The organism is Pseudomonas sp. CCC3.1 (genome assembly GCF_034347405.1).
GTDB lineage: Bacteria > Pseudomonadota > Gammaproteobacteria > Pseudomonadales > Pseudomonadaceae > Aquipseudomonas.
The window spans coordinates 1,150,171-1,206,860 of record NZ_CP133778.1 but is presented as its reverse complement, the minus strand read 5'-3'; the positions used below and the strand labels follow the sequence as shown (position 1 = coordinate 1,206,860).

Genomic DNA, 56,690 nt, shown 5'->3' with positions numbered 1-56,690 from the left:
GGTCGTCGAGAACAGTTCGCTGAGTTTGCGCTCCGCAGGCAACTGGCTGCCGCACGCCAACAAGCCATGTTCAATTTGTTCTTGCAGCGCCAATCCAATGGCTGTCACCGCTTTGGGTGCACCTTCTCGCATCAACGTTACCTATCTGGACTAGTCCAGCACCAAATGTGGGCAGGCTCGGCCTGCAAAACACTCAACTCTTGAGGGTGCAAGCCTAGGCAGTGCACATGACTGTTCGATGACACCCACACGGGTTTTTTCCCACGAACTCCACACCCGCCGGGGCTTTGACCATGGTCTACGCTTAGCCGAAGCCTGTAACCGGGTCAGTAAAAAGGCTTGCATAACCAATGCCGACATTAAAGTGTCATGGACTCGGCTTAAATTGGCTCAGGTATTGCTGACCTAGACCAACCCACTGCAAAAAATCAAAAAAACAGCGTTGATAACGCCAAAGGAGCTTCGGATGAAACAGTTTTTCCTGGCATCACTGTTAGGCACCAGCATCGCCCTTTGCACCTCGGCCATGGCCGCCGATGTCGATTTAAAAGCCCTCGAAACAGCCGCCAAGGCTGAGGGTGCAGTCAACAGTGTCGGCATGCCCGATGACTGGGCGAACTGGAAAGGCACGTGGGAAGACCTGAACAAGCTGTATGGCCTCAAACACATCGACACGGACATGAGCTCGGCCCAGGAAGTGGCCAAGTTTGCCGCCGAGAAAGACAACGCCAGCGCTGACATCGGCGACGTGGGTGCCGCCTTCGGCCCGATTGCTGTCGCCAAGGGCGTGACCCAACCGTACAAGCCAACCACCTGGGAGCAAATCCCGGCCTGGGCCAAAGACAAAGACGGTAACTGGGCGTTGGCCTATACCGGCACCATCGCGTTCATCGTCAATAAAAAGCTGCTGCACGGCTCCGAAGCGCCAACCAAATGGTCTGACCTGAAATCCGGCAAATACAAAGTTTCGATTGGTGACGTGAGCACCGCCGCTCAAGCTGCCAACGGCGTTCTGGCTGCTGCGCTGGCCAACGGCGGTGATGAAAAGAACATTCAGCCAGCCCTGCTGATGTTTGCTGACATCGCCAAACAAGGCCGTTTGTCGCTGGCCAACCCGACCATCGCCACGATGGAAAAAGGCGAAATCGAAGTGGGCGTGGTCTGGGACTTCAACGGCCTGAGCTACAAGGCAAAAATGGCCAACCCTGATGACTACGTCGTGCTGATCCCGTCTGATGGCTCCGTGATCTCGGGTTACACCACCATCATCAACAAATACGCCAAACACCCGAACGCAGCCAAACTGACCCGCGAATACATCTTCAGCGACGCGGGCCAAACCAACCTGGCACGAGGCAACGCGCGGCCGATTCGTGCTGAGCACCTGACACTGCCAGCCGATGTCCAGGCCAAGCTGCTGCCCAATGAGCAGTACAAGAAAGTGACCCCGATCAAAGACGCCGACGCGTGGGAAAAGACCTCTAAGGCTCTGCCTCAGAAGTGGCAGGAAGAAGTCATCATCAACATGAACTAAAGGACTGTACCTCCCCCTGTGGGAGCGAGCTCGTCTCGCGATCTTTTGATCGTTCAAAAGATCGCGAGACGAGCTCGCTCCCACAGTTTCTGTGCTTTACCTGCGGAGTCGCAGTACATGAAACACAAGGTTATTTTGGTGGTACTCGACGGACTCAACTACGACGTTGCCCGCCATGCCATGGGGCATTTGCAGGCGTATGTCGGCGCAGGACGCGCAGCACTTTACACACTCACCTGTGAGTTACCGGCGCTGTCGCGCCCCCTTTATGAGTGCATCCTCACGGGTGTACCGCCGATTGAAAGCGGCATTGTGCATAACAATGTGTCGCGACTGTCCAACCAACGCAGCGTGTTCCATTACGCCCGCGAGGCAGGTTTGAGCACCGCAGCCGCGGCCTATCACTGGGTCAGCGAACTGTATAACCGCTCTCCGTTTGTCGCCGCCCGCGACCGCCACACCGATAACAGTGACCTGCCCATCCAGCACGGGCACTTTTACTGGAACGATCACTACCCCGATTCCCATTTGTTTGCCGATGCCGAAAGCCTGCGCGTGCGCCATGCGCCGGACTTTTTAGTGGTGCATCCGATGAACATCGACGACGCCGGGCACAAGCACGGCCTCGACACCCCGCAATACCGCAACAGCGCACGCTCGGCCGACATTATCCTGGCCGACTACCTGCAAGGCTGGCTCGATGCGGGCTACCAGGTGTTGGTCACCGCTGATCACGGCATGAACAACGACCGCTCGCACAATGGCCTGTTACCCGAAGAACGCGAAGTGCCGCTGTTTGTGCTGGGCGAAGCGTTCAGCCTCAACCCGCATGCCACCCCCGAACAAACCGAACTGTGCGGCACGATTTGCCAGTTGCTGGGCGTTGCCCACGACAAACCGTTTTGCCAAGACTTACTGAGGCCCGTGCCATGACCCGAGGTAAATGGCTGGGCTTGCTGTGCCTGGTGCCCTTCGCCGTCGTTTTCATCGTGTTCCAGATCGCCCCGCTGGTGTGGGTGATGATTCATAGCCTGCAATCGGAAGAAACCGGCTGGGGTCTGGACAATTTCAACAAGATTTTCGCTTCCAAATTTTATTTGCAGGCGATCCAGCACAGTCTGGAAATCAGTTTCTGGTCCAGCCTATTCGGGATTGTGATTGCCATACTCGGCAGTTACTCACTGCACAAAGTCGATTCGCGCCTGCGCAATTTCGTGAATGCCTTCGCCAACATGACCAGCAACTTCTCCGGCGTGCCGCTGGCGTTTGCCTTCATCATTCTGCTGGGCTTTAACGGTAGCATCACGATCATGCTCAAACAGGCGGGAATCATCGAAGATTTCAACCTCTACTCGAAAACCGGCCTGATCATTTTGTACACCTACTTCCAGATTCCACTGGGGGTGTTGCTGCTCTACCCGGCCTTCGATGCCTTGCGTGAAGACTGGCGCGAGTCGGCCTCCTTGCTGGGCGCCAGCAGTTGGCAATTCTGGCGCTTTATCGGGCTGCCCGTCCTGACACCGGCCTTGCTCGGCACCTTTGTGATTCTGCTGGCCAACGCCTTGGGTGCCTACGCCACGGTGTACGCCCTGACCACCGGCAACTTCAACGTGCTGCCGATTCGCATCGCCGCGATGGTGTCAGGCGATATCAGCCTGGATCCGAACATGGCCAGTGCGCTGGCAGTGATTCTGGTGGGGTTGATGACCTTGGTGACGCTGGTGCATCAGTGGCTGTTAAAGAGGAGCTACCATGTCGCGCGCTGAAACCGGAACTGCCAGCATTTACCACCGCAGCGTGGTCTACCTGCTGTTCATCATTTTGCTGTTGCCGCTGCTGGGCACCTTTGTGTATTCGATTGCCAGCAGCTGGTCAGCAACTGTTTTGCCCAGTGGCTTTACCTTCAAGTGGTACACCCAACTGTGGAGCGACCCGCGCTTTTTGACCGCATTCGGGCATTCGTTGCTGATTTGCGTCGGGGCGCTGGTGCTGTCAATGGTGCTGATTTTGCCGTTGTTGTTCGTGGTGCATTACCACTTCCCCAAACTCGACGTGCTGATGAACATCCTGATTCTGCTGCCGTTTGCCGTGCCGCCCGTGGTGTCGTCGGTCGGCCTGCTGCAACTGTATGGCTCGGGGCCAATGGCCATGGTCGGCACGCCCTGGATTCTGATCGGCTGCTACTTCACCGTGGCGCTGCCGTTCATGTACCGGGCCATCACCAACAACCTGCAAGCCATCAACCTGCACGACCTGATGGACGCCGCCCAACTGCTCGGCGCCAGCACCTGGCAGGCAGCGTTCCTGGTGGTGTTGCCGAACTTGCGCAAAGGCATGCTGGTGGCATTGCTGCTGTCGTTCTCGTTCCTGTTTGGCGAGTTCGTATTTGCCAACATTCTGGTCGGCACGCGCTACGAAACCTTGCAGGTGTTCCTCAACAACATGCGTAACAGCAGCGGCCATTTCACCAGCGCGCTGGTGATTTCGTACTTCCTCTTTGTACTGGTGCTGACTTGGGTTGCCACCTTCCTGAACAAGGACAAAAGCCAATGAGCTTCGTCAGCGTCGAACATCTGCAAAAAACCTACTCCGGCACCCCGGTGTTCAGCGACATCAACTTCACCATCAGCAAGGGCGAGTTCGTGACCCTGCTCGGCCCGTCCGGCTGCGGCAAGTCCACATTGCTGCGCTGCATCGCCGGGCTGACGCCGGTAGATGAAGGAAAAATCCTGCTCGATGGTCAGGACATCGTCCCGCTCAACCCGCAGAAACGCGGGATTGGCATGGTGTTCCAGAGCTACGCGCTGTTCCCCAACATGACCGTCGAGCAGAACGTGGCCTTCGGCCTGCGCATGCAAAAGGTCAAGGCTGACGACAGCCAAAAGCGCGTGACCGAGGTGCTGCAACTGGTGGAGCTCAATGACTTTGCCAAACGCTACCCGCACCAGCTCTCCGGTGGCCAATGCCAACGTGTCGCGCTGGCTCGCTCGCTGGTAACGCGCCCGCGCTTGCTGTTGCTGGATGAACCGCTGTCAGCACTGGATGCACGAATCCGCAAACACTTGCGCGAACAGATTCGTCAGATACAGCGCGAACTGGGGCTGACGACGATTTTCGTCACCCACGACCAAGAAGAAGCGCTGACCATGAGCGACCGCATCTTCCTCATGAACAAAGGACGAATCGTACAAAGCGGTAACGCCGAGAACCTCTACGCCTCACCGGTGGATGTGTTCGCGGCCGGTTTTATCGGCAACTACAACCTGCTGGACGCCGAAACGGCCAGCCGCCTGTTGCAGCGTCCGGTCACCAGCCGCATCGCGATACGCCCGGAAACCCTGGGCTTGAGCCTGAGTGGCGAACCCGACACGTTGATCCGCAACCATAGTCTGCTGGGCAATGTGATCCGCTATCGGGTAGAAGTACGGGGCGTGGAACTGGTCGTCGATGTGCTTAACCGCTCACCGGCCGATCTGTACCCGGATGGCCAGCGCGTGGCGTTGTCCATCGATAGCAGCACCTTATGTGAGGTAGCCTGATGCTTTTGAGCACGATGAAGAGGGAGTTGTACTGATGGCCCTGGCAATTTTTGATCTGGATGAAACCTTGATCCACGGCGACTGCGCCACCCTGTGGAGCGAGCAAATGGGCCGCTTGGGCTGGGTCGACCCCGAGTCGTTCATGCAGCGTAACGACGAGCTGATGCTCGCCTACAGTCAAGGCCAGTTGAAGATGGAAGACTACATGGCCTTCAGCCTGGAGCCCTTGGTGGGCCGCACGCCTGAAGAAGTCGAGCATTTGGTCGGCCCATGGGTTGAGGACTTCATCGAGCCGATCATTTTCAGTGATGCGACCAAAACCATCGCTGCGCACCGCAAGGCAGGCGATCGCATTCTGGTTATTTCGGCGTCGGGCGTGCATTTGGTCAAACCGATTGCCGAGCGTCTGGGCATTGATGAAGTGCTGGGCATTGAGCTGGATGTGGCCCATGGTTTTTACACGGGCAAAACCGTCGGAACCCTGACCTACCGCGAAGGCAAAATCATCCGCCTGCTGGAGTGGATGGACGAGCAAGAAGAAAACCTCGAAGGCGCGATTTTTTACTCCGACTCTCGCAACGACTTGCCGTTGCTGCTCAAAGTGGATTACCCACACGTGGTCAATCCGGACCCAGTGTTACGTGAACACGCTGAAAAGGCCGGGTGGCCAATTCATCACTGGAAGTAAAACAGGCTAGTAGGAGCGAGCTTGCCTCGCGATCTTTTAAAGATCAAAAGATCGCGAGACAAGCTCGCTCCTACACCGTTATGGGTGACTTAAACCAGACTCGCGTCGATCACCAACACCAGCTTGCCCGACACTTGATTGCCAGCCAGTTCGTCAAACGCCGCTTGCGCCTCTGCAATCGGGAAGGTCTTGGCCAACTGCGGGCTTAAACGGCCTTCGTTGAACAACGGCCAGACCTGCTGACCCAGATCACTCAACAAATCTGCCTTGAACTGGTCATCGCGGCTGCGCAAGGTCGAACCCAGCAACTGGATTCGCTTGCCCAGCACCAACGCCAGATCCAGCTCGGCTTTGCGCCCACCCATCAAGCCAATCAAGACCCAGCGCCCATCCAGCGCCAGCAATTTGAGGTTGGACTCCACATAATTGGCGCCCACCGGGTCCAGCACTACGTCAAACGGCCCCAGCGCCTTGAGGCTGTCCAGCCCCTCGCCACGCACAGCTCCACCCTGTGCACCCAACGCCTCGCAATACGCCAAACGCTCTGCCGACCCTACCGTCACCCAACACGGGCTGCCAAACGCCTTGCACAGCTGAATGGCCGCTGAACCAACTCCACTCGCTCCAGCGTGCAACAACACTTTTTCGCCCGGCTTTAACGCAGCCAGTTGAAACAGGTTTAACCATGCCGTGCTGTACACCTCGGGTAATGCCGCCGCTTCAATCAGCGACAAACCTTCAGGCACCGGCAAGGCGTGACGCGCATCCACGACCACCTCTTCGGCCATACCGCCGCCCGCTAACAGCGCGCACACGCGGTCGCCGACCTGCCAGGAAGAGCCCGGACCGACTTCACTGATCACCCCTGAACACTCCAGCCCCAGCATTTTGCTGGCGCCCGGCGGTGGCGGATACAAGCCCGCACTTTGCAGCAGATCGGCGCGATTCAACCCCGCAGCTGCCACACGAATCCGAATTTGCCCTACATCGCAGCTTGGGCTTGGCTCTTCAACCCATGTCACTTGCCCTTCAACGCCTTGCAATGCTTTCACAGTGCCTCCATAGTGAGTCTGGACTGAGCCCGGTGCTGTTGCATCGGGCTTCTTGCATTATGCGGCCGGTCCTTCACGGAACCGGCGACTTCAAAGACGGCCTAATATGCGTTATCAATTGCCCCCGCGTCGAATCAGCATGAAGCATTTATTCCCTAGCACCGCACTTGCCCTCTTCATTGGCTTAGGCGTTTTGCCGTTCTCGGCCACTACGTTCGCCGCTAACAGTTGGGATAACCTTCAGCCAGATCGTGATGAGGTAATTGCCAGTCTTAACGTCGTTGAGCTGCTCAAACGCCATCATTACAGCAAGCCGCCACTGGATGATGCGCGCTCCGCGATCATCTATGACAGCTACCTGAAGCTGCTCGACCCCTCGCGCAGCTACTTTCTGGCCAGTGACATCGCCGAATTCGACAAATGGAAATTCCAGTTTGACGATTTCCTCAAGAGCGGCGATCTCAATCCCGGCTTTACCATGTACAAGCGCTACCTGGACCGCGTGAAAGCGCGCCTGGACTTCGCACTTGCCGAGTTGAACAAAGGCGTTGATTCGTTCGACTTCACGGCCAAGGAAACCTTGCAGATCGATCGCAAGGACGCGCCGTGGCTCAAGACAGAAGCCGAACTCAATGACCTGTGGCGCAAACGCATCAAGGACGAAGTCCTGCGTCTGAAAATCGCTGGCAAAGAGCCTTCGAAAATTCAGGAACTGCTGACCAAGCGCTACAAGAACCAATTGGCGCGCCTGGAGCAGACCCGCAGCGAAGACATCTTCCAGGCGTATATCAACACCTTCGCCATGTCTTACGATCCGCACACCAACTATCTGTCGCCAGATAACGCGGAAAACTTCGACATCAACATGAGCCTGTCGCTGGAAGGCATTGGCGCCGTGTTGCAGAGCGATAACGACCAAGTGAAGGTTGTGCGTCTGGTGCCAGCAGGCCCGGCCGACAAAACCAAGCAGGTCGCTCCGGCTGACAAGATCATCGGCGTTGCCCAGGGCGACAAAGAAATGGTCGACGTGATCGGCTGGCGCCTGGACGAAGTGGTCAAGCTGATTCGTGGCCCTAAAGGCTCTGTGGTGCGCCTGGAAGTGATTCCGGCGAGCAACGCGCCTAACGACCAGACCAGCAAAATTGTGTCCATCACCCGTGAAGCGGTGAAGCTTGAAGAACAGGCGGCGAAAAAATCGATCCTGAACCTCAAGCAAGATGGCAAGGACTACAAACTGGGCGTGATTGAAATCCCGGCGTTCTACCTGGACTTCAAAGCGTTCCGCGCTGGCGACCCGAACTACAAGAGCACCACCCGCGACGTTAAAAAGCTGCTGACCGAGTTGCAGAAAGAAAAAGTCGATGGCGTGATTATCGACCTGCGCAACAACGGCGGTGGTTCGTTGCAGGAAGCGACCGAGCTGACCAGTCTGTTTATCGACAAGGGTCCAACGGTGCTGGTGCGTAACGCTGACGGCAAAGTCGACGTACTCGAAGACGAAAACCCGGGCGCGTTCTACAAAGGCCCGATGGCGTTGCTGGTCAACCGTTTGTCGGCGTCAGCGTCGGAGATTTTTGCCGGGGCCATGCAGGACTACCACCGTGCGCTGATCATTGGCGGCCAGACGTTCGGCAAAGGGACGGTGCAAACCATCCAGCCACTGAACCACGGCGAGCTGAAACTGACACTGGCCAAGTTCTATCGGGTGTCCGGCCAGAGCACCCAGCATCAGGGCGTACTGCCTGACGTCGCGTTCCCGTCGATCATCGACACCAAGGAAATCGGTGAAAGCGCGCTGCCAGAGGCCATGCCGTGGGACACCATTCGTCCTGCGATCAAGCCTGCGGCAGACCCGTTCAAGCCGTTCCTGGCGCAACTCAAGGCTGAGCACGATGCACGTGTGGCTAAAGATGCCGAGTTCATCTTTATTCGCGACAAGCTGGCCTTGGCCGACAAACTGATGGCCGAGAAGACCGTCAGCCTCAACGAGGCAGAGCGTCGTGCCCAGCACGCCGACATCGATGCCAAGCAGTTGGTGATGGAAAACGCCCGCCGTCAGGCCAAAGGCGAAGCACCGCTCAAGGAAATGAAGAAAGAAGACGAAGATGCACTGCCGGTCGAGCCTGAAAAGACCAAGCCGGAAGATGACGCCTACCTGAGTGAAACCGGGCGGATTCTGCTGGACTACCTCAAGCTCAACTCGCAAGTGGCCAAAAAGTAAGGCACCGCCTCTCTCCTCCAGGAGTGAGCATGCTCGCGATCTTTTGAGGGTTGAACGATCGCGAGGCAGTGTCATCTGGCAGATGTAAAAAAGGGCGGACCGCTTAATGCGGCCCGCCCTTTTTTGTCCTTACTGAGCGCTGAACTTACGCTTCCTCGTGTTCGTAGGCATGTTCAAACACCCGAACCACTTCCGAGGCATGCCACGATGCCGCCGCAACGCCATCTGGCGGCCCGGAAAAACGTCCCAGGCGCTCGACACATTCAAAAAAGCCGGTACGCGGCAAACGGCTGGCCCCCTGACTGATCACCAGCGAACTGCGCAAGGGCTGCTCGGCTTTGGCATCCATCGCCGCCAAGTGCTCCAGTGCAGACGTCAGGGTCAACATGGCCGGACTGGGCAACTGCAAACGCTCCAGCAGCGCGCGATACGTTAACAAGTGGCGCTGTCGTCGCGCCTGGTTAAGCTCAGCCAATAACCCATCCCAGTGTTGACGACTGATGCGCACGTTCATGAGGCTTCCCTCCAGCCCGCAACACCCAGCTCCCAAGCCAGGCTACGGCGAATGGCAAGATCCGGCAGACGTTCACCGGTTTCGATCATTCCAAGGTACGAAGGGCTGATGCCTACCGTGCGCGCCAGCACCTCCAGGGCCAATCCCTTGTCCTCGCGCAAGCCGCGCAACTGATCGAGCCCGGGCAATGCCTGCACGGGCTCTGGCGGCTGTCGCTCAGGTTCAGGCGTGGGTGTTGCCGTAAGCGCAGCTACCGGATCATTTAAACCTGCGGCCTTTAAGAGCGCCTGGTAGCTGTCCCATGAGAGAACCGCGTATTCGGGTTCACCATTACGCTTGATAATTTGAAGATCCATTGCTAAACCCCGTCAGACTTTTATGCAGATCGAGTCGGAACTTTCCTTAGAAGCTTAATCCTAACAGCAGCCAAGGTCTCTGGGGTTTTTGATCTTTGCCGGGTTGCACCGACTGAGCGGCTGCGAATAACCCGAAAAACGGCAAATGTTATCCACACAAATTGTGGATAACCTTGTGAACAGAGCTGATTTTCATCGCTGAAAGCCACGCCCTACAAGGGCTGCGCTCAGATCGGGCATTTTTTACACACATAAAAAAACCCATAAATTCATTGACTTGCTTGCCCACAGCTACTAGCTGGCGCGACGCCTGAGGCAAATTGCCGCTGGTCAGGCCGGGTTTGAACCGCCCGTCTAAACCCCAGAAACGACAACGCCCCGTCGAGACGGGGCGTTGCGCTAACAAAAGGCTACTTATTTGGCAGCATCTTGCTCAGGTTTTGCAGGGTCTTTGATGCCCAGCAGTTCCAGGTCGAATACCAGCACCGAGTTGGCCGGGATTGCCGGGCTTGGGCTTTGTGCGCCGTAAGCCAGCTCGCTAGGGATGTACAGCTTGTACTTCTCGCCTACGTGCATCAGTTGCAGACCTTCAACCCAACCCGGAATCACGCCGCTCACCGGCAGATCAATCGGGCTGCCACGTTCTACCGAGCTGTCAAACACTTTGCCGTCGATCAGCTTGCCTTCGTAGTGAACAGTCACTACGTCGGTGGCTTTTGGCTGAGGACCATCGGCCTTTTTGATCACTTCGTATTGCAGGCCAGAAGCGGTGGTAACAACGCCCGCTTTCTTGGCGTTTTCTTCGAGGAATTTCTTGCCAGCAGCAGACGCTTCGTCGCTCATTTTGGCCAGACGTTCTTCAGCACGCTTTTGCAGGGCGGCGAACGCTTCAATCAGCTCGTCATCCTTGAGCTTTTGATCTTTTTTGCCAACGGCATCTTCGATGCCCAGGGCTACGGCTTTGGAATCCAGATCATCCATGCCTTCTTGAGCCAAGCTTTTGCCCATGTTCAGGCCAATGCCGTAAGAGGCTTTTTGTGCCGGGGTTTTCAGCTCTACGCTGGTCTGCGAATCGCAACCCGCCAGTACCAGGCTTACCAGAGCCACAGCTGCCGCCAACCGATGCTGTTTCATGCTATTTCCTTGTTCATGCGCCAAATGGGCAATCGAATAAAGCCGCGAGCTTATCAGGCGGCCGCAACCAATGGCTACCGGCATGAGAGGGACAAATCGCGGATAAGTTCACGGGTTAATCACAATTCATAATTACCGCAACTTTTGCTAACACTTCAAGCAATCTGTCAAACCGAACCACGCCTTACCGAACAAACCACTGGCCACTTGATGCTAGACGTTAGGTCAGGCATAAGGCTGTAAAAATTCTTACAAGGAGCGTTACTGTGCGTTTGTTTTACCGTGTGTTGTCAGGGCTTGCCGTGATCCTGGCACTGGGGATTTGCACCGTTATCTATTTCATTGCCAACCCGAAATTACCCGCCTACGTGCCCCCGCAGCAGGTGCACTACCTGGATCAATGGAGCCCGGCCGACCGGCAAACCTATTACTACACGCCTCAGGGCACGCAAGTAAAAGGCCTGCATTACGACTGGTTCAGTGCCCTTGAGCTGCCTTTTTCAAAGCAACCGTTTGCCGCGCCTGAGTACCTGGCGCGCTTCGGCTTTCTGGTCGACCCGAAACAGCAGGCCAGCGCTGCCAACCCGGCCAACTTGCCCGTCGGTTTCACCCGCCATCAAAACCCAGGCAGCAAGGTTGAATACCTCGACATCACCTGTGCGGCCTGCCATACCGGCGAACTGCGCTTTAAAGGACAAGCACTGCGTATTGACGGCGGCCCGGCGCAACACGTGCTGCCTTCAAGCGTCCCGACCTTGCGCGGCGGCAGCTTTGGCCAAGCGCTGGTCGCCAGCCTCGCGGCCACGTATTACAACCCCTGGAAATTTGAGCGTTTCGCCCGCACCGTGCTGGGCGACAACTACCCAGCGCAGCACCAACAGTTGCGCAAAGACTTCAAGGCCTCGCTCGACACCTTCCTCGCGGTGGCCTGGAACGACACCCATCGCGGCCTTTATCCCACCCTGGAAGGTCCGGGCCGCACCGATGCGTTCGGCCGAATTGCCAATGCCAGCTTTGGCGACGCAATTTCACCCGACAACTATCGGGTCGCCAACGCCCCGGTGGACTACCCGCATCTGTGGGACATGTGGACGTTCGACTGGGTGCAATGGAACGGCTCGGCCCAACAACCCATGGCGCGCAATATCGGCGAAGCCCTGGGCGTGGGCGCCACCCTGAACTTCTTCGACAACCACGGCCAGCCTCTGCAAGGCGACGACCGTTACCCGTCGAGCGTGCGGGTCCGCGACTTGAACCTGATCGAAGAAACCCTGCAAAAGCTCAAGCCACCCGTCTGGCCCGAAGCCCTGTTCGGCACGATTGATCGCCCGCTGGCTGCCAAAGGCCGCGCGCTGTTTGCCGAGAACTGTGCCGCTTGCCACGTACCACCGGTGGTTGAAGAGAACGGACGAAGGGTCAAGCACCTCAACATGCTGCCCGTCGACGTGATCGGCACCGACCCCAACACCGCCAACAACATCGCCGACAACCGTTACGACCTGAGCGCCCTGCAATGGGACCCGGTTGAATTGGCCACCCTGAACGTAGACCTGTTCCCGAAAAGTGAGCAGCCGCTGGACATGCACCAGCTGTCGGTGGCCAAAGGCCTGGCGTACGTCACCGCCTTTGTCGAAAAGCATGCGTATAAAGAAGCCAATATCGGCCCTGAAGAACAAGCGCGCCTCAATGGCTATGGCCTGCCGATTGGTGTGATGGAGTTGCGCGCTTACAAAGCGCGGCCTCTGGACGGGATCTGGGCCACCGCGCCCTACCTGCACAACGGTTCAGTGCCCACGCTGTATCAACTGCTTTCGCCGCAATCAGAGCGCGACCAGACCTTCTATCGCGGCAGTTTTGAATACGACCCGCGCCACCTGGGCTATCGCACCGAAGCCTTTGACGGTGGTTTTGTGCTCGACACGCGCATCAGCGGCAACCACAACAGCGGCCATGAATTTCGTGCCGGAGCACGCGGCAATGGCGTTATCGGGCGCCTGTTGCAGCCCGAAGAACGCTGGGCGCTGCTTGAGTACTTGAAAGTGCTCGGCGGCCCGCTTGAACAACAGTTGCCCACCGAATAATTGTTTAAAAGGATGTATGCATGCTGACCACTTTATGGCTTCGACTCGGCACCTGGCTGGGCAAGCTGCTGCTGGCCCTGATCGTACTGGGACTGCTCGGCTGGGCGCTGGCAACAGGCTGGTATGCCTGGCAGCAACGCGGCCCGGTGTCGGCTCAGGAACAGATCCCGGCAGATGAAGCCGCGATGACTCAGGACACGATCCAGACAGCGATCAGAATCGTCGACCAACACCGCGACAACACCCGCTACCTGCGCGACGCCCACGCTAAGGCCCATGGCTGCGTCAAAGCCAGCGTGCAGGTGCTGGACGGCCTCGACCCGGCCTTGCGCCAAGGCGTGTTCGCCAGCCCCGGCAAAACCTGGCAAGCGGTGATGCGCCTGTCCAACGGCAACGCCTACCCGCAATTCGACAGCATCCGCGACGCCCGCGGCATGGCGATCAAGTTACTGGACGTGCCGGGGACGCAGTTGCTTGCGAGCCAGCAAGGTCGAGGCGAGCAGGATTTTGTGATGTTCAACCATCCCAACTTCTTCGTCAGCGATGTCGCCGAGTACCGCCAGAACATCGCCGCCCAGGCTGACGGCAAAAAGGCACTGGCGTTCTTTCCCTCGTGGAATCCAGGCAGTTGGCAAGTCCGGCACTTGTTTATTGCGCTGGCGACCTTGGCACCTGCACCCGCCAGCCCGACGCAAACCACCTACTTCTCGGTATCGCCGTACAAGTTTGGCTCGGCCAACGCGAAATTCCGCGTGGCACCCGACCCGGACAGTTGCCCGGCGTACACCCTGCCCGAGCAAAATCAGAAACTGCCGAACTTCTTGCGCACTGCACTGAACCAGCAGTTATCCACAGACCGCGTGCCCGCGTGTTTCGTGTTGCAGGTCCAGCGCCAGGACGCCAATCGCTTTATGCCGATTGAAGACACCAGCGTTGAATGGAAAGAATCAGATGCGCCGTTCCAAACCGTGGCGCGGATCACCGTGCAACCCCAGGACTTCGACACCCCAAGCCAAAACCTGGCGTGTGACAACCTCTCGTTCAGCCCGTGGCATGGCATTGAAGAGCACCGGCCAATTGGCGGCATCAACCGCCTGCGCAAAGCGGTGTACGACTCGGTGAGCCAATACCGCCACAGCCGCAACGCCGAGCAGTAAGCGCGAATGCAATGTTGTTCCTGTGGGGGCTGGCTTGCCAGCGAAGGTATCGACGCGGTTTAACAGAAAAACCGCATCGCCTGCATCGCCTGCATCGCTGGCAAGCCAGCTCCCACAGAAATATCTCTGATGTCATGTGCGTGCCGCATACACCGCATTGCCCGCGTCCACGGCCAAGCGGCGGAACACCAGCGCCGACGCCATGCAAGCCAGCCCGCACAGCACCAGCATCCAGGCAACGTCGCTGGTCTGCGGCACGGCGTGCCCCCGCACATTCATCAACACCCCGAGCAACGCGGCAACCAACCCCACCGATAAACTCATGCTCAACTGCACGGTCACGGCTGACAGGCTGCTGGCACGGCTGCTGAGTTCTGCGGGCACATCTGCGTAGGTCAGGGCGCCAAGGGTGCTGTACTGCAACGAACGAATCACCGCACTGCCAAACAGCATCAGCACGATCACGCTGTAGGGCGTGGTGCTGGTGAAGCTGGCGCAGGCGGCCAGGGTCAATCCGGTGAGCACGGCATTGGTGATGAGCGTGCGGCGGATGCCGAATCGGCGCACCACACGCACTGCCAGCAGCTTCATCAGAAAAGCCCCTGCGCCTCCGGCCAGGGTCAGCAACCCGGCATGCAAGGGGCTCAGGCCGAAACACAGCTGAAACATCAGCACCAGCAAAAACGGCAATGACGAGGTGCCCAGACGCAGCAAATTGCCGCCCCAAAAACTGATCCCGTAGCTGGGGATGCGCAGCAGTTTCAGATCAAGCAACGGCTCGGCATAACGCCGTGAATGGCGCAGGTACAACGCGCCGCACACTATCCCGACCCCGATCATCAAGGCCACCCAGGGCCGCGGCATCAGGCCATGCCCGAGGGCTTCGAAACCAAAAACCAGGGTCGCCATGGCGATCGCACTGAGCACCAGGCCGCGCCTGTCCAAACCCCGTTCACGGGCACCGGGGTAATGCGGCACATGGCGCAGAACCAGCACGATGCCGACCACGCCGATGGGCACATTGATCAGGAAAATCCAGTGCCAGGACAAGTAGGTCACCATCAGCCCGCCCAGCGGCGGGCCGATCATGGGGCCGATCAACGCCGGGATGGTCAGGTACGACAAATTGCGCAACAGGTCTTCACGCGGCGACCAACGCAGCAAGATCATCTGCCCCACGGGCACCATCATCGCTCCCGCTGCGCCTTGCAGCATGCGCGCCAGACACAGTTGCAGCAGGGAGCTTGAGGCCGCGCACGCCAGCGACGAGACGATAAACAGAATGATCGCCAGCACAAACAGTCGACGCGGGCCAAAGCGATCCGCGGCCCAGCCACTGACCGGCACACACAGCGCGGCTGCCAACATGTACAGCGACACCACCAGGTTCATGCGGATGCTGGGCGCGCCGAAGTCGCTGGCCATTTGCGGCAAGGCGGTCATCACCACCGTTGAGTCGATCAATTCCATGCACAGCGCGCAGCCAATAATCATCGGCACGCGGCGCGACAGCGGTGGTGAGTACTTCACGCAGATCCCTTCAAATCGCCAACTTCAAAAAGTCGAACGCCATACGGCGCCCGCTCTCCAGATGCGGGATGGCTTCCAGCAATGCTTGGGTATAGGGATGTTGCGGGTGGTCGAACACATCGCGCACGCGGCCGCTTTCGACTGCCACGCCATCCTTCATCACCAGCACCTCGTCGCTGACATGGTTGATCACCCCAAGGTCGTGGGAGATGAACAGGCACGCCAACCCCAGCCGTTGTTTGAGGTCGTCGAGCAGTTCGAGTATCTGCGCCTGCACCGACACGTCCAGCGCCGAAACCGGTTCGTCGCAGACCAGAATCTGTGGCTGCGCCGCCAGCGCTCGGGCAATGGCGATGCGCTGGCGCTGACCACCCGACAACTCGATGGGCCGGCGCTCCAGCAAGGCCGCATCCAGGTGCACCAACGCCAGCAGCTCCTCGGCACGGGCGCTCCATTCACTGCGTTTATGGCCTGCCACTTCGAGCGCTTCGCTCAACACCCGGCGCACGTTGTAGCGCGGGTCAAACGAACTCAACGGGTCTTGAAACACCACTTGAATACTGCGCCGCAATTGGCGTTTTTCCACAGCAGACAAGCTCAACCAGGGCTGCCCCTTGATCTGAATATCGCCGCTGTCAGGGGTTTCCAGGCCAAGGATCATGCGCGTCAGGGTGGTTTTTCCCGAACCGGACTCGCCCACGATGCCCAGGGTTTTGCCGCGTCGCAGTTGCAGTGACACTTGATTGACCACGGTGCGCAACTTGCCATCTGGCCCCTTGAACGCTTTGCTCAGCGCGTTGACCTGCAGCAATGGCGGGGCGGGCTCAGTCTGCGTCGGCACGATGGCCAATGGCGTGCGCGCCGTGCCTTGGGTGCGACGAAAGTGCACCGCCCTGCCCGCACGCAGCAAGTACTGGGTGTAAGGGTGTTGCGGGTCGTGCAGCACGTCGTCGACGCTGCCTTGCTCGACGATTATGCCGTTGTGCATCACCGCCACCCGATTGGCCAGCCGCGATACCACGGCCAAGTCATGGCTGACGATCAACATTGCAGTGCTCTCGCCACGCAGGGATTCAAGCAAGGCCAGCACCTGCGCCTGCACCGTGGTGTCGAGCGCGGTGGTCGGTTCGTCGGCAATCAGCAAGCGCGGGTTACAGGCAATGGCCGAGGCAATCAGCGCCCGCTGACGCAAGCCGCCAGACAGTTGATAAGGAAATTGCCGCGCACGCAATTCAGGTTCCGGCACCCCCACCGCCCGCAGCAATTCGATGACTCGGGCCTCGCGCTGCGCCCGATCCAGATCGGTGTGCAAATGCAGCGGCTCGGCAATTTCCTTGCCGATCGGGCGCAACGGGTCGAGCGAACCCAGCGCGTCCTGCATCACAAAGCCAATCTGCGCGCCGCGCACCTTGCGCCACGCGCGCTCATCGAACTGACGCACATCTTGCCCGGCAAACGCCAGGCGGCTGGCCTGCACCTGCGCCCCGACACCCGTGAGCCCGGCCAGCGTGCGTGAAGTGACGCTCTTGCCCGAGCCAGATTCCCCCACCAGCGCCAGGCATTCGCCGCGATGCAGCTGAAAACTGACGCCCTTAAGGGTCGGGACCGCTTGGCTGCCAAAGCGAACGTGCAGGTCTTGCACATCAATCAGGGGTTGCGTGCTCATGGGCGTTTACCTTCGCTGCGACGCAGCAGTTCGCGGCCGATCACGCTGATCGAAACCACGGTCAATGTGATTGCCAGCGCCGGCCAGGCCACCAGCCACCAGGCGTTGGCCAGGTAGTTGCGGCCCATGGCGAGCATTGCCCCCCATTCCGGCGCAGGCGGCGCGGCACCAAAGCCCAGAAAGCTCAAGGCGGCGCCGTTAACGATGTTGCCGCCAATGCCGATGGTGGCCAGGATCAGAATCGGTTTGATTGCATTGGGCAGCACGTGCCGCAGGATCACCGAATACCGGGGCAGGCCCAGCGTGGTGGCGGCCTCGACGTAACCGGCGCCGCGTACCACCAGGGTTTGTGCCCGCACCAGTCGGGCGTAACGCGGCACACTGGCGATACCGATAGCGATGATCAGGTTCAACTGCCCCTGACCGAAAAAGGTAATGACCACCAGCGCCAGCAACAGATCAGGGAATGCCAGCAACACGTCGACGGCGCGCATCACGGCGCCGTCCAGCCAGCGCGGACCCAGCCCCGCCGCCAGACCGAACAGCGTGCCAAACAGCAGGCCGATGGCGGTGGCAGACACACCCAACACCAGTGACGGACGCGCGGCGTACACCAGCCGCGTAAGAATGTCGCGACCGTTTTCATCTGAGCCCAGCCAATACTGGCTGCCGGGTGCGCTGTACGCCTGACGGGAGATCGCTTCGAACGGGTCGCCGGCCACCAGCCAACCCGGCTGGATGGCCGCGATCACCAGCAGCAGCACGAACAACCCGGCCAGCAGCAGGCCCGGACGCACAGCCCAACGCCGCGTGCTGCGCGGGCGGGCGATGTGTGTCAGCCCAGCAGGTGCGTTTTGATTAAGGGACAGGCTCATGGTTGCGGCTCCTGATGTGTGGCTCAAACCGCGCTGGCTTCATCGCGGGTGGCGCCGTGTGCGCTGTCCTGCTCATGCAGCGCACGCCACGCCGCACCGGGGCTGATGCCGTTGAGGTAGTAATTGCCCAGCGCCCGTTCGCGGTAGATGGCCGGGTTGTGCGAGGCCAGGGTGCGGGCGTTGCGCCAGTGCCGGTCAAGGCGCCGGGCCTGACTGGTGGCCGAGGCGCCACCGACTTCAAACAGCAGCGTGGTGGCTTCAAGCACCTGTTCAAGCACCACTTGCTGGGCCTGAAACGTGCGGATGTCGGCTTCGACGTAGTCGGCTTCCTGCGCGGTCTCGGTCAGTTCAGCCTGGTGCACGTTTTCCAGCACCTGCGCTGTGGCCAGCACCAGGGTTTCGCTGGCGTAGGCCAGACTCGACAGACGGCCAATCACTCGCTGCACCAGCGGGTCGTCTTTGGGGCTGGATTGACCCGGCACGCCAAAAGCCCGGGTGCGCCCTTGCACAAACTCAGTCGCATCGCGCAACGCGGCGCGGGCAATACCGGCCAGGGTCGCGAGGTGGAACAGTTGGTAGAACGATGAGATGTACGACTCGGCACGCAACTCGCCGGGTTTAAAGCGCCGCAGTACGTGCTCGGCAGGCACCGCAACATTCTCGAAACGGGTGGTGCCGCTGCCGCTCAGGCGCTGACCAAAACCATCCCAGTCGTCTACCCGGGTCACGCCGGGCGCATCCACGGCCACCACCACACTGAAAAAATCCTTGTCTTGCATGGCCACCGCGGCCACCCAATCGGCGTAGATCGTGCCAGTGCAGTAATACTTTTCGCCATTGAGCAGCCAGCCGTCTTCTGCCGCCGCAAGGGACACCGAATTGGTGCTGCTGTCGCTGCGTTCGGCCATGGCCGCTCCCCACAATTGCCCGGCCGTCACTTTGGCGAACCAGTAATCCTGAGAGGCGGCATCGCGGCTCGCCAGGCGGCCTTCGACAAAGCCGAAGTGCGCCCGCACGATTTGCGGCAGGTTCGAATCGGCTTCGGCCAGATCAATCAACAAGGCAAATAACACGGGCAAGCTGATGCCTGCGCCACCGTGTGCTTGCGGAACGCGCAGCGCGCTAAATCCTGCATCACGCAGCAGATTCACCGCGTCGAACGCCAGCTCGCGTTGCTGTTCACGTTCGATGGCGCCCGCGCCAATCTGGTCGAACAGGGGTTGGAACCGCGCCTGCAGCACGCGGTAAGAGTTTTGCTCAGTCATGGCAGGTCCTTGCGAGAAGATGGCATCACACGGCTTTGGCACGCGGGTCCACCAAATGATTGATCAGGTCGACGAGAAAGTTCACGACCACGTAAATGGCCGCCGCCAACAGGGTGATCCCCAGCAGCAGCGGTACATCCTTGGACACCGCGGCATCGAGCATCAGGCGGCCGATGCCTTGGCGGGAAAACAGCAATTCGATCACCACGGCCCCGCCCAGCAGGCTGGCGAAGACAAAACCTGCGAGGGTCACTAACGGCACCAGCGCATGGCGCAAGGCATGTTTGAGGCGCACGCCGGTTTCGGACATGCCTCGGGCGCGGGCCATGGCAATAAAGGGCTGTTCGAGGATGTCTTCCAGGGACTGGCGCAGCACTTGGCTCAGCACCGCCGCGACGGGCAGCGCCAAGGCCACGCTGGGCAAGATCAACGCCCGCCAGCCGTTTGAACCCGACGGGGGCAACAGGTGCCAGCCGAAGGCGAACACCAGCAGCAGGATCAAGCCGATCACAAATGAGGGGGCCGAAGACAGCACCAACTCAGTGCCCGACACCAGCGAGCGAATCCACGGCGCACGGTTGGCGCTGAGCACCGCGACCACCACGGCCAGCAGTACCGCCAGCGCCGCAGCGCTGAGTGATAACTGCGCAGTAGCGCCCAGTTTGCTGGCGATCACCTGCCCCACCGGCTTGCGCAAATTATAAGAATCACCCAAGTCCCCTTGCGCCAGCCGTCCCAGGTACTGGCCGTATTGCACGATCAACGGTTGGTCCAGCCCGTACTCGGCGCGCACCTTGGCAATCAGTTCGGCACTGGGCATGGCACCGGGCCCGCCGAGAATGGCCATCGCCGGGTCGCCCGCACTCAGGTTAACGGCCAGAAACGTCAGGGTGGCCGCGCCCCAGAGCACCCCAAGACCCGACAGCAATCGACGAAGTATCAGGCGCAGGTTATTCATTTAGCCTCCTGGTCGAGCCAGACGGTGGTGAAGATCGGCGTGTTGTGCGACGTGTCGAAGATCAAGCCCTTGACCTTCTTGCGAAAGGCCACCAGCACATGGCTCTCGTACAGCGGCACCGCCGGGACGTTTTCCACCAGGCGTTGTTGCGCGATGCTGTACAGCTTTTGCAACTCGACCGGGTCGGTGGTGAGCCGTGCCGCCGTTAGCGCGGCATCCAGTTGCGTATCCCGAAAGCCGCCGATGTTCTGGCCGATAAACGTCGGCGTATTGATTGAATGGCTGTGATAAAGGATGTACAGCCCATCCGCCGTGTTGGTATGCCAATAACCGCCCCCCAATACCTGGAAATTGCCGGTGTAACGCTGTTCGGTGAGTTGGGCCAAGGGGACCAGATCGATGCTCAAGTCGAAGCCGACCTTTTTCAAATCAGCCTGAATCGCCACCGCCACGCTGCTGGGGTAAGCCCCGGTTTCGAAGGTCAGCACCCGAGCCGCCAGGCGCTTGCCCTCTTTGACGCGATAGCCTTGGGCATCGCGCCCGGTCCAGCCGGCGCTGTCTAACAGGCGGTTGGCCTCTGCCACGTCATAACGGAGCGCGTCTTTGAACGCAGGGTCGTAATAGCGGGTATTGGACGCCAGCAGGTCCGTCTTGGGCTGGTATTCCCCAAAACCGGTAATCCACGCCAGGCCTTCACTATCAATGGCTTTGGCCACGGCACGGCGGACGACGACGTCCTCAAACGGAAATTTCTCAACGTTAAAGGTCAGGCTGCGAAATGGGTTGCCCTTGCGCACGCGGCTGTACATCTGCAAATCGGGGTTGTGCCGGATGGCTTGAGCGTTTTGCGCAGGCGCGTCGACGGTAAAGTCGGACTGGTCGGATTCCAGCGCGCTAAAGCGGATCATCGCCTCGGGCACGATGCTCACTTCGAGACGGTCGAGGTAGGCTTCGCCCTGATGCCGGGTCACCGGCGGCGCCCAGTGGTAGCCCTTGCGTTTAACGAATTTCAGGCCTTGGTCGCGGGTATAGCTTTCGAGCACAAAAGGCCCGGTGCCAATGGGGTGTTCGGCGATGGATTTGGGGGCCTGCTCAATTTGACGCGGCGACAGCATGCTCAGGTACGACTGCGCCAACACGTCGAGAAACGGTGAGTAAGGTTCGCGCAGGTGCGCTTCGAAGGTGTATTCATCGACAACACGCCCATCGACATAAGGGGCGATGTACGCCGCCGCCAAGGGCGACTTGGTGGCCGGGTCGCGCATGTGTTCAAGGTTGAGCTGCACGGCGCGGGCATTGAATTTCTCGCCATCGCTGTAGGTCACGTCATCGCGCAGATGAAAGGTATACGTCTTGCCATCCGGCGAAATGTCCCAGGACTTCGCCAGCCACGGCGAAATATTGCCGTTCTCGTCCTGATAGACCAGGCAGTCAAACAGAATGCGCCCCAGCCATTGGGTATTGCCATGGGAAATCGAATGCACGTCGAGCGTTGTGGAGTCGGACGAAGTCGATACACGCAACGTTCCGCCCGGCTTGCCAGGGCTGGTTTCGCGGTAGTCGTCGGCGTGGCTTGCGCTGTCGGCACTTGCCACGCTGGCACGGGGTGCTTCGCTGGCTGGCTTGCAGGCGCCCAGCACCATGACGCAGGCGACTGCGGCCAGACGGGCGAGCCTTGTGATCAGGGTCATGTGCTTCCTCCGCCAGCGCCGCGTGTGATCACGACGCTGGCTGCGCAGGCTTAGAAGTTGTAAGTCACGCCGGTGAAGGCACCGAAACCATCACCCGGGTACAGCGCCGCCGTGTCTTTGCCCTGCGCGTTGTAGGACGGCGCAATGGCGGTCACGTAGTCCTTGTCGGTGAGGTTTTTCAGGTCCAGGTACACCTGCCAGGTTTTGCCCGGATCGTCGAAACCGAGCCGTGCGCCCCACAGGGTGTAGGACGGCGCGTAGAAGGTGTTGGCGTAGTCCACTGCGGTGCTCGATACCGAGCGCACGTTGACCCCGGCATAGAAACCGCTGGCAAATTGGTACTGCAATTCGGCCTGGTAAATATGCTTGGGCAATCCTGGCAATTCGTTCTTTTTGAACAGCGGATCGTTTTCGTAGTGGAAGTCGTTGAGGGTGTAGGCTTGGCGCCAGTTCAACGAATCGCCGTTTGCGCCTTCCCACAAACGGGTGCTCAAGCCCGCTTCAATGCCTTGGTGAATCGTCGGCGTGGCATTGGAGGTGGACGTCACCGCCGCCGAGGTGCTGGTGGCAGGGAGCACTTCAACGGTGAGCAACTCGTTCTTGATCCACGATTTGTAGAACGCCAGGCTGCCGTCAAAGATGCCCGACTTGCCCTTGATGCCGAACTCGACGGTGTTGGCCGCTTGCGGAACCAGGGGTTTGGCGTAGTTGCTGGTGACCCCGGAGCCCGAGATCGACCAGGAGCTTGGCGGATCGATGGAGCGGCTGACGTTACCAAACAGCTGGACATCAGGTGCGATGTAGTAACGCAGGCCGATGCGTGGCGCGAGTTTCCATTCGTCGTATCGGTAATGGTTCGGCAGGCCGCTGGTGTTGGCCCGGTCGCTGAACGAGACGTCGACATCACGCTTGATATTGATCGCCGAAACGCCGGTGGCCAGGTACAGCCTGTCGGTCAGGCCCAGGTCGTTGCCAACGCTGAACACATGGTCGAACGAGCCGTCGTACGAGACCTGCTTTTGCAAGATGTCGAGGTCTTTGCTGCCTTTGTAAGTGCGCACCCCGGCACGCACATGCTCGGTGCTGCTCCAGCCAACTGTGCTGGTGCTCGACAGACCGAACAGGTGGTCATTGCGGCTGTAATTGAGCGAGTAGTTAATGTCGCGCCAATCCCAGTAGTTCGGGTTGACGGTACTTTTTTTGCTGAGAATCTGCGGGTAGTCGTGGTACACCACCCCGGCGACAAGGGTGGCGTCATCATCAAAGGTGTAGGTGGTTTTGCTGCCGACCCAGGTCGACCCGCGCTTGGTCGAGTCGCCGCGCGTATCGCGCGTGGCCACGTTGGTTTGAGACGAGTTTTTCTTCAGTTGGGCCAGCGTCAAGGCGCCCGAGTTCTCGTGGTATTCCTCGCGATAACGCAGATAGACGCGGGTTTCCAGTTTGGGGTTGAAGCGGTAGCCGAAGTTACTGACGATGCCCTTGGCCTTGGTGTAGGTAAAGTCCTGGTAACCATCGCGCTTGCCGTTGTCGACGCTGACGTAATAATCGGCATCGCCCACGACGCCGCCGGTGCTCAGCGTCTCTTTCTGCCAGCCAAAACTGCCGCCTTCCACTTTAATGCGATTGCCCGGCGCCGTGAGCCCGGTATTGGTCACAAAGTTGATGGCGCCCCCAGCGACAAAGCACCGTATTCAAAGGCGTTGGCGCCGCGTAACACTTCGGTGTAATTAAGGCCTTGGGTATCCAGCAGTTCATACGGCGTCCCCCCCGCTCCCGTGAGCGCGAGGCCGTCGAAGAGAAACTTGGTGCCTTCACGAAAATAGCCCGGCGAGGTGTTGGCGCCGGAACCCCGAATGGAAATCTTGATGGCGTCGTTGCCACCCGCCGCCTGGGCATACACGCCCGGCTGATAAGCCAGCGTATCTTCCAGCGTGGCCGAGCGGCCCTTTTCCACTTCTGCCTGAGTGACCAGGCTAGTGCCACCGGCCACTTCGTCGAGTTTGGCTTTGGCCGCTTGTGCTTCGGTTTGCTTGGCCGCCTGTACCGTGACAGTGCCCAAACGTCTATCGCCATTTGGGCTGGCATCATCCGCCACAGCAAAAGGTGCGAGGGTTAATAAGGCGCTGCTGACAGCGAATATAGATGAGTGTCGTAAAACAGCAGTTGTTGCTAAATGCACGCGTTTCAAATTGTTGTTCCCCACCTGAATAGAAAATAGGCGAGTTTCTATTGGAATAGTCAATCTCACGATATAAGGGCTATTGCAGCGAACGTGCCAACTGGCCAAGTGCCTTATTAATAGGCATTCATGTGCACATGTCGCTCAGACGACTGTTGTATTACGCGCCTACTGCCGAACAAGTGTTGATAAATAAACAGCTGAGCTAGACGGGTCGCGATAGTGTGTTGCCCATAAAAAAGCCCCGCCCGGTTGAAACCGGGCGGGGCTTTGAACAACTTGCAATAAGATCAAAACAGTCTGTATTAATGAACCGGCAGTTCAACCCCTTCAAACAGGTCTTCGAGTTCCTGTTTGTTATGGCAGGCAATCGCCTTGGCCATCACTTCGCGAGTCAGGTGCGGGGCAAACTTTTCAATAAAGTCGCACATGAATCCACGCAGGAAAGTACCGCGGCGGAAACCGATTTTGGTAATGCTGGATTCGAACAATTCGCTGGCATCCAGCACCACAAGGTCGTTATCGAGTTTGGTATCAACTGCCATTTTGGCGACGATGCCAACACCCAGGCCCAGACGCACGTAAGTCTTGATGACGTCAGCATCAGCTGCGGTGAACACCACTTTGGGTGTCAGGCCACGATGGCTGAACGCTTCGTCGAGCTTGGAACGACCGGTAAACCCAAAGACGTAAGTCACGATCGGGTATTCGGCCAGCGCTTCGAGGGTCAACTTCGGCAGTTTGGTCAGCGGGTGCCCCTGTGGCACGACCACGCAGCGGTTCCAGCGATAGCACGGCATCATCACCAGATCGCCGAACAATTCCAGCGCCTCGGTGGCAATCGCGAAATCAACCGTACCATCAGCGGCCATTTCAGCAATTTGCATGGGCGAGCCTTGATGCATGTGCAAGGCCACATCCGGGTACTGCTTGATGAAGTTGCTGATCACCGGCGGCAAGGCATAACGCGCCTGGGTGTGCGTGGTGGCAATCGACAGGGTGCCTTTTTTCTCGTTGGAAAACTCTTGAGCAATCTGCTTGATGCTCTCGACTTTGCGCAAGATCTCACCGGCGGTGGTGATGATGCGCTCACCGGCTGGCGTCACACGGGTTAAATGCTTGCCGCTGCGGGCAAACACTTCCACGCCCAACTCGTCTTCTAGCAAGCGGATCTGTTTGCTGATACCAGGCTGTGAGGTGTACAGACTCTGAGCGGTAGCCGAAACGTTGAGGTCGTGGTGCGCCACTTCCCAGATGTAGCGCAGTTGTTGAAGCTTCATATGCATCCCTCAAAGCAAATAGGCGCCATGGGTATCGGCGGCGATATATAACTATATGGAAGGTCAGAAGAATAAATCTAGAACTTTTTTATCGTTTTTAGCAGTTCGTCACCTTCACACATCCGTGCGACGCCGACGTTGCAACAAAGGCACCAAGTACACCGGCATCTGTGCCTGCTCTACAACCCGCGCTGCGGTGCGCCCCAAATGGCTATTGCCCCCCGTAGGCTGACCGTGACTGCCAAGAATCAGCAAGTCCACGCACAGCTTTAGCGACTGCTCCAGAATGGCCTGCGAAGGCTCACCCTGAATAACCTTGACCGAGCGGATCAAGGCCAGTTCCTGCTCGCCTTCGGATAACTCATCACGAAGGCTGTCCAGTACCCGTTGCTCGATGTTGGAAAGCATCGTGGTCATGCCCTGCTGCTGTAACTCATTGAGCGCGTGCTCATCGAGATAGCTTTGCAGTACCGATTCGGCAAACAACCCCATGGGTTCCACCACGTGTAACACATGCAAGTCTGCGCTGAAGCTGCGAGACAGTCCTAACGCGTGTTGCATCACTACCGGCGCGTAAATACCGAGGTCAGTGGCGTACAGTATCGAGCGAATCATGCGACCTCCTCGACTGCCTGATATGGCCGAGATGAATTCAGCTTAGCAGCGCCAAGAAAAGTACGACGACCCACGCGAAAACTTACACGCGCGTTTATTCGGGTGCTAAATCGGCCCGTTCATTACTGATGCCATGCGGAACGTGGCCCGTAGCCACTACCTGACGTGCGCTCTCGCAATGGCCAGCCTGATCATCAAAAAAAACATCGGCCGCGAACGCTTCCAAAAACGCCGATTTATCCAGCCCGCCGAGAAACAGCGACTCATCCAGACGGATGTCCCAGTCGCGCAGCGTACGAATGACCCGTTCATGGGCGGGTGCCGAGCGTGCAGTGACCAGCGCTGTGCGGATCGGACAGGCCTCATCCGGGAACTCGCGCTGTAACAGGTTCAAGGCTTCCAGGAAGCCCTTGAACGGACCGCCGCGCAGCGGATTGCGTGCTGAGTTGCGCTCCAGCGACTGGAACGCCGCAAGGCCACCCGATTGATAAATACGCTCCGACTCGTCTGAAAACAGCACGGCGTCGCCGTCAAAGGCGATGCGCAGTTCGTTGTTTTCCGCGCGTCGGGCGCCGCCAGACAGAATCGTCGCGGCTGCAAACCCTGCATCCAGCGCACTGCGAACGTCGTCAGCATGGGTCGACAAAAACAGGTCACAGCCAAATGCATTGAGGTACGGGTGAGGGTTGCGCCCGCCGGAAAATGCCGCGCGTGAGATGCCCAGGTCGTGATGCTGGATAGAGTTGAACACCCGCAGCCCGGTGTCTGCGCTGTTACGTGACACCAGCACCACCTCTACCCGCTCGCGCCCCAGACTGGCATTGAAGCTGAGCAGCTTTTTGACCAGCGCAAAAGCATCCCCTGGCTCAAGCACTTCATCTTCATGTTCGATCTGGTATTGGCGATACGCCTCAATCCCTTGGGTCAGATAGACCTGGTGGCTGACGCTCAAGTCGAACAGTGCCCGCGACGAGATGGCCAGCACCAGCTTGCCCTTTAAGCCTTTGCTCATATCATCTGCACCGTGTGGTTGAAGGATTCAAGGTAGCTCGTCGGGCTCATGCAGCAAGGCCTGTCGAATGTGATGAGACAGCTCGCCTTCGCTGAGACGAGACTTCAACTCGCCATAAAACACACCGTCACGCACGACAAACAGCGCAGGAAGGTGGAAGATCTCATAGCGTTCGACCAGCCCACCATTGTTACCCGCGTCAATCCAGCACAACTGGTCAATGGGTAACTGCATGTCGGGCAACATCTTGCGCGCCACTCGACAGCTCGAACACCCGATACTGGTGAACACCACCAGTGAGGTGCCGCGCAACGTCAGCAGGTGCTGGTCCGCATCAAAGTCAGTCAGTTCCATTTCAGCCACTATACTCACCAAAACAATATCAAGTTGCTAGCACTCGGAGTGTGTGTACATGGGTCGTTTTTTACCTCACCCAGATGATGTTCCTGTTGAGATAACCCCCCGCAAACAACCCGCTCTTTCGCGCCAGAAGCTGCACTCTATCAGCCTCGGCGGCGTCGCATGCAACAGTGACAGAGGCTGGCGACGCGGCGCGGCGGTCGACATGCACATGCCAAGCCTGGGTGAAACAGCGCACTACCCCGGCTATATCGCCTGGTGCGAGAAACAGCCTCAGGGCTACCGGGTTGGCGTGGCCTTTACCGATGACCAAATCCTGTTTGGCGCACGTATGGGTGAGCAGGTGTGTCAGATCGAACACTATTACCGTCTCCAGCATGAGCAAAACCAGCTCCCGGAAAATATGGAAGCGTTGGCGCTGGAATGGGTCAATCGTCACGCGGTGGAGTTTTCTCAGGCGACTCTGGATCATGCATTGGCACAACCTGCGCTTGATTAAAGCGCTGTATGCCCATTGTCGAATAACCGCTTAACGCGTTAAGGTTCGGCTCCCCGATGCGCTCAATCAAGCTGTGCTCCGCCGCACGGGGATCGCTGGCGGCCGGCACCCGTGACCTGACGAGTAACACGATGGCTGATTTACCGATCGACGACCTTAACGTTGCCTCCAACGAAACCCTGATCACACCTGAACAGCTCAAGCGCGAGATTCCTCTCAGCGACACAGCGCTGCAGACCGTGACCAAGGGGCGTGAGGTCATTCGCAACATCCTGGATGGCAAAGACCATCGACTGTTCGTTGTCATCGGGCCTTGCTCGATCCACGACCTCAAAGCCGCCCACGAGTACGCCGAGCGTCTCAAGGTGCTCGCGGCTGAAGTCAGCGACACGCTGTATCTGGTCATGCGGGTTTATTTCGAAAAACCACGGACTACCGTGGGCTGGAAAGGCCTGATCAACGACCCGTACCTGGACGACTCGTTCAAGATCGAAGACGGTCTGCACATCGGCCGCAAATTGCTGCTGGACCTGGCCGAGATGGGCCTGCCAACCGCCACAGAAGCCCTTGATCCAATCTCCCCGCAGTACCTGCAAGACCTCATCAGTTGGTCGGCCATTGGCGCGCGCACCACCGAGTCGCAGACTCACCGCGAAATGGCCTCCGGCCTGTCTTCGGCCGTGGGCTTTAAAAACGGCACGGATGGCGGCCTGACGGTGGCGATCAACGCCTTGCAGTCGGTGTCGAGCCCACACCGCTTCCTGGGGATCAACCAGGAAGGTGGCGTGTCCATCGTCACCACCAAGGGCAACGCATACGGCCACGTGGTATTGCGCGGTGGCAACGGCAAACCGAACTATGACTCGGTCAGCGTGGCACTCTGCGAGCAGGCACTGACCAAGGCCAAAATCACCCCGAACATCATGGTCGACTGCAGCCACGCCAACTCCAACAAAGACCCGGCGCTGCAACCGCTGGTGATGGAGAACGTGGCCAACCAGATCCTCGAAGGTAACCAGTCGATTATCGGCCTGATGGTCGAAAGTCATCTGAATTGGGGTTGTCAGGCGATTCCTAAAAACCTAGAAGACTTGCAGTACGGCGTCTCGATCACCGATGCCTGCATCGACTGGGCGAGCACCGAGAGCACCTTGCGCAGCATGCACGCCAAGCTCAAGGACGTACTGCCAAAACGTGCTCGCGGCTGATTCTTCAGCGCACACAAAAACGCCGGGCTAGCCCGGCGTTTTTTATGCAGTGTCGTTTCAGGTCTTGGCCTGAGCGCGCTTGTGACGCTCCATGTAGCGTTCTACGTAAGAACACGAGGGAATCACCTCGTAGCCCATTTTCTCGGCGTAATCGAGGGCCTGCTCGGTCAAGGCTGCCGCAATGCCCCGTCCGCGAAGGGCATTGGGTACAAACGTGCGATAAATATCCAGAGTCTGCTTACCCAGATCCATGTAGGTCAGGTAGGCACGATGACCGTCGATTGTGGTCTCAAACTGGTGACCTGCCTGGTCATGGTGGATGGACAGCGCCTCGCTCATCATTGCTCCTCGCGGGTCTTGGACTGTGACCCCTACCTTACTGGTGTTTTTCCGCCGAGGGAACTACTAGGCCATCATAGTCGCTCTCGCAATTCATGCTCAGTGAGTGCGCGCACGCAAAGACGGACGTAAAACCCTCGATCAAGGATTTTTCCAGGCTATGCAGCGAATGCGTTCAGAACATTTTTCGGAAGGTTGAAGCTAAGACGCAAGCGCCCTCTTGAAGTCACTTCGGGGGGTCTTTATATTTGCTCACCGCACGCTGGCGGCCACCAAAAAAACAGCTGTTTTGTCAGACACAATCTGTTAAATCTAGCCTATTGGCTTTGATTGCCAATTATTTTTTTTGGTTCTTGCGCTAGGTCAGTTTACTTACTACAAGTAATGGGTAGTATGTACGCCGGCTGTTTCCTCATGTTGAAGGAGCAGCTTCAATTAGAAAGTCCTTGAAGGGGAACACGATGAACAACGTTCTGAAATTCTCTGCTCTGGCATTGGCCGCAGTTCTGGCTACCGGTTGCAGCAGCGTATCTAAAGAAACTGAAGCCCGTCTGACTGCAACTGAAGATGCAGCAGCTCGTTCCCAGGCTCGTGCTGACGAAGCCTACCGCAAAGCTGACGAAGCTCTGGCTGCTGCTCAAAAAGCACAACAGACTGCTGATGAAGCTAACGAACGTGCTCTGCGCATGCTTGAAAAAGCAAGCCGCAAGTAATAGTCCTTCGGGATTATTATCGAAGCCGACCCATTCATGGGTCGGCTTTTTTTATGCCTGCCCGTAACTAAGCCGGTCATAAAAAAAACCGCCAGGGAGTTAACCATGGCGGCTTTTTAATGCTTCAGTGCTATTACTGAACGTAGTCCAGCGACTGCCCCACCGGCGCGGCGGTATTGGCAATACCAATCTCTTCAGGTATCCCGGTTTCAGCACCGACAACAGGGAACGCTTTGTCCTTGTCGATCTGGATGATGTTTTCCAGGTCTTTATGCTTTAGCAAAAAGTTCATAAAGGCCGCGTACTTGTTCTGCAGGTCTTCGGGAGTCAAATGCGACTTGTCACTTTTTGCGAGTAATGAACCATCTTTAACATTTAACGGCTCGTGCACCTCAAGGTAAACCTTGCCGCCACTGACACCGATTTTGTACGGCTCATTGATGATTCTGACTGGAGTGCCTACCGGCACCATGCTGGCCATTTCAAGCACGTTTTTGTTCAGCATGCGGAAGCAGCCATGGCTGGTGCCTGTGCCGATACCAAACTTGGCGTTCGAACCATGAATCAGATAGCCCGGCATGCCAAGCGTGAACTTGAAGGGCCCTAGCGGGTTATCTGGGCCTGCGGGCACAACATTGGGCAACGGATCGCCATTGGCGGCATGTTCGGCCTTGATCGAAGCGGGAGGCGTCCAGGTCGGGTTTGGCGTCTTGGCAGTTACCTTCGTCACACCCACCGGCGAACCCCAGCCCTCACGGCCAATGCCCAGTGGAAAGGTGTACACCTTGTTTTGATCTTTAGGGAAGTAATACAACCGGTACTCGGCCAGGTTGATCACGATGCCTTCGCGCTTGCCCGGCGGCAGGATGAACTGGGTCGGCAGCACAATGTCGGTGTCGACGATCGTTCCATCCAGATTCTTTTTGACCGGCAACCAGGCATCAACACCCGGGTTGGCGGCAATCATTTCCGAGTAACCCAGTTCGTATTCGTTGCCAAGGTCAGAGAAGGAGTCCTCGTACTTGCCCTTGATAACCTGGACCTGCCCGACCACGTCTTCACCTGGCGGCGGCAGCGGAAACTCAAGCGCATAAACGGGACCCGCAACACACAGTGCGGCAACTGACAGGTAGCGGGTGACGGCAGGCAGGCGCGACAACATCCGGGACATCCTTCGCAGAATCAACGGGGACAAAAAGGGAGTGTACACGCCGCCTTGAGAAGCCGGGAGGCGTCGTAGTACGTCTTAAGGTTTCAGACAGGTTGAATCATAGTTCAAAGCGCAACTCAGGCCAGATTGGCTCTGTTCCACGGCGTTGCGATTCGATGATCGCCCGGCACAACGGGCACAGCCGATGGTCTTGAAAAACTTTGCGCGTGACGTCTGACCAACGCGGCTGCGCAGGCAGCAACGAGCCACACAACGTGCGGTCAATCGTGCCGCCCAGCTCCAATTGGCGCGTCACCAAATGCACCCGTACTTCCTGGCAGGCGAACAAATCGAGCTGCTCATCGGGCTCGATCAGTTGATAAGCATATAAAGACCAGGCAGGACGCGACATCAGGGGCTCCAAATCGGGGGGGCGCCACCTTAGCCGAAAGAATGCCGCTAGAAAAGCATCAAAGCAGCAGTTTTAGGGTTGGCCACACATTATCCAGTAAACGGCCCTGTGCATTGGCCTTCGGATGCAGTCCGTCCGCCTGAATAAACTCCGGATGACCGCCCACCCCCTCCAGGAAAAACGGCACCAGCGCGACCTTCTTCTCACTCGCCACATCGGTGTACACCTTGGCAAACGCCTGGGTATAGCGCCGACCATAATTGGGCGGCAATAACATGCCCAGCAACAGCACCTTCGCGCCGGCTTTTTGCGAGGCATCAACCATCCCGGCAAGATTTTGTTTCAATTGCGCAGGCGGCTGGCCGCGCAGCCCGTCATTGGCTCCCAGCTCAACAATCACCACCTCCGGTTTATGCTCTGCAAGCAGTGCAGGCAAGCGCGACAGCCCGCCTGCGCTGGTGTCACCACTGATCGAAGCATTGGCCACCTGGTCGTCATACCCCTGCTCTTTCAAGCGCTGTTGCAGCAAAGACGCCCATCCCAGACGGGTATCCAGGCCCAGAGCCGCGCTGATACTATCGCCGACGATCAAGATTGTTCCCGCTGCTGCATTCTGCGCTATACACATCAGGGCCAGAGCAGCACTTAAAAACCACGTACGCATTGGATTCTCCATGGGCGAAAGTATTCTCACCGCGCAGAACCTTAGCAAAGTGGTTCCCAGCGCGGAAGGCGAGTTAACCATCCTGCATCCTTTAAGTCTTGAGCTGCACAAAGGCGACAGCCTGGCGATAGTCGGGGCATCGGGTTCCGGAAAGTCCACCCTGCTGGGCCTGCTTGCCGGGCTCGATCTGCCAAGCCAGGGCGACGTTATTTTGGCCGGGCATGCGCTCAGCACACTGGATGAAGACCAACGCGCCCGCGTGCGCGCCGAACACGTCGGCTTCGTCTTCCAGTCGTTCCAACTGCTCGACAGCCTCAACGCACTGGAAAACGTGATGCTGCCGCTGGAGCTGGATGGCCGCAAAGACGCCCGCGAACACGCACGCCATCTGCTGGAACGTGTCGGTCTGGGCCAGCGCCTGACTCACTCGCCGCGCCAGCTGTCCGGCGGCGAACAGCAGCGCGTCGCCATCGCCCGCGCATTTGCCGCCAACCCGGACGTGCTATTTGCCGACGAACCCACCGGCAACCTCGACAGCCACACAGGTGAGCGCATTACCGACTTGCTCTTTGAGCTGAACAAAGAGCAGGGCACCACGCTGGTTCTGGTGACCCATGACGAACGTCTGGCCCATCGCTGCCGACGCCTGATCCGCCTTGACGCTGGCCATTTGGTCGGCCCTCTGGAGCCTTGATGGCACGCCTGCCACTGTTGCGCATGATCAGCCTCGCCTTCCGCCAACTGCTACGCGATGCCCGCGCCGGTGAGTTGCGGGTGCTGTTTTTCGCCCTGCTGGTCGCAGTGGCTGCCAGCACCGCCATCGGCTACTTCGGTGCCCGCCTTAATGGCGCGATGGTATTGCGTGCGACCGAATTCCTGGGCGCCGACCTGGTGCTGGAAGGCAGCTCGCCTGCCCGCGAAGAACAAATCAAAGTCGGCAAGGAGTTGGGTCTGCAACACGCGCAGATCGTCGAATTCTCCAGCGTGATTGCCACCGACAACGGTATTCAGCTGTCCAGTATCAAAGCCGCCGACAGCGCCTATCCGCTGCGTGGGGCACTCAAAAGCGCTGCGCAACCCTTCGCGCAAGAACAACCCGGCGGCGGACCAACGTCCGGAGAAGCTTGGGTAGAGCCCCGGCTGCTGACCGCGCTCGACCTGCATGTGGGTGATGAGATTGATGTCGGCTCAAAAACCGTCAAGATCACCCGCGTTCTGACCTACGAACCCGACCGCGCCGGTAATTTTTACAGCCTCACCCCACGCGTACTGATCAACCTGGACGACCTTCAGGCCACCGGTATCGTGCAACCGGGCAGCCGGGTCAGCTTTCGCGAGCTGTGGCGCGGCGAGGCGCCTGCGCTTGAGTCGTACCGACAAACCATCAAACCCGGCCTGGAAGCCAACCAGCGCCTGCTGGACGGCCGCGATGGCAACCAGCAGATTGGCGGCGCCCTGGGCAAGGCCGAGCGTTATCTGAATATGGCCAGCCTGGTGGCGGTACTGCTCGCCGGAGTCGCTGTTGCCTTGTCGGCAACCCGTTTCGCCAATCGCCGTTTTGACGCCAGTGCCCTGCTGCGCTGCCTGGGCTTGTCGCGTCGAGAAACACTGTGGCTGTTTGCCCTGCAACTGGCCATTCTCGGGCTGCTGGCCAGCCTCGCTGGCGCTCTGCTGGGCTGGCTCGCGCAACTCGGCTTGTTCGCTTTACTGCACGATTTGCTCCCCGCCGACGTACCGCCCGGCGGCCTGATGCCAGCGATTGCCGGGATGGGCACCGGACTGGTGGCACTGGCCGGTTTTGCCCTGCCACCCCTGGCCGCACTGGGACGCGTACCACCGCTGCGGGTGCTGCGCCGTGACATCCTGCCGATCCCGGCCAGCACGTGGAGCGTCTACGGGGCCGCGCTGCTGGCGCTGGGTCTGATCATGTGGCGCATGAGCCTGGATCTGGTACTGACCTTCGCCCTGCTCGGTGGTGGCGTCATTGCTGCGCTGGTGCTTGGCAGCCTGTTGTTGCTCGGCTTGCAGGGGCTTCGTCGCGGTTTGGCCGGGGCCTCATTACCGTGGCGCCTGGGTTTGGGGCAGTTACTGCGTCAGCCCTTGGCTGCTGCGGGCCAGGCTCTGGCCTTTGGCCTGATTCTGCTGTCCATGGCGCTCATTGCCTTGCTACGTGGCGAGTTGCTCGACACGTGGCAAAACCAGCTGCCCAAAGACGCGCCCAACTACTTTGCACTGAACATCCTGCCCGCCGACAAAGACACCTTCGGCGCACGCCTGCATGAACTTCAAGCGCAGGCAGCACCGATCTACCCCGTGGTTCCCGGGCGCTTGATCAGTATCAACGGCGAGCCGGTGCAAGAACTGGTCACCAAAGACTCCAGCGGCGACAAAGCCGTGCAGCGCGACTTGAGCCTGACCTGGGCAGCCGACCTGCCCGAGGGTAACGAACTGACGGCGGGTCAGTGGTGGACGGCGCAACCAACCGGCGAAGTTCCGGGGGTCTCGGTTGAGGCCAAGGTGGCCGAAAGCCTGAAGCTGAAACTGGGCGATCACTTGGTGTTTACCGTGGCCGGGGTTAACCGTGAGGCGCAGGTCAGCAGTTTGCGCAGCATCAACTGGGACAACTTTCAGCCCAACTTCTTCATGATCTTCCAGCCCGGCACCTTGCAGGATTTGCCAACCACCTTCCTCACCAGCTTTTACCTGGCGCCGGGCCACGACAAAGAAATCATCGAGCTGTCACGCAGCTTCCCGGCAGTGACCATTCTGCCGATTGATGCCTTGCTCGAGCAGCTGCGCAGCATCCTGGCGCAAGTCACGATTGCCATTGAGTACGTGCTGTTGTTCGTGTTGGCTGCGGGGATGGCGGTGCTGTTTTCCGGCTTGCAATCCACCCTGGATGAGCGCATTCGCCAAGGCGCCCTGCTACGGGCGCTGGGCGCCGAACGCAAATTATTGATCAAGGCCCGCCGTATCGAGTTCGGACTGCTGGGCGCCACCAGCGGCTTGCTCGCCGCGTTAGGCGCAGAACTGGTGAGTCTGGCCCTGTACCGCTATGCCTTTGATCTGCCTTGGCATCCGCACCCGTGGCTATTGCTGCTGCCTGTGTTCGGCGCCGTGATGGTCGGCGGCGCCGGAGTGTTTGGCACCCGCCGGGCGCTGAATGCCAGCCCGCTGACAGTGCTGCGCGAGGGCTGATAGACTCGCGCCCTTCTCTGCCAACGGATTGCCCATGAGTCGCTACCGTCCGCCCCGCCCTGCCGGCACCGCGCTGATCACCCCCGAAGGTGAAGCGCGGATGCGCGCAGAACTGCATGAGCTGTGGCATGTGCGCAGGCCGCAGGTCACGCAGTCGGTCAGTGAGGCGGCGGCTCAAGGTGATCGTTCGGAAAACGCTGAATACACCTACGGCAAAAAAATGCTGCGCGAAATCGACAGCCGCGTGCGCTTTCTCACCAAGCGCCTTGAAAGTCTGAAAGTAGTGAGCGAAAAACCCAGCGACCCGAACAAAGTGTATTTCGGCGCATGGGTCACGATTGAAGATGAAGATGGCAAACAATCGCGCTACCGCATCGTCGGCCCCGATGAACTGGACCTTAAACAAGGCCTGATCAGTATCGATTCCCCTCTGGCGCGTGCCCTGATTGGCAAATCGCTGGATGCCGAAGTGCAGGTTCAAACACCGACCGGCGAGCAGTGGGTCTATATAGTCGCTATTGATTACCCCTGATTAACAGCACCACTGTGTATTCAAGGCACGGAAGCCTCTGAATACAAACCTGCGTGCACAAGTGGTATTTCTTACAGGCGGCATCGCAGTTGCTTCATTGAACGTTGAGACCCCACAACTAAGCTCAGGACTTCAACCACTCACATTATTTTTAATGGAATAAATTAATGGCACTTTTAACTCGCATAATCGCTGCACTTTCACTGAACTTGCTCGTCGCCACTACCACCATAGCCCAGGAGCCAGCGCCCGAAAACGCAAACGCAAATAGCACCGCGCAGTCTGAATTCAAGAAAAAGCGACTTCCAGGCAACGGCCCCTATATCTATAGATTCTGCATTACCCAGTTTGCTGATCAATGGACTCAAGTACTGCCTTTTCGCTCGACTTACTCGACAGCCGAAGAACTAATGGCCAACCGACCAAATCTTCGAAACTGCGTTAAAGCGTAAGAATCGACTCATCAGCAACGTGCAGCTGCATGCCTGTCAGCTTTGTCTGTTAGGCTGATCGGGTCATTAACGCAAGGTAATCAAGCCCTGACGTGACACGCGGATAAGGTTGCGAATGACCCGCTCGGCACTCTCTGCTGAAGGCGACTGAATCACCGCCAGGTCAAAACTGTCAGCGGCAAAACGCGTCAGTTCGTCCCCCTCTTCGACAAACTGAATCAAAAACGCCGAAGCCCGACCTTTGCGACGTGGCCAGCCGTCCAGGTAACGCAACAGCGTCGGCTGATGTTTACCGCCCAGAAGGATTTTTGGATTGCGAAAAGTCTGATTGGCCGTGATCGGCGCAAGACGTACAACAGGACGTGGGTGACTCATGTATCGGTTCTCCGCCTCAAGGTTCTGCGTGGCAGGTGAGAGGCAACACCGAACCAGCGCTTTAGCGGTATTTCGAGTGTCTATTGACACCCTGGCGCCCCGCAAGTAGCTGTTTAAATCGGCGCAAGAAACATCCTAGATAAAGCCGGTTACAACTGTCAAGAATCACGTGCCACAAAAAGCCCGCACCAGCCCCCCATGAATTCGTGCACGCTTAGATGAATAAAGCGGCTGCCCCTGAATGAATTCGATCAGTTGAAACCCCGCCGTCATAATCCCTTGTTACGCTGCCGCCGAAAATGTTTTGTAACACTTAACGGGACTGCATAATGAGCGACGAGAAAGACAAGGACACCCGACTCCCTGCCGACACCAGCCGACGTCGCTTCCTGGCCGGGGCTGCCGCGCTGGGCGTAGGCGCCGCGACCTTGAGCGCTTGCGGGAGCAGTGAACATGAAGGCCCGGTCAAGGCGCTGCCGCTGACGTCCGCCGAGCTGGACAAGAAGCTCCACGAGCAGGTGAAAACCATCGTGGTGATTTATGCCGAGAACCGCAGCTTCAACAACTTGTTCGCCAACTTCCCCGGTGTCGAAAAACCCTTGTCCACACTCACGCCCGCCGATTACCAGCAGCGTGATCGCGATGGCAGCCTGTTACAAACCCTGCCTCCCGCCTGGGGCGGCATATTGCAAGTAGGCCCGCAGACAGTTGACGGGGTGACGTACGAACAAGGCGTGCAGTTCCAGGAAAACCTGCCTAACGCACCGTTCGCGCTGAAGGGACCGAACCACGAGGACCTGCCGCTGAGCCTGGTGACCCGTGACCTGTGGCACGTGTTTTATCAGAACCAGATGCAGATCAACGGTGGCAAGAACGACCAGTTCGTGGCGTGGGCAGACTCCGGGGGATTACCGATGGGCTACTACGCCCAGTCGCAGTATTCGCTGCGCCTGTGGGATGTCGCGCGCGAGTTCGTGCTGTGTGACAACTTCTTCCAGGGCGCTTTCGGCGGCTCGTTCCTCAATCACCAGTATTTGATCAGCGCCACCGTGCCGTTCTACCCGAATGCCGCCACCTCGGTGGCCAAACCCCAGATGGCTACGCTGCAAGGCGATGACCCGACCGGAACGCGCCTAAAACCGTTGGAAAAAACCCCCGAAAGCGCCATGAGCGGCGCTCCGCAGTTCGGTCCAAGCGCCCTCACGCCAGACGGTTTTGCCGTCAACACCATGGCCCCGCCCTACTGGCCAACCTGGATTCGAGACCCCGAGCGCCCGGACTATTCCAAACCCGACCTGCCCAGCGTGTTGGTGCCGCAAAGTCACGAGCACATCGGTGACAAGCTGAGCAAAAAGAATATCGACTGGGCCTGGTACGCGGGTGCCTGGCAAGCCACCCTGGACCAGTACAAGGATTCGGGCGGGATTCCGAAAATCCCGAACTTCCAGTACCACCACCAACCGTTCAACTACTTTACCCAGCAAGGCCCTGAAAACCCGGCAGAGCGCAGCAAGCGCTTGCGCGACGGTGGCCTGGGCGACGAAGCCAGCACCAACCGTTTCCTGGCCGATGCCGAAGCCGGCAAGTTACCTGCCGTGTCTTTCTACAAGCCTCAGGGCAACCTGAACCTGCACGCCGGTTATGCCGATGTGGCCTCCGGCGACCGGCACCTGGACCGCGCACTGAAAGTGCTGCGCAACAGCCCGCAATGGGAAAACATGGTCGTCGTGCTCACCGTTGACGAGAACGGCGGATGGTGGGACCACGTGGCGCCGCCCAAGGGCGACCGCTGGGGTCCCGGCACGCGAATTCCGGCGCTGGTGGTGTCGCCCTTCGCCCGTAAAGGCACGGTTGACCACACGGTGTATGACACGGCTTCGATCCTGCGCCTGATCACCCGCGTGCATCAGTTGGAAGTGCTCGACGGCCTAAAGCAGCGTGACGACGCAATGAAAGCCCGCGGACAAACGCCCATGGGTGACCTCACCAACGCGCTGACGTTCTGACACAGGCCATTTACCCGCCCTTGCGCTACACGAAAAAAAATCCGCAGCCCTTAGCGGGGCTGCGGATTTTATGTGTGTGCGTGTGCAACGCGGGATTCAATCAGCAATGGCACTGTCGATCGACAACTTGCCTGCGCCTTCGAACAACACCGCCACAGTACCGCCCAGCAGAGCCAGGGCGAACTCATAGCCGTTGTTGGCCATAAACAAGCCGTTATGGATGTGCACCGAGAAGATCGCCACCAACAACGTAAACGACAAGCCCAATGCCGCTGGACGTGCCAGCAACCCCACAATCAATGCCAGACCGCCAAAGAACTCAGTGCCGCCCGACAACAACGCCATCAGCGTACCGGGCGCCAGGCCAATGCTTTCCATCCATTGCGCAGTGCCTGCCAGGCCACCGCCACCGAACCAGCCAAAAAGCTTTTGCGAACCGTGAGCGGCAAAGACGATGCCGACGAAGATGCGCAATACAGTCAAGCCGTAACCGGCACGTGTTCCAAGAACGGTCTGGATCAATTTGCTCATGGTGCAGTCCTTTAAATCAGGGGGGGAATGGACGCCATATTAATCAGTTTTAATTATGATAAAAGTCGAATAAACCCAACACAAAGATCGAATTAATCGATCATTTACGTGAAGCCACCTCTCGTCCTGCTGGCTCTAACGAGTCACGCTCACGGTCGAAGGCCAAATAGTATTTATTCACACTATTAACATAGCTGACGCCACTCATGCCCACCTGCTCCATGGCAATTCGTTCCACCTGAAAAAACCATTGGTTGGGGTTTAGTCCCCGGCGCTTGGCCTCCGCCCGCATGGCCTGCACCCGTTCAGGGCCCATGTTGTAAGCGGCCAGCACGAAGGCCATACGCTCACGCTCGTTAAGTTTGGGACTGGAGAAGAATTTGCGGCGGATCAAGGCCAGGTACTTGGCCCCGGCCTGCACATTGTTATCGACATTTTTAATGTCATTCACTCCCACCCGCTGCGCGGCGGAAGGGGTGATTTGCAGCAAGCCGGTAGCGCCGCCAGAACCCCGCGCGCCCGGATCCAGGGCCGACTCCTTAAACGCCAGTGCGGCTAGGTTCAGCCAATCCATGCCCTGTTGCCTGGCATGCTTTTGCAGCACGGGCCGCAGTTTTTCCAGCTTCTGCCTGTCCGCTTTGGCCAGCGGGTAATGCACGCGATACAAACGTCGGTACACCCGCTCAAACGCTACATCCTGATTGGACGGTGCCTTATAGCTCGCCAAAAACTTATCGACACTGGTGTGCAACATGGAGGCATCGCGGCGAACAAACCAGCGCATGGCGGCCGGTTCGCTGATCAGCACCTGGCGATCAAAGCGCAGCTTGGGCATTAACGTGGCCCAGCGCTCGGCAATCGGTTTTTCCACAATCGTCAGGTGAAAGATCCCGGCCTGCACCATCTCCAGCACATCTTCCACCGCCAGGCTCGGATCGACCCATTCAACCTTGACGGGTGGCAATTTGCGCAACGCCAGCTTTTGGTTGATCAGATTGATCGACTCACCGGCTGCACTGCCAGTGGTCAGCGCCACCGTTCGGCCCGACAGCTGTTCGAATCGGGTGTAACGGTGCTCGCCTTTAACCCCGACCAGCAGCAAAGGCACCCGGTCGACGATAGGGTCGCTGGGGCTCACCGCGTGAGTGGGTTTGACGTCCAGCAACTCCCCCGGCGCCATTAAGTCGCCCTCGCCGCGCATCAACGCGCCGAGCAACTGGTCTTTGGCCTTGGGAATGATTTTGAGGGTGATTTCTTGCCCATCGCGGGCCTGGGCATTGAGGTAGCGCTCGAAGGCACGCAAACGGTGATATTCAACGCCGATGTCCTGGCCCTGCACTTCGCCAGAGCTGTTGCGGCTTTGATTGACCAGCACCCGCAGCACCTGGCTGCTGCGAATCTGCGCCAGATCGCGGACCTGACTTGGCTGCCCGACCTGTAAAGGTCCAGCCAGACGTGCCAGCGCCGGGATTGGCAACAGCATCAGGCACAGCGCAATCAATAGCGTAGGTCTCGTCATCCGTTCTCCGGAAAGAATACAGTCCAGCTGCGCGTCGGATTACCCGACAATCGGTCGCCCCATTGGGGGATTTCAACGCTGGAAACAGAGCGCAATACAGCCAATGCACCCTGGGATAGAAACGGGCATTGCGTTGTTGCGGCATTCAAAGACAACCATAACCGTCTGTAGTTCTTGGTTTTTCTTATAAATCTACAGCTCTGATATGCTTCGCGGCCTGTGGCCTGAGGTAGCACCATGCAACTCATCGATATCGGCGTCAACCTGACCAATCCAAGTTTCGACGGTAAACACCACGCTGTTTTAGAGCGTGCTTACGCGGCTGGGGTCGCGCAATTGGTCCTCACCGGCACCAGCGTTGAAGGCAGTGAACTGGCCTTGCAACTGTGCCGCGAGTTGGACGAAAACGCTGATCGGCTGTTCGCCACCGCCGGTATTCATCCGCACTCGGCCAGCGACTGGAACGGCGACAGCGCCCAGCGTTTACTGGCCTTGCTCAAAGAACCCAACGTACGCGCCGTGGGCGAATGCGGGCTGGATTTCAACCGTGACTTCTCACCCCGCGCCCAACAAGAGAAAGTGCTCGAAGAGCATTTGGCAATGGCCGTGGATTTGCAGTTGCCGGTGTTCTTGCATGAGCGCGACGCCAGCCAGCGTCTGCTGGAAATCCTGCGTAATTACCGCGACCACCTGCCAGCAGCGGTCGTGCACTGTTTCACGGGCGAAAAGCGGGCCCTGTTCAGCTACCTGGACCTGGACCTGCACATCGGCATCACCGGTTGGATTTGCGACGAGCGGCGCGGTACCCACCTGCACCCGCTGGTGGGTGACATCCCGCGTGGTCGTTTAATGCTTGAAAGCGATGCCCCGTACTTACTGCCGCGCACCTTGCGACCCAAGCCGAAAAACGGCCGCAATGAACCGGCCTACTTGCCGGAAGTGTTGCGTGAAGTGGCCGTGCACCGCAAAGAGAGCGAACAAGACCTCGCCGCCCACACCACGGCCTGCGCCCGCGCATTCTTTGGATTGCCTGTATTGAGCGCATAACGCCACCCTATGTAGGAGCGAGCTTGCCTCGCGATCTTTTAAACGATCAAAAGATCGCGAGGCAAGCTCGCTCCTACAAGGGTCTGTGTAACCTTGACCCACATCAACACTGTCTTCACAGAGTAGCGGCACAATGATGGCACCTTGCCAATATTGTTTTCGCAAAATCAGAGAAGACCTTCCATGGGTGCCTGGCTCAGCAACATCTCGCTTAAGTACAAATTCTGGGCCGTGAATGCAGTGGCCTTTGTCACGACGTTGCTGCTGGTGCTGTATGCCGTGCAACTCGAACAGCAATCGCGCAGTGATGCTGCGCACGCCAGTGCCGAGGCCCAAGCACATTTACTCAGTGTCTGGCCCGCTGGGCAGGCGTGGCCTGAAGCCCCTGATCTGCTGCACATCGCGCCCGATAAAGTTCCGACGCTCAACGATCAGCCACTTCCACAGTTGAGCAACGCCAACGGCTGGGTGTCGATCAATCGCATGCCGCTGTTTGGGCAAAACCCGTTGTCAGGGGCCGCAGTGGTCACCCGCGAGAATGGCCAAAAAGTCGCCGTACTGGCCTATGCACCGAGCCTGGCTCACGTATTCGTTGAACGTTTGCCCCGTTATGCGGTGGCTGTTTTGGTGTTGATGCTGGCCATGCTCGGCGCCTCACAATTGCTGATCCGCTTTTTGCTCAGTCAACTCAACACCCTTAAAGACGTGATGTTACATGTCGAAAAAACCGGGGACTTGTCGGCGCGCGTGCCGCTGGCCTGCACCGATGAAGTCGGGCAGATGGCCAGCGCCTTCAACGCCATGCAGGCGGGTTACCAGCGCGTGGTGAACACCGTGGCCGACACCGCCGCGCAACTTGACGCCGGGGCCGCACGCCTGGCCAGCAGCATGAATGACGTGCAGCACGGCATGCTCGGCCAGCAAAGCGAGACCGATCAGGCTGCGACCGCAATTAATGAGATGACCGCCACGGTCTATCACATCGCACAACACGCAGGCGCCACCCGCGATCTGTCGCAAACCGCCGACAACCTGGCTGGCAGCGGGCAACAAGTGGTCAGCCGGGTGCAACACTCCATCGCCAGCTTGTCGGACGGGGTACAAAAAACCGCTGAGATGATTCAGCAATTGGCGCAAGACAGTCAGAAGATCAATAGCGTGGTCAACGTGATCCACAGTATTGCCGAGCAAACCAACCTGCTGGCACTCAACGCCGCCATCGAGGCCGCACGGGCGGGCGAGATGGGACGCGGCTTTGCGGTCGTCGCCGACGAAGTGCGGCACTTGGCCAAACGCGTACAAACCTCCACTGACGAAATCACTTCGATGGTGTCGGCCTTGCAAGCAGGCACCCGCGATGCAGTGGACTTCATGCAGGAAAGCTCGTTCAAGGCCGACGATTGCGTGCAACAAGCGCAGGAAGCAGGCGCCGCCCTGGCCGAGATCACCCACGCCGTGGCGCAGATGCGCGAAAGCAACACGCAAATCGCCGTGGCCGCCGAACAACAAAGTCAGGTCGCGGAAGAAATGAACCGAGCCGTGGTCAGCATCCGCGATGTGACTGAAAACACCGTGCAGCAAACCGTCGATTCGGCCACCACCAGCAACCAGTTGGCAACTCTGGCAGGAGAGTTGAACCGCGCCATTGGTCAGTTAAAGCTATAAGGCCAATAGCCAGACTCGATTCGCCGTGCGCCCATCACGGCCCTATTCTCTGTTCATCCGGTTCAGACACGACTGAACCCTTGAAAACAAGGAGATTGATCATGGGCAAACGTCATCCCAACCTACCCGCCTGGCAATGGCGCTCGAACCCACAGAGCAATCACAGCGCCAGCCATCAGGCACTGAGTCTGATCGCCGTACCGATGATGGTGCTGGCCTTTCTGCTGTTGGCCTCCGGTGTGTTCAGCAACAATGCGCCGAGCGCCGTGATTGGTTTGGTCGCGCTGTTTGCAGGCATGGTGATACAGCGTCAGAGCCGTCAGCAAGACGCCAAGGCTCAGGCTGCACAGCGCAGTAAAACCTTTTGATTAGCCAAAGATGGCTACGGTCTGGCGACTGATCGCTATCAGTTCACCATTGGGGGCCCACAGATTGGCCGCCACATGGCCGTAGCCATCCCGGGCATGCTCAATGACGGCCAGGTATTTGCACCAATCCAGGGTGCTGGCCTCAGGCAGCGGTTGCACAAACTCAATCGTCCAGGTCAGCGTACTGCCCGCGGTCGGCTTGCTCAAAAGCGGCAGCAAGGCCGGTGGCCAGGCATCAACCAGCGCCAGCAGATGGGTTTGGGTCAGCGGCTGCTCTGAAACGTCCCCGGCAAAACGCACCCAACCGCCCATTTCTCGCGTGCCACGCCCGGTAAACGGAAGCGCGCCCACCGCCCAGCCCATGGACAAATGGCGCATAAACTCCGGCGTAACGCCTTTGATGTAGGGCAACAACGGGCATTCTTCCGGCGCTTTCATGTGCGGTGCAGGCAAACTGTCGACGTTGACCACAGACTCGCGGGCCGCGCCAAAGCTGCCTTGGACCAGCGTCACCACCTGGCCTTTTTGCACAGCACGCCCCAGCACCTGGCTCACGGCCTTGCCTTCACGCAGCACTTCAACTTCAAAACTGATCGGCACGCCAGGCTCGGCAGGCCCGACAAACGTGACGGCCAGCGAGCGTAAAGCACGCTCAGCCGAGACTTGAGCGCGCATGGCTTCGTACTGCAAAGCCACCATCAACCCGCCAAAACTGGCACGCCCCTGCCCCCAATCTTCAGAGATCGTCACGTCTGAAGGATTTTTGCGCACTGCGTCGACCAATTCTGAAAACTGCATAAACACCTCAAAGCAGAAAAATATGACGCGATACTACTGGCCTGCCTGACGCGGCACAGCGCTCATTTACGCCAAATCATCTGCTGAAAGGGCAGTCAGGCAGCAATATGGTGCGCGCAAATCACGTAGCAGTTGCCGAGCACCGCGAGGCTACGTCCGGCTGCGCAGCAGTCGTAAAACCAAGCACTGCGGGGTATCAGTTGTACCCTGCACTTAGGGTTTACGATCGCTTCGCCATCGGACGTAGCCTCGCGGTGCTCGGCAACTGCTACGAAATCGGCAGGCTATACACGGCTAAAACGCGCCGCGCTCAACTTGATCAGCGCCCGATCAGCACGTTTCTCGCCGCGCTTGAGTGTTGTACGCCATTGCTCGACGCACGGTTGCAGGTCCGGCTGCTGCTCTGCCTGCAACAACCACTGCCAGGCGTCATGCCATTCACCCAGGGCCTTTTGCGCATCCTTGAGCCGGTTCATCAGCCCTGCGGGGACGTGCTCCAGTTCTGGATAAGCTTCGGCACCATAACGCACGCGCTTGATCAACAACCGCACTTCATGCCGGTCGTGCCCCGGATCATTCAATGCTTTGTGCAGTGCCTTCCACTGCTTGGCCAACACCGCTTCAATGCGCCCACGCAAACCGCGCAGCAAGCCTTCACGTTCGCTGGCGCGCAAAAAACGCGGGAACACATCCAGAATCATCAGCAGTTGCGACAGCTCAGTGCTGTCTGCCACCTGCTCGTAACTGCCTTCCAGCTGTTTCAAACGCCGTGCGGCCAATGTTGGGTGACCGTGTTGCTCAAGGTGCGCAGCCAACACTTCAAGGTCGCGCAATGGCGTTGTTAACACACCCACCTGAGACGCCGACATTTCGAGCTGAACCACGCCCGGCAAGCCCCGCAACGGGCGTAGCAAACTGCGTAAACGACGCACAGTCGTGCGCAGGTCGTGCAGCGCCTCTGGGTCTGTTTCAGCCTGTAAACGCGCCTGGCAGGCCAACAGCCTGACCTCCAGGCGCACGCAATTGGCTACGATCCGATCAACCAAATCAGACATTCTTCCCCTCCCTCGTTACACCGATTTAACGCCCGGCACGGGACTCACGAATATAGAAACGCGCTTTCTCGGCTTTGGTGGTGCAGCCTTCAAACGCTTCGAATTGTTGCTGGGTTTTTGCCGCCGTCAGCAAAGACAATGCCTTGGAATAGCTGACCGTGCCTGCAAAACCTTCTGCCTTGGCCAGGTCCAGTTCATGCCACGCCGCATCCAGTTGGGTACCGCAACTGTCACGATAAACCGTTTTACCCGCGCAACCGGCCAATGCAATTGCCATTAATGGCACACAGATCCAAGCTTTCATGGTTCATCCCTCAAATTAATGTTCAGAGCCAACTAAGACGAGCTACAGGCCTAAAAGTGCCGTCATGCCCAACACTGCGCGCGCACGCTTGCCTCGCGCTGTTTTGATCCCTAGACCCGATCGCTTCTACAGCCTAGCTGGCCGATACGGTTTGGGCTGTCGTTACACGTCACAAAAAGGCATTGTAAGCACTTGTCTGGCAAAGGGCCCTGTCATGAAAAAGCGTATTGCATTGGTACTCGGCTCAGGTGGCGCGCGAGGGTATGCCCATATCGGCGTGATTGAAGAACTCGAAAGCCGTGGCTACGAGATCGCCTGCATTGCCGGTTGTTCAATGGGTGCAGTGGTCGGGGGCGTTTATGCGGCGGGCAAGCTGGATCAGTACCGCGACTGGATTCAAAGCCTCGATTACCTGGATGTTTTGCGCTTGGTGGACGTGAGCTTTCGGCTGGGGGCCATTCGGGGTGAAAAAGTCTTCGGGCAAATACGCAATATCGTGGGCGAAATCAACATCGAAGACCTGCGCATCCCCTACACGGCCGTCGCCACTGACCTGACCCACCAACAGGAGATATGGTTTCAGGAAGGCTGCCTGCACCAGGCCATGCGGGCCTCTGCCGCTATTCCCAGCCTGTTCACCCCCGTGATGCAGGGCAATCGCATGCTGGTGGACGGCGGCTTGCTCAACCCTTTGCCCATCGTTCCGGTGGTGTCCAGCCATTGCGACCTGATTGTTGCCGTGAACCTGAACTCAACTACGCAAAATCACTATCAGTTGCCGGTCATTCAGCGCCCGGCTGCGTTTAAAGGGCGCTTTGATAATTTGATGAGTTCGCTGGGTTCGCACATTCCGTTTCGCACCAAACAGGCCGAGCACCTGCGCAACCTGGAACAGGAAATGCTCAAGCCGTTTGCCGAGCAGCCCGTTGAAGAGCAACCCAACCCTTGGCTTGAGTCGGCCTATCCAAAAAACCGGCAACCGGCAGTCGCCAACGAAGGCGCACCCAAATCGGCCACTGGCTCGGTCATTGTCGACAACGTCGGCCCTGCGTCGTTACTGGATTTGATCAACCAGAGCTTTGAGGTGATGCAAACCTCATTGGCGCAATACAAGATTGCGGGCTACCCACCCGACATTCTGATCAACGTACCCAAACGGGTATGCCGTTTTTTTGAGTTTTATAAAGCACCGGAGCTCATCGCTTTAGGCCGTGAAATCGCCAAGGACACACTGGATCGTTATGAAGCCGATCAGCGCTCCGGCTTGTAGTCGAGACTCGGACTTGCAACACCAGGCCGCGATCAGCCCCCCAACAGCCGATACCCCACACCCGGCTCGGTGACGATGAAACGCGGGCGGGTGGGGTCGTCTGCCAGTTTTTGCCGCAGATGACCGACCACTATGCGCAGGTAGTGACTGTTCTCGATGTGGGTCGGGCCCCATATATCCTTGAGCAATTGTTGCTGGGTAATCACCCGCCCCGGATGCCGCGCCAGTTGCGCCAGCACCGCGTATTCCTTGCGGGTCAGCGCCACTTCCGCCCCCTCAAGCAGCACCCGGCGAAACGCCAGATCGATGGTTAAAGGGCCCAGTTCAACTGCCGCTTGCCGGGCCTCACCCGTGGGGGCCTGACGCAGCAAGGCGCGGATGCGCGCCAAGAATTCCTGAATCCCAAATGGCTTGGTCACATAGTCATTGGCCCCGCCGTCCAGCGCCTGAACTTTTTGCGTTTCACTGGCGCGTACCGAGAGCACCAGCACCGGCGCATTGGACCACTCGCGAAACTCGCGCAATACCTGTTGGCCGTCCATGTCCGGCAAGCCCAGGTCCAGCACCAGCACGTCCGGTTTGTTCAAGGCCGCTTGGCTCAAGCCTTCAGTGCCTGTCGCGGCTTCCAGCACGTTGTAGCCTTGAGACACCAGGCTGATGCGCAGGAACTTGCGGATCTGGGGCTCATCATCAATGACTAAAACAGTCGCAGGCAGGCTCATGGCAGTTCATCGCAGCAAAAATATGGCCAAAGAGTATCAGTGTTCACGCTCCGCCTCTTCCTGATCCATGGCCGGTTGATCGCGCAACGGCAAATACAAAGTGATGCAGGTGCCCTGCCCGCCAATGCCGTCATCCACGGTGATGCGGCCACCATGCGCGCCGACCATGCCCTGACAAATCGCCAGCCCCAACCCCGTGCCCTGCCCCCCGCGATCACCACGGGCGGCGGTGTAAAACATGTCAAAAATCTTGGCCCGATCTTCTTCGGGAATGCCCGGCCCCTGATCGCTGACGGCAAACCACAACTCACCTTCGTCAGCCCCGGCGCTCAGTAACAACTGCCCATGGGGCGGCGAGAAGCGCGCGGCGTTTTCCAGCACATTGATCAGCGCCTGTTCGATCAACGCGGCATGCACGTGGAGCAAAGGCAACTGCGCCGGTACCTCGACGTGCACCTGCAACGGCGCCAGCACGGCACGCAACCGGTTCAAGGCGCTGCCCGCAATGTCGGCGGGTGACACCCAGTCACGGGCCAGCTTCAATGCGCCGTGGCCGAGCCGGGTCATATCCAGCAAGTTCTGAATGTAGCGATCCAGACGCTCAGCCTCATCGCGGGTGCCTTCGAGCAATTCACGTCGATCAGTCAGCGGGATGGCCTCGCCCAAGGCCAGCAAGGTGTCGATGCTGCCGCGCATGGTGGTCAGCGGGGTGCGCAAGTCATGGGACACCGATGCCAGCAACGCGCTGCGCAACTGTTCCGTTTCGCCATGCAAGCGGGCGGCTTCCAGGTCCTGCGCCAGGCGTGCACGGGCCAGCGCCTGTGCCAGCGGTTGGCTCAGTGCCATCAGTAAACGCCGACGTTGGCCGCTCAGTTGCTGCCCCTCTTTAGGGCAAACCCCGAGCAAGGCCAGTGGCCCTTCTTCAGCCCTTAATGGCCACCACCACCAATTGCCCATCGGCAAGGTGCCGGTGCCTTTGCCCGCTGGTTGATCGTGTGTCCAGGCCCAATCCGCAGCGGCCCTTTCCGACTCGTTAAAGTGCAGCGGGCCGCCGGTTTCGACCGTCCAGCCGCCGTTGCCATCACGATTGAGCAGGCACACATTGAGTTCCTTCCAGGCACTCAAATGCTGAGCCGCCGCATTGATCACCGCCTGGCGATCCGTTGCTGCCGTGAGCTTGCGCGACAGGTCGAGTAACTGCGTGGTTTCTTCTTGAGTGTCACGCAACGCTTGCAGTTGCCTGCGCTGGCGGGCCGCCAGATTGCCGGTGAGCGCAGCCATCAGTAAAAAGAACAACAGCGTCAGCACGTCCTCTTCACGCTGAATGCTGAACGAGAAGTTGGGGGGGATGAACAGGAAGTCGTAAGCCAGAAATGACAGCGCAGCACAGGCCAGCGCGGGCCCCAGGCTACTGCGCACAGCGACCAGCAACACCGCTGCCAAAAATACCAGCGAGATATTGGGCAGCGCCAACACGCTGGCGACCCCCCAGGCCAACGCACTGGCCAATACTGTGGCTACCAGCGCCAGACCATAGTCAAACCACACCAGCGCATGTTTGCCGCGACTTACGGCAGGCTCGGGCGACTGCTCGTTGTCGAGCACGTTGATTTCCAGACCGTGCGAATTGCGCAGCAAGCGCGCGGCCAGCCCGCCTCCGAACACAAGTCGACGCCACGTCAGCCGCGACTGCCCCACCAGCAGCAAGCTGGCACGCCGTTCACTGGCGTGCTGGATCAGGGTTTTCGCCACTTCACCGGCGCGCAACAGCACCACTTCTCCACCCAGCCTTTCAGCCAGTTGCTGGGCGTTTTGCAGGCGTAAACGCGATTGCTCGTCACGGGCGCTGCCGTTGTCGACGTGCACCAGGCTCCAAGGCAAGTGCCGCCGTTCCGCAACCCGGCTGGCATGGCGCACCAGGCGCTCGGCATGCAGATCGCCATCAATGCCCACCAACAAGCGGCCACGTAACGCGGGCGCTGACTGGCCTTGTTGGCGATAGCCTTTGTCGAGCTCATCGTCGACGTACACGGCGGCGGTCTGCATCGCCAGCTCGCGCAGGGCATTGAGGTTGGTCTGAGAGAAAAAAGCATCAATCGCCGCACGTGCCTGCTCAGGTACGTACACCTTGCCTTCGCGCAGCCGCTCCAGCAGTTCGCGGGGTGGCAAGTCGATCAGCAGCAGTTCGTAGGCTTCCTGAACGATCCAGTCAGGCAGGGTTTCGCGCACCTGTACCCCGGTGATGCCGCGCACTTGATCGTTGAGGCTTTCGAGATGCTGAACGTTGACGGTGGTATAGACATCAATCCCGGCGGCGAGCAGTTCTTGTACGTCTTGCCAGCGTTTCGCATGGCGGCTGCCGGGGGCGTTGCTGTGGGCCAGTTCATCGACCAGCACCAATTTCGGTTTGGCCGCGAGCAGGCCATCGAGGTCCATTTCTTCGAGCTGCACACCCCGGTATTCCGAGCGCAGCATGGGTTGCTGGGGCAAACCGTTGAGCAGTGCTTCGGTCTCGGCCCGACCATGGGTTTCGACCACCCCGGCCAACACCGCGACCCCTTGGCGCAGTTGGGTGTGGGCGGCTTGCAGCATGGCGTAGGTCTTGCCCACGCCGGGGGCCGCGCCAAGGAACACTTTAAGCCGCCCACGGCCAGCGCGTGGCAAGTCAGCTAACAGCGCATCGGCGCGACCGGAATTTGTCATGGAATCTACCTAATGAATACATAACCCCTGTAGGCGCGAGCTTGCCCGCGATCTTTTAAAAGATCAAAAGATCGCGAGCAAGCTCGCGCCTACGCGGGAGATTTATTGCAGCTGCGCCAACGCCTGATTCAACAACAGCACGTTAACCACCGGCGGGCCCACCAGCGGCTGTTCGATGTGTTTTTGCACCAGTTGTTCAACCGTTTCTACTGGCACGTGACGCGCCGCTGCAACCCGTGCCAGTTGATAGCGTATTGCCTCTGGTGGCAAGTGCGGGTCCAGACCGCTGCCCGAGGTGGTCAACAATGCCAGGGGCACCGGTCCTTGATCAGGCACGGAAAGCTGCGCAGCGCTCTCTTTTACCCGTGTGGCCAAGGCCGGGTTGCTCGGCGCCAGGTTGCTCGCCGAGCTGGAAACCGTGGCGAAAGCCCCTGCCGAAGGCCGTGGGTGGAACCAGTTGTCGCCGGTAAAGTCTTGCGCAATCAGCGCCGAACCCAACACGTGCCCTGCGCTGTCGCGCACCAGGCTGCCATTGGCTTGGGCCGGGAACGCGACTTGAGCGATGCCGGTGACGACCAGCGGGTAAACCACGCCAGTGATGGCGGTCATCAACAGCATCAGGCTCAGGGCCGGACGTAAAAAAGAAGCCATGATCAATTCCTCCGAAGGCGCTTAAACCAAGTGCAGCGCGGTGAGCAGCATGTCGATCAGTTTGATGCCGATAAAGGGCACCACCAGCCCGCCCACGCCATAGATCAGCAGGTTGCGGCGCAGCAAGTGCGCGGCACTCGCCGCTTGTACCCTGACGCCGCGCAAGGCCAGCGGAATCAGCACCACGATGATCAGGGCGTTGAACACGATGGCTGACAAGATCGCGCTCTGCGGACTGTTCAGGTGCATCACGTTGAGCACCCCAAGTTGCGGGTAAACCGAGGCAAACAGCGCGGGCAAGATGGCGAAATACTTGGCCACGTCGTTGGCGATGGAAAAGGTCGTCAGCGCACCGCGTGTTACCAGCAGTTCTTTGCCGATTTGCACCACGTCCAGCAGCTTGGTCGGATCGCTGTCGAGGTCGACCATGTTGGCCGCTTCACGCGCCGCCTGGGTACCATCGTTCATCGCCATGCCAACGTCAGCCTGCGCCAGCGCCGGGGCGTCGTTGGCACCGTCGCCGCACATGGCGACTAAACGGCCATCGTTTTGCTCATGGCGAATACGCGCCAGTTTTTTCTCCGGCGTGGCCTCGGCCAACACATCATCCACACCCGCTTCGGCGGCAATCGCGGCGGCAGTCAGCGGGTTGTCGCCGGTGACCATCACGGTGCGAATCCCCAGCTTGCGCAACTCGGCAAAACGCTCGCGGATGCCTGGCTTGACGACGTCTTTGAGGTGGATCGCGCCGAGCAGTCGACCTTGAGCACACACCAGCAACGGCGTGCCACCACTCTGGGCGATTTTGTCGATTTCTCGCGACAATGCGGGCAGCACTTCTGTGCGTTTCAGGCCGACAAACGCCAGCACTGAATCCACTGCGCCTTTGCGATAAATCCGACTGTTGAAGTCGATACCCGACAAGCGTGTTTCAGCCGTGAACGGCACGGCGGTGAAGTCAGACGCAGAGGGCTCAGGCAAGGTATGCGCCCCGCGAATAAACTCAACGATGGATTTGCCCTCCGCCGTCTCGTCTGCCAGTGACGCGAGCAATGCGCCTTCGGCCAGCTCTTTGGCGGTCACGCCCGGTGAAGCGTACAGCGCGGTGCAGCGACGGTTACCAAAGGTGATGGTGCCGGTTTTGTCGAGCATCAGCACGTGCACATCACCCGCAGCTTCAACGGCACGACCCGACTTGGCGATCACGTTGAGGCGCACCAGGCGGTCCATGCCCGCGATACCAATGGCGGACAGCAGCCCACCGATGGTGGTCGGAATCAGCGTGACCAGCAGCGCTACCAAAAAGACGATCGGCAGGCTGCCAGCGGCATAGTAGGCAAAGGGTTGCAGGGTCACGACCACGATCAGGAAGATCAGGGTCAGGCCGATCAGCAGAATATCCAGCGCCACTTCGTTCGGGGTTTTCTGCCGTTTGGCGCCTTCGACCAGCGCAATCATGCGGTCCAGGGTCGACTCGCCGGGGTTGGCGCTGATTCGCACCACCAGCCAGTCCGACACCAATCGCGTATTGCCGGTGACCGCCGAACGATCACCGCCCGACTCACGAATCACGGGCGCGGACTCGCCGGTAATCGCCGCTTCGTTGACGGCGGCAATCCCTTCGATGACTTCGCCGTCACCGGGGATCATCTCCCCCGCCTCAACGCGCACCACATCGCCTTTGCGCAGACGGGTGGCCGGGACGATTTCATAACCGCCCGTGGTTGCACGTCGACGTGCACTCAAGCCTACGCTGCCAGCCTTGAGGCTGTCGGCGCGGGCTTTACCCCGCCCTTCGGCCAGGGCTTCGGCAAAGTTGGCGAACAGCACGGTAAACCACAGCCACAGGGCGATTTGCACCGCCACCCCGGTGGGCACCGCAGGTTCAGGCATAAAGCACAGAAGGGTGGTGAAAATTGCCGTCAGCTCGACCACTAGCATCACAGGTGAGCGCTTGAGTTGGCGCGGGTCGAGCTTGACGAAGGCTTGCAGCAAGGCTGGGCGCCACAGGTCGGCGAACGCGGTTTTCGGTGATTCGGACGCCTTGGTTTCAGGCGTCGGTGTCAACTTTGAAACAGGAGCAGGCATAGTCATGATCGTCTCCTCAGAAGCCCAGAGTCAGTTGTTCAGCGATTGGGCCAAGGGCCAGCGTTGGCAAGAAGGTCAGGCCGCCTACCAGCAAGATGGTCACGGTCAGCAGTGCCACGAATAACGGGCCGTGGGTTGGGAACGTGTTCTGGCCAATCGGCGCGGTTTTCTTCATCGCCAGACTGCCCGCCAATGCCAGCACCGGCAGGATGTAACCGAAGCGTCCCAGCAACATGCCCAGGCTGAGCATCAGGTTGTAGAACGGCGTGTTGGCACTCAGGCCGCCGAACGCCGAACCGTTGTTGGCACTGGCCGAGGTAAAGGCGTACAGAATTTGGCTGAAACCATGGGGGCCAGGGTTACTCACGGCGGCCACCGCACTCGGCAGCACCGAAGCGATTGCCGCCAGCACCAGCACGCCGACCGGCATCACCAGCAACGTCACAACCAACAGCTGGACTTCTTTGGCTTGCAGTTTTTTGCCGAGGTATTCCGGTGTGCGGCCAATCATCAGACCGGCAAGGAACACCGCAATCAGCACGTTAAGCAACATGCCGTAGAGCCCGGCCCCCACACCCCCGAAGATCACTTCACCGACCATCATGTTGACCAGCGCGACCATCCCGCTCATAGGATTGAGGCTATCGTGCATGCCGTTGACTGAGCCATTGGAGGCTGCGGTCGTGGTTTCGGCCCACAGCACAGTGCCGGTGGTGCCAAAACGGACTTCCTTGCCTTCCTGCGGGGCGGCTTGTTGAACCAGCGGGCTGTTCAGCGCCGGGTTGGGTTGGTATTCGGCGTACAGCGCGGTGCCGCCGCCGATCAAGAACAACGCCAGCATGCAAGCGATGATGGCTCGGCTCTGGCGCAGGTCTTTGACGTAATGGCCAAAGGTATACACCAGTGCTACCGGGATCAGGATGATCGAGGCCAGCTCAAACAAGTTGCTCCAGGCGCTCGGGTTCTCGAACGGGTGCGCCGAGTTCACCCCAAAGAAACCACCGCCGTTGGTGCCCAGTTGCTTGATTGCAATCTGGCTCGCGGCCGGGCCCAGCGGGATCACTTGATCCACGCCCTGCATCGTCACCGCATTCACGTAATGAGCAAAGGTTTGTGGCACGCCCTGCCACACCAAAAACAGTGCCAGCACCAGGCACATGGGCAGCAAGCCGTAGAGCGTGGCGCGGGTCATGTCAGCCCAGAAGTTACCCAAGGTTTGCGCCGAACGACGACCAATACCCCGGCACAACGCGACCAATACCGCCAGACCGGTCGCTGCGCTGACGAAGTTTTGCACCGTCAGGCCAGCCATTTGACTGAAGTAACTGAGCGAGGCTTCGCCGCTGTAACTCTGCCAGTTGGTATTGGTGACAAAACTCACCGCCGTGTTGAACGCCAGCGTCCACTCCTGCCCCGGCAAGTGTTGCGGGTTGAGCGGCAGGTACTGCTGAAACAGCAGAATCACAAACAGGATTACAAAGCCTGCGAGGTTAAAGGCCAGCAAAGCCAATGTGTATTTCTGCCAGCTTTGTTCGCTGCTCGGGTCAACCCCGGCGACGCGATAGCAAAGCTTTTCGACAGGGCCCAATACGGGCGTCAGCCAGGTACGCTGGCCTTCCATCACCTTGTAGTAAAAGCGCCCCAGCCACGGCGCTGGCAATAACACCAGAACGAAGAAAGCCAGAATCAGCGCATAGTCATAACTGTGCATACCCGCTCCTAGTTCCGATCTGCGCGCAACAGCGCAACCAGCAGATAAACGAACAGCCCCACTGCTAACAGCAGGGACACCCCATCCAGAACGCCCATGACAACTCTCCCAAGGCGGCATGTGCCGCGTGTAGGAAGAGTGTGTGCAATGTGCGCGTAAAGGATCGAGATCGAGCGGGATGCGGGGGCGTAAAGAAGGTGTAAAGACTTAAAATCGATACATAAATTAACGGCGAACAGAGGTGCTCGCCTGTTGGAGCGTATGGCCTGTTTTAATTTTTACTTGATCATTACTCGCTGACCATAAGCCTGCGGCGACATTCTTCAGTTAAAAAAACAGTGTCGACTTCATTCCCCTGCCTGAATACCTAGCAGATCTGATAGGTCAAACCTGCCATCAGCGCAACAACGGGCTATCCAGCACCTCAGATTGCCCGCCCAACACGCTTTCACTCAGTTGGATAAACGACTGGGTATTGACCTTGTCCATGCGCATCAACGCCTGGCTGACGTCATCCAGCGAACGCTTGTTATGGGTTTGCAAACGGATTTCGCGGTCCAGCGCCTGCAACAACATCACCGCCCGCGCCACCATTGGCGGGTTGGTTTGTGCGCCCCGCAGGTGGGTTACGCCTTTGCCGACAGCGTTAAGCCTGTGTTGCAGTGCTTGGTAACGCTCCTCGCTCATGCCCCCGGCACGGCGCAACAACTCAATGGCGTAGTATTCGCTCAGCCCTTCGCCGATCCAGTCATGGCCCGGCTCATCATTGATACCGCTGAACACCTGCACCACTTCACGCAATAGCGGGCTGCTGCCGCTCTCGCTGACCAGCGGCAGGCCACTGTAGAGATAAATCGAGTTGCGCGCCGCCGTGCTGCCTTTCCACATCGGGCTGCCCGCGCCGACGATCAACAGTTTTGGCGGATTACGTGGAAATACCGCCTGTACTTGCGGCCAGACAAAAGTCAGCAGGGTCAATACATCCATGCGGTGCATGCCCTGC

General features: G+C 58.8%; 54 protein-coding genes (2 of these 54 only partly in view). 20 read left to right on the top strand and 34 right to left on the bottom strand.

Translation table 11 applies throughout. The annotated features are described in order from the left end of the window. Window positions 1-132, bottom strand: partial view of a phosphonate utilization transcriptional regulator PhnR gene (gene phnR, locus RHM56_RS05530; RefSeq protein ID WP_322239366.1) — the beginning only. Its footprint begins 588 nt before the window's first position; 132 of the gene's 720 nt are visible here — the first part of the coding sequence; its start codon is at window positions 130-132; its stop codon lies off the left edge, out of view. 334 nt (window positions 133-466) lie between these two features. Between phnR and RHM56_RS05525 the strand changes: the two genes are divergently transcribed. From RHM56_RS05525 to RHM56_RS05500, 6 genes are all read left to right on the top strand, one after another. Further along, complete coding sequence (locus RHM56_RS05525) at window positions 467-1,534, top strand: ABC transporter substrate-binding protein (RefSeq protein WP_322239364.1); 1,068 nt, start codon at window positions 467-469, stop codon at window positions 1,532-1,534. 117 nt (window positions 1,535-1,651) lie between these two features. Further along, window positions 1,652-2,467 (top strand): alkaline phosphatase family protein, encoded by an 816-nt coding sequence (locus RHM56_RS05520; protein WP_322239362.1) that lies wholly within the window; start codon window positions 1,652-1,654, stop codon window positions 2,465-2,467. Then, window positions 2,464-3,300 carry an ABC transporter permease subunit gene (locus RHM56_RS05515; protein WP_322239360.1) on the top strand — a complete coding sequence of 279 codons (837 nt, stop codon included), beginning with the start codon at window positions 2,464-2,466 and terminating at the stop codon, window positions 3,298-3,300. Before RHM56_RS05520 ends, RHM56_RS05515 begins: the two co-directional genes overlap by 4 nt. Then, entirely contained in the window at window positions 3,287-4,087 is an 801-nt protein-coding gene (locus tag RHM56_RS05510; RefSeq protein ID WP_322239358.1) for an ABC transporter permease, read from the top strand. The genes RHM56_RS05515 and RHM56_RS05510 overlap by 14 nt, the downstream gene beginning before the upstream one ends. Continuing rightward, window positions 4,084-5,073, top strand: coding sequence for an ABC transporter ATP-binding protein (locus RHM56_RS05505; RefSeq protein WP_322239356.1), 990 nt, complete (start codon window positions 4,084-4,086; stop codon window positions 5,071-5,073). Before RHM56_RS05510 ends, RHM56_RS05505 begins: the two co-directional genes overlap by 4 nt. A 34-nt stretch (window positions 5,074-5,107) precedes the next feature. Next, a complete protein-coding gene (locus RHM56_RS05500) occupies window positions 5,108-5,761 on the top strand; it encodes an HAD family hydrolase (protein WP_322239354.1) in 654 nt (217 codons plus the stop codon). 89 nt (window positions 5,762-5,850) lie between these two features. Here RHM56_RS05500 and RHM56_RS05495 read toward each other — a convergent pair whose 3' ends face one another. Further along, window positions 5,851-6,813 carry an NAD(P)H-quinone oxidoreductase gene (locus RHM56_RS05495; protein WP_322239352.1) on the bottom strand — a complete coding sequence of 321 codons (963 nt, stop codon included), beginning with the start codon at window positions 6,811-6,813 and terminating at the stop codon, window positions 5,851-5,853. A gap of 139 nt (window positions 6,814-6,952) precedes the next feature. Between RHM56_RS05495 and RHM56_RS05490 the strand changes: the two genes are divergently transcribed. Further along, window positions 6,953-9,034, top strand: a complete 2,082-nt coding sequence (locus RHM56_RS05490) for a carboxy terminal-processing peptidase (protein ID WP_322239350.1) — start codon at window positions 6,953-6,955, stop codon at window positions 9,032-9,034. A gap of 145 nt (window positions 9,035-9,179) precedes the next feature. On the opposite strand, the gene RHM56_RS05485 is transcribed toward RHM56_RS05490, so the two are convergent. The 3 genes from RHM56_RS05485 to RHM56_RS05475 all read right to left on the bottom strand — a co-directional run bounded on the left by RHM56_RS05485 (window position 9,180) and on the right by RHM56_RS05475 (window position 11,038). Beyond that, window positions 9,180-9,548: a hypothetical protein gene (locus tag RHM56_RS05485; protein WP_322239348.1), complete on the bottom strand. Its 369-nt coding sequence runs from the start codon at window positions 9,546-9,548 to the stop codon at window positions 9,180-9,182. Continuing rightward, window positions 9,545-9,904, bottom strand: coding sequence for a helix-turn-helix transcriptional regulator (locus RHM56_RS05480; RefSeq protein WP_322239346.1), 360 nt, complete (start codon window positions 9,902-9,904; stop codon window positions 9,545-9,547). The genes RHM56_RS05485 and RHM56_RS05480 overlap by 4 nt, the downstream gene beginning before the upstream one ends. Before the next feature lie 414 nt (window positions 9,905-10,318). Then, the gene (locus RHM56_RS05475) at window positions 10,319-11,038 is read right to left on the bottom strand and encodes an FKBP-type peptidyl-prolyl cis-trans isomerase (RefSeq protein WP_322239343.1); all 720 of its coding nucleotides are present in this window, start codon (window positions 11,036-11,038) and stop codon (window positions 10,319-10,321) included. Between the two features lie 266 nt (window positions 11,039-11,304). Between RHM56_RS05475 and RHM56_RS05470 the strand changes: the two genes are divergently transcribed. Beyond that, window positions 11,305-13,119 carry a di-heme-cytochrome C peroxidase gene (locus tag RHM56_RS05470; protein ID WP_322239341.1) on the top strand — a complete coding sequence of 605 codons (1,815 nt, stop codon included), beginning with the start codon at window positions 11,305-11,307 and terminating at the stop codon, window positions 13,117-13,119. Window positions 13,120-13,139: 20 nt separating this feature from the next. Continuing rightward, a complete protein-coding gene (locus RHM56_RS05465; RefSeq protein WP_322239339.1) occupies window positions 13,140-14,276 on the top strand; it encodes a catalase family protein in 1,137 nt (378 codons plus the stop codon). Between the two features lie 132 nt (window positions 14,277-14,408). Here RHM56_RS05465 and RHM56_RS05460 read toward each other — a convergent pair whose 3' ends face one another. The 12 genes from RHM56_RS05460 to RHM56_RS05405 all read right to left on the bottom strand — a co-directional run bounded on the left by RHM56_RS05460 (window position 14,409) and on the right by RHM56_RS05405 (window position 27,701). Next, complete coding sequence (locus tag RHM56_RS05460; RefSeq protein WP_322241709.1) at window positions 14,409-15,770, bottom strand: MFS transporter; 1,362 nt, start codon at window positions 15,768-15,770, stop codon at window positions 14,409-14,411. A 46-nt stretch (window positions 15,771-15,816) separates the two neighbouring features. Continuing rightward, window positions 15,817-17,472 carry an ABC transporter ATP-binding protein gene (locus tag RHM56_RS05455; protein ID WP_322239336.1) on the bottom strand — a complete coding sequence of 552 codons (1,656 nt, stop codon included), beginning with the start codon at window positions 17,470-17,472 and terminating at the stop codon, window positions 15,817-15,819. Continuing rightward, window positions 17,469-18,347 (bottom strand): ABC transporter permease, encoded by an 879-nt coding sequence (locus RHM56_RS05450; protein ID WP_322239334.1) that lies wholly within the window; start codon window positions 18,345-18,347, stop codon window positions 17,469-17,471. The genes RHM56_RS05455 and RHM56_RS05450 overlap by 4 nt, the downstream gene beginning before the upstream one ends. Before the next feature lie 23 nt (window positions 18,348-18,370). Next, entirely contained in the window at window positions 18,371-19,612 is a 1,242-nt protein-coding gene (locus RHM56_RS05445; protein WP_322239332.1) for an acyl-CoA dehydrogenase family protein, read from the bottom strand. A 25-nt stretch (window positions 19,613-19,637) separates the two neighbouring features. Beyond that, window positions 19,638-20,570, bottom strand: coding sequence for an ABC transporter permease (locus RHM56_RS05440; protein ID WP_322239330.1), 933 nt, complete (start codon window positions 20,568-20,570; stop codon window positions 19,638-19,640). Beyond that, window positions 20,567-22,261: an ABC transporter substrate-binding protein gene (locus RHM56_RS05435; RefSeq protein ID WP_322239328.1), complete on the bottom strand. Its 1,695-nt coding sequence runs from the start codon at window positions 22,259-22,261 to the stop codon at window positions 20,567-20,569. The genes RHM56_RS05440 and RHM56_RS05435 overlap by 4 nt, the downstream gene beginning before the upstream one ends. 50 nt (window positions 22,262-22,311) lie before the next feature. Next, window positions 22,312-23,916 carry a TonB-dependent receptor gene (locus RHM56_RS05430; RefSeq protein ID WP_322239326.1) on the bottom strand — a complete coding sequence of 535 codons (1,605 nt, stop codon included), beginning with the start codon at window positions 23,914-23,916 and terminating at the stop codon, window positions 22,312-22,314. Continuing rightward, window positions 23,913-24,320, bottom strand: coding sequence for a Plug domain-containing protein (locus RHM56_RS05425; protein WP_322239324.1), 408 nt, complete (start codon window positions 24,318-24,320; stop codon window positions 23,913-23,915). Before RHM56_RS05425 ends, RHM56_RS05430 begins: the two co-directional genes overlap by 4 nt. A 425-nt stretch (window positions 24,321-24,745) precedes the next feature. Further along, window positions 24,746-25,720, bottom strand: coding sequence for an HTH-type transcriptional regulator CysB (gene cysB, locus RHM56_RS05420; RefSeq protein ID WP_019410733.1), 975 nt, complete (start codon window positions 25,718-25,720; stop codon window positions 24,746-24,748). 114 nt (window positions 25,721-25,834) lie between these two features. After that, entirely contained in the window at window positions 25,835-26,335 is a 501-nt protein-coding gene (locus RHM56_RS05415; protein ID WP_322239322.1) for a universal stress protein, read from the bottom strand. Window positions 26,336-26,429: 94 nt separating this feature from the next. Then, entirely contained in the window at window positions 26,430-27,347 is a 918-nt protein-coding gene (locus tag RHM56_RS05410) for a 5'-nucleotidase (RefSeq protein WP_322239320.1), read from the bottom strand. 27 nt (window positions 27,348-27,374) lie between these two features. Then, window positions 27,375-27,701 (bottom strand): thioredoxin, encoded by a 327-nt coding sequence (locus tag RHM56_RS05405; protein WP_322239318.1) that lies wholly within the window; start codon window positions 27,699-27,701, stop codon window positions 27,375-27,377. 58 nt (window positions 27,702-27,759) lie between these two features. On the opposite strand from RHM56_RS05405, the gene RHM56_RS05400 reads away from it, so the two are divergent. Then, window positions 27,760-28,206, top strand: a complete 447-nt coding sequence (locus RHM56_RS05400) for a PilZ domain-containing protein (RefSeq protein ID WP_322239316.1) — start codon at window positions 27,760-27,762, stop codon at window positions 28,204-28,206. 131 nt (window positions 28,207-28,337) lie between these two features. Further along, on the top strand, window positions 28,338-29,414 hold the full coding sequence (locus RHM56_RS05395) for a 3-deoxy-7-phosphoheptulonate synthase (protein ID WP_322239314.1): 1,077 nt from the start codon (window positions 28,338-28,340) through the stop codon (window positions 29,412-29,414). 57 nt (window positions 29,415-29,471) lie between these two features. On the opposite strand, the gene RHM56_RS05390 is transcribed toward RHM56_RS05395, so the two are convergent. Continuing rightward, window positions 29,472-29,753 (bottom strand): GNAT family N-acetyltransferase, encoded by a 282-nt coding sequence (locus RHM56_RS05390; protein WP_322239312.1) that lies wholly within the window; start codon window positions 29,751-29,753, stop codon window positions 29,472-29,474. Window positions 29,754-30,214: 461 nt separating this feature from the next. Between RHM56_RS05390 and oprI the strand changes: the two genes are divergently transcribed. Further along, window positions 30,215-30,466: an outer membrane lipoprotei OprI gene (gene oprI, locus RHM56_RS05385; protein WP_003172710.1), complete on the top strand. Its 252-nt coding sequence runs from the start codon at window positions 30,215-30,217 to the stop codon at window positions 30,464-30,466. 133 nt (window positions 30,467-30,599) lie between these two features. Here oprI and RHM56_RS05380 read toward each other — a convergent pair whose 3' ends face one another. The 3 genes from RHM56_RS05380 to RHM56_RS05370 all read right to left on the bottom strand — a co-directional run bounded on the left by RHM56_RS05380 (window position 30,600) and on the right by RHM56_RS05370 (window position 32,692). Beyond that, complete coding sequence (locus RHM56_RS05380) at window positions 30,600-31,628, bottom strand: L,D-transpeptidase family protein (RefSeq protein ID WP_322239310.1); 1,029 nt, start codon at window positions 31,626-31,628, stop codon at window positions 30,600-30,602. Between the two features lie 106 nt (window positions 31,629-31,734). After that, window positions 31,735-32,028, bottom strand: coding sequence for a hypothetical protein (locus tag RHM56_RS05375; protein WP_003446817.1), 294 nt, complete (start codon window positions 32,026-32,028; stop codon window positions 31,735-31,737). Window positions 32,029-32,086: 58 nt separating this feature from the next. Then, a complete protein-coding gene (locus RHM56_RS05370; protein WP_322239307.1) occupies window positions 32,087-32,692 on the bottom strand; it encodes an arylesterase in 606 nt (201 codons plus the stop codon). Window positions 32,693-32,702: 10 nt separating this feature from the next. Here RHM56_RS05370 and RHM56_RS05365 point away from each other — a divergent pair, with 10 nt between their 5' ends. Genes RHM56_RS05365 through greB form a run of 3 tightly spaced genes read left to right on the top strand, consistent with a single transcriptional unit; the run spans window position 32,703 to window position 36,422 of the window. Next, window positions 32,703-33,386: an ABC transporter ATP-binding protein gene (locus RHM56_RS05365; RefSeq protein ID WP_322239305.1), complete on the top strand. Its 684-nt coding sequence runs from the start codon at window positions 32,703-32,705 to the stop codon at window positions 33,384-33,386. Further along, entirely contained in the window at window positions 33,386-35,890 is a 2,505-nt protein-coding gene (locus RHM56_RS05360) for an ABC transporter permease (protein ID WP_322239303.1), read from the top strand. Before RHM56_RS05365 ends, RHM56_RS05360 begins: the two co-directional genes overlap by 1 nt. Window positions 35,891-35,924: 34 nt before the next feature. Continuing rightward, window positions 35,925-36,422 (top strand): transcription elongation factor GreB, encoded by a 498-nt coding sequence (greB, locus tag RHM56_RS05355; protein WP_019410722.1) that lies wholly within the window; start codon window positions 35,925-35,927, stop codon window positions 36,420-36,422. A 518-nt stretch (window positions 36,423-36,940) separates the two neighbouring features. Here the strand turns inward: greB and RHM56_RS05350 are convergent. After that, window positions 36,941-37,249: a class I SAM-dependent methyltransferase gene (locus RHM56_RS05350; protein ID WP_322239300.1), complete on the bottom strand. Its 309-nt coding sequence runs from the start codon at window positions 37,247-37,249 to the stop codon at window positions 36,941-36,943. Window positions 37,250-37,578: 329 nt separating this feature from the next. Here RHM56_RS05350 and RHM56_RS05345 point away from each other — a divergent pair, with 329 nt between their 5' ends. Then, window positions 37,579-39,255: an acid phosphatase gene (locus tag RHM56_RS05345; RefSeq protein WP_322239298.1), complete on the top strand. Its 1,677-nt coding sequence runs from the start codon at window positions 37,579-37,581 to the stop codon at window positions 39,253-39,255. 96 nt (window positions 39,256-39,351) lie between these two features. On the opposite strand, the gene RHM56_RS05340 is transcribed toward RHM56_RS05345, so the two are convergent. Next, on the bottom strand, window positions 39,352-39,786 hold the full coding sequence (locus tag RHM56_RS05340; protein ID WP_322239296.1) for a DoxX family protein: 435 nt from the start codon (window positions 39,784-39,786) through the stop codon (window positions 39,352-39,354). A 100-nt stretch (window positions 39,787-39,886) separates the two neighbouring features. Then, window positions 39,887-41,305 (bottom strand): transglycosylase SLT domain-containing protein, encoded by a 1,419-nt coding sequence (locus RHM56_RS05335; protein WP_322239294.1) that lies wholly within the window; start codon window positions 41,303-41,305, stop codon window positions 39,887-39,889. A gap of 237 nt (window positions 41,306-41,542) precedes the next feature. Here RHM56_RS05335 and RHM56_RS05330 point away from each other — a divergent pair, with 237 nt between their 5' ends. The 3 genes from RHM56_RS05330 to RHM56_RS05320 all read left to right on the top strand — a co-directional run bounded on the left by RHM56_RS05330 (window position 41,543) and on the right by RHM56_RS05320 (window position 44,385). Next, entirely contained in the window at window positions 41,543-42,352 is an 810-nt protein-coding gene (locus tag RHM56_RS05330) for a TatD family hydrolase (protein WP_322239292.1), read from the top strand. 183 nt (window positions 42,353-42,535) lie between these two features. Continuing rightward, complete coding sequence (locus RHM56_RS05325) at window positions 42,536-44,017, top strand: methyl-accepting chemotaxis protein (protein WP_322239290.1); 1,482 nt, start codon at window positions 42,536-42,538, stop codon at window positions 44,015-44,017. Between the two features lie 101 nt (window positions 44,018-44,118). After that, on the top strand, window positions 44,119-44,385 hold the full coding sequence (locus RHM56_RS05320) for a terminase (RefSeq protein ID WP_322239288.1): 267 nt from the start codon (window positions 44,119-44,121) through the stop codon (window positions 44,383-44,385). Here RHM56_RS05320 and RHM56_RS05315 read toward each other — a convergent pair whose 3' ends face one another. From RHM56_RS05315 to RHM56_RS05305, 3 genes are all read right to left on the bottom strand, one after another. Beyond that, complete coding sequence (locus tag RHM56_RS05315) at window positions 44,386-45,183, bottom strand: thioesterase family protein (RefSeq protein WP_322239286.1); 798 nt, start codon at window positions 45,181-45,183, stop codon at window positions 44,386-44,388. It abuts the gene before it with no gap. Window positions 45,184-45,467: 284 nt separating this feature from the next. Then, complete coding sequence (locus tag RHM56_RS05310) at window positions 45,468-46,238, bottom strand: CHAD domain-containing protein (protein ID WP_322239284.1); 771 nt, start codon at window positions 46,236-46,238, stop codon at window positions 45,468-45,470. Between the two features lie 25 nt (window positions 46,239-46,263). Continuing rightward, window positions 46,264-46,542 carry a hypothetical protein gene (locus RHM56_RS05305; protein ID WP_026014235.1) on the bottom strand — a complete coding sequence of 93 codons (279 nt, stop codon included), beginning with the start codon at window positions 46,540-46,542 and terminating at the stop codon, window positions 46,264-46,266. A 214-nt stretch (window positions 46,543-46,756) separates the two neighbouring features. On the opposite strand from RHM56_RS05305, the gene RHM56_RS05300 reads away from it, so the two are divergent. Continuing rightward, window positions 46,757-47,812, top strand: coding sequence for a patatin-like phospholipase family protein (locus RHM56_RS05300; RefSeq protein ID WP_322239280.1), 1,056 nt, complete (start codon window positions 46,757-46,759; stop codon window positions 47,810-47,812). Window positions 47,813-47,844: 32 nt separating this feature from the next. Here the strand turns inward: RHM56_RS05300 and RHM56_RS05295 are convergent, their stop codons facing one another. The 7 genes from RHM56_RS05295 to RHM56_RS05265 form a co-directional block, all read right to left on the bottom strand. Further along, window positions 47,845-48,534: a response regulator gene (locus tag RHM56_RS05295; RefSeq protein ID WP_322239278.1), complete on the bottom strand. Its 690-nt coding sequence runs from the start codon at window positions 48,532-48,534 to the stop codon at window positions 47,845-47,847. A gap of 36 nt (window positions 48,535-48,570) precedes the next feature. Next, the gene (locus RHM56_RS05290) at window positions 48,571-51,237 is read right to left on the bottom strand and encodes a sensor histidine kinase KdpD (protein WP_322239276.1); all 2,667 of its coding nucleotides are present in this window, start codon (window positions 51,235-51,237) and stop codon (window positions 48,571-48,573) included. A 102-nt stretch (window positions 51,238-51,339) separates the two neighbouring features. Further along, window positions 51,340-51,888 carry a potassium-transporting ATPase subunit KdpC gene (gene kdpC / locus RHM56_RS05285; RefSeq protein ID WP_322239274.1) on the bottom strand — a complete coding sequence of 183 codons (549 nt, stop codon included), beginning with the start codon at window positions 51,886-51,888 and terminating at the stop codon, window positions 51,340-51,342. 21 nt (window positions 51,889-51,909) lie between these two features. Further along, a complete protein-coding gene (gene kdpB, locus RHM56_RS05280; protein WP_416194884.1) occupies window positions 51,910-53,982 on the bottom strand; it encodes a potassium-transporting ATPase subunit KdpB in 2,073 nt (690 codons plus the stop codon). Between the two features lie 10 nt (window positions 53,983-53,992). Next, entirely contained in the window at window positions 53,993-55,687 is a 1,695-nt protein-coding gene (kdpA, locus tag RHM56_RS05275; RefSeq protein WP_322239272.1) for a potassium-transporting ATPase subunit KdpA, read from the bottom strand. Between the two features lie 8 nt (window positions 55,688-55,695). Further along, entirely contained in the window at window positions 55,696-55,785 is a 90-nt protein-coding gene (gene kdpF, locus RHM56_RS05270; RefSeq protein ID WP_003446770.1) for a K(+)-transporting ATPase subunit F, read from the bottom strand. Window positions 55,786-56,083: 298 nt separating this feature from the next. Next, window positions 56,084-56,690: the 3' end of a hypothetical protein gene (locus tag RHM56_RS05265; protein WP_322239270.1), read on the bottom strand. The gene runs 626 nt beyond the window's last position; 607 of the gene's 1,233 nt are visible here — the last part of the coding sequence; its start codon lies off the right edge, out of view; its stop codon occupies window positions 56,084-56,086.

Excerpts from the sequence above, each read along its gene's own strand:
- RHM56_RS05525 (WP_322239364.1), top strand. The coding sequence starts at position 467 with ATGAAACAGTTTTTCCTGGCATCACTGTTAGGCACCAGCATCGCCCTT.
- RHM56_RS05520 (WP_322239362.1), top strand. The coding sequence starts at position 1,652 with ATGAAACACAAGGTTATTTTGGTGGTACTCGACGGACTCAACTACGAC.
- RHM56_RS05515 (WP_322239360.1), top strand. The coding sequence starts at position 2,464 with ATGACCCGAGGTAAATGGCTGGGCTTGCTGTGCCTGGTGCCCTTCGCC.
- RHM56_RS05510 (WP_322239358.1), top strand. The coding sequence starts at position 3,287 with ATGTCGCGCGCTGAAACCGGAACTGCCAGCATTTACCACCGCAGCGTG.
- RHM56_RS05505 (WP_322239356.1), top strand. The coding sequence starts at position 4,084 with ATGAGCTTCGTCAGCGTCGAACATCTGCAAAAAACCTACTCCGGCACC.
- RHM56_RS05500 (WP_322239354.1), top strand. The coding sequence starts at position 5,108 with ATGGCCCTGGCAATTTTTGATCTGGATGAAACCTTGATCCACGGCGAC.
- RHM56_RS05490 (WP_322239350.1), top strand. The coding sequence starts at position 6,953 with ATGAAGCATTTATTCCCTAGCACCGCACTTGCCCTCTTCATTGGCTTA.
- RHM56_RS05485 (WP_322239348.1), bottom strand. The coding sequence starts at position 9,548 with ATGAACGTGCGCATCAGTCGTCAACACTGGGATGGGTTATTGGCTGAG.
- RHM56_RS05480 (WP_322239346.1), bottom strand. The coding sequence starts at position 9,904 with ATGGATCTTCAAATTATCAAGCGTAATGGTGAACCCGAATACGCGGTT.
- RHM56_RS05475 (WP_322239343.1), bottom strand. The coding sequence starts at position 11,038 with ATGAAACAGCATCGGTTGGCGGCAGCTGTGGCTCTGGTAAGCCTGGTA.
- RHM56_RS05465 (WP_322239339.1), top strand. The coding sequence starts at position 13,140 with ATGCTGACCACTTTATGGCTTCGACTCGGCACCTGGCTGGGCAAGCTG.
- RHM56_RS05460 (WP_322241709.1), bottom strand. The coding sequence starts at position 15,770 with ATGATTATTGGCTGCGCGCTGTGCATGGAATTGATCGACTCAACGGTG.
- RHM56_RS05455 (WP_322239336.1), bottom strand. The coding sequence starts at position 17,472 with ATGAGCACGCAACCCCTGATTGATGTGCAAGACCTGCACGTTCGCTTT.
- RHM56_RS05450 (WP_322239334.1), bottom strand. The coding sequence starts at position 18,347 with ATGAGCCTGTCCCTTAATCAAAACGCACCTGCTGGGCTGACACACATC.
- RHM56_RS05445 (WP_322239332.1), bottom strand. The coding sequence starts at position 19,612 with ATGACTGAGCAAAACTCTTACCGCGTGCTGCAGGCGCGGTTCCAACCC.
- RHM56_RS05440 (WP_322239330.1), bottom strand. The coding sequence starts at position 20,570 with ATGAATAACCTGCGCCTGATACTTCGTCGATTGCTGTCGGGTCTTGGG.
- RHM56_RS05435 (WP_322239328.1), bottom strand. The coding sequence starts at position 22,261 with ATGACCCTGATCACAAGGCTCGCCCGTCTGGCCGCAGTCGCCTGCGTC.
- cysB (WP_019410733.1), bottom strand. The coding sequence starts at position 25,720 with ATGAAGCTTCAACAACTGCGCTACATCTGGGAAGTGGCGCACCACGAC.
- RHM56_RS05415 (WP_322239322.1), bottom strand. The coding sequence starts at position 26,335 with ATGATTCGCTCGATACTGTACGCCACTGACCTCGGTATTTACGCGCCG.
- RHM56_RS05410 (WP_322239320.1), bottom strand. The coding sequence starts at position 27,347 with ATGAGCAAAGGCTTAAAGGGCAAGCTGGTGCTGGCCATCTCGTCGCGG.
- RHM56_RS05405 (WP_322239318.1), bottom strand. The coding sequence starts at position 27,701 with ATGGAACTGACTGACTTTGATGCGGACCAGCACCTGCTGACGTTGCGC.
- RHM56_RS05400 (WP_322239316.1), top strand. The coding sequence starts at position 27,760 with ATGGGTCGTTTTTTACCTCACCCAGATGATGTTCCTGTTGAGATAACC.
- RHM56_RS05395 (WP_322239314.1), top strand. The coding sequence starts at position 28,338 with ATGGCTGATTTACCGATCGACGACCTTAACGTTGCCTCCAACGAAACC.
- RHM56_RS05390 (WP_322239312.1), bottom strand. The coding sequence starts at position 29,753 with ATGAGCGAGGCGCTGTCCATCCACCATGACCAGGCAGGTCACCAGTTT.
- oprI (WP_003172710.1), top strand. The coding sequence starts at position 30,215 with ATGAACAACGTTCTGAAATTCTCTGCTCTGGCATTGGCCGCAGTTCTG.
- RHM56_RS05380 (WP_322239310.1), bottom strand. The coding sequence starts at position 31,628 with ATGTTGTCGCGCCTGCCTGCCGTCACCCGCTACCTGTCAGTTGCCGCA.
- RHM56_RS05375 (WP_003446817.1), bottom strand. The coding sequence starts at position 32,028 with ATGTCGCGTCCTGCCTGGTCTTTATATGCTTATCAACTGATCGAGCCC.
- RHM56_RS05370 (WP_322239307.1), bottom strand. The coding sequence starts at position 32,692 with ATGCGTACGTGGTTTTTAAGTGCTGCTCTGGCCCTGATGTGTATAGCG.
- RHM56_RS05365 (WP_322239305.1), top strand. The coding sequence starts at position 32,703 with ATGGGCGAAAGTATTCTCACCGCGCAGAACCTTAGCAAAGTGGTTCCC.
- RHM56_RS05360 (WP_322239303.1), top strand. The coding sequence starts at position 33,386 with ATGGCACGCCTGCCACTGTTGCGCATGATCAGCCTCGCCTTCCGCCAA.
- greB (WP_019410722.1), top strand. The coding sequence starts at position 35,925 with ATGAGTCGCTACCGTCCGCCCCGCCCTGCCGGCACCGCGCTGATCACC.
- RHM56_RS05350 (WP_322239300.1), bottom strand. The coding sequence starts at position 37,249 with ATGAGTCACCCACGTCCTGTTGTACGTCTTGCGCCGATCACGGCCAAT.
- RHM56_RS05345 (WP_322239298.1), top strand. The coding sequence starts at position 37,579 with ATGAGCGACGAGAAAGACAAGGACACCCGACTCCCTGCCGACACCAGC.
- RHM56_RS05340 (WP_322239296.1), bottom strand. The coding sequence starts at position 39,786 with ATGAGCAAATTGATCCAGACCGTTCTTGGAACACGTGCCGGTTACGGC.
- RHM56_RS05335 (WP_322239294.1), bottom strand. The coding sequence starts at position 41,305 with ATGACGAGACCTACGCTATTGATTGCGCTGTGCCTGATGCTGTTGCCA.
- RHM56_RS05330 (WP_322239292.1), top strand. The coding sequence starts at position 41,543 with ATGCAACTCATCGATATCGGCGTCAACCTGACCAATCCAAGTTTCGAC.
- RHM56_RS05325 (WP_322239290.1), top strand. The coding sequence starts at position 42,536 with ATGGGTGCCTGGCTCAGCAACATCTCGCTTAAGTACAAATTCTGGGCC.
- RHM56_RS05320 (WP_322239288.1), top strand. The coding sequence starts at position 44,119 with ATGGGCAAACGTCATCCCAACCTACCCGCCTGGCAATGGCGCTCGAAC.
- RHM56_RS05315 (WP_322239286.1), bottom strand. The coding sequence starts at position 45,183 with ATGCAGTTTTCAGAATTGGTCGACGCAGTGCGCAAAAATCCTTCAGAC.
- RHM56_RS05310 (WP_322239284.1), bottom strand. The coding sequence starts at position 46,238 with ATGTCTGATTTGGTTGATCGGATCGTAGCCAATTGCGTGCGCCTGGAG.
- RHM56_RS05305 (WP_026014235.1), bottom strand. The coding sequence starts at position 46,542 with ATGAAAGCTTGGATCTGTGTGCCATTAATGGCAATTGCATTGGCCGGT.
- RHM56_RS05300 (WP_322239280.1), top strand. The coding sequence starts at position 46,757 with ATGAAAAAGCGTATTGCATTGGTACTCGGCTCAGGTGGCGCGCGAGGG.
- RHM56_RS05295 (WP_322239278.1), bottom strand. The coding sequence starts at position 48,534 with ATGAGCCTGCCTGCGACTGTTTTAGTCATTGATGATGAGCCCCAGATC.
- RHM56_RS05290 (WP_322239276.1), bottom strand. The coding sequence starts at position 51,237 with ATGACAAATTCCGGTCGCGCCGATGCGCTGTTAGCTGACTTGCCACGC.
- kdpC (WP_322239274.1), bottom strand. The coding sequence starts at position 51,888 with ATGGCTTCTTTTTTACGTCCGGCCCTGAGCCTGATGCTGTTGATGACC.
- kdpB (WP_416194884.1), bottom strand. The coding sequence starts at position 53,982 with ATGACTATGCCTGCTCCTGTTTCAAAGTTGACACCGACGCCTGAAACC.
- kdpA (WP_322239272.1), bottom strand. The coding sequence starts at position 55,687 with ATGCACAGTTATGACTATGCGCTGATTCTGGCTTTCTTCGTTCTGGTG.
- kdpF (WP_003446770.1), bottom strand. The coding sequence starts at position 55,785 with ATGGGCGTTCTGGATGGGGTGTCCCTGCTGTTAGCAGTGGGGCTGTTC.